Source organism: Paraburkholderia sp. JHI2823 (genome assembly GCF_038900695.1).
GTDB lineage: Bacteria > Pseudomonadota > Gammaproteobacteria > Burkholderiales > Burkholderiaceae > Paraburkholderia > Paraburkholderia mimosarum.
Window position 1 is genome coordinate 1 of sequence record NZ_JAYMRY010000047.1, and the last position, 54,956, is coordinate 54,956.

Consider the following 54,956-nt stretch of genomic DNA (forward strand, 5'->3'; position numbering starts at 1 on the left):
AGCCGGTGGAGCCGGTGCGCGAGCACGGTGGAGAGGGGCCGCCCGGTCGGGCGTCCGGTCACGAGGAGGTCGGCGACATCATGGATGGCTGCGCGGCCCCACGCCGTCGCAGCCGCCAGGGTGTGGGGCAACGCGCGCATGAACGACGGCGCCGGCGCACCGCCCCGCGCCACCGGGATGACGACGCGCCCGACGAATGCGACGATGAAAGGAGCCATCGCCATGGCGGTCAGCATTGTCATCAGCCGCGTGTGTGAAGGATGCAGATACAGGCCGAGGTAGAACGACACCAGCGTGAGCATCGCTGCGCCCACCGCGCGAGCGCCGAGCGATTGGCACAAGATGCCCAGAAACACGACGAGCAGCGCCCCGGCGTCACGCAGCGCGGGCTGCGAGGCGAGCGCGGCGGCACCGGCAAACGAGGCGCAGGTGCACACATAGAGAACAAGTATCGAGATGAGCCAGCTCGACCAGCGCGCTTCGCGCAGAAATAAAGGCGCAATCATCGCGAACAACGCGCCAGGTACGGCAAGCGTCGGCGTTTCGTGATGGTGCAGCGCCCAGGACACGCCCACGCCCGCCGTGAGCAGACAAGCGAGCGTCGAGCGCGCGGCACCGCGCAGGCGCGCGAATTCGGGGTCCTCGACAAGTGCGCGTTGGAACGCGCGTGAGCAAGCGGCGGCGATCATGGTCGACGATATCCGTGCGTGTCGGCTCCGGGCTTGTGGCCGTGGCCGATGTCCGGGCAGAGCAGCCCGGCGTTGGGGTGGACACCTGATGCGCACGCCTTCCGGGATCTCCGGTCTGGCGCGCGCCCGGTGAGGCGTGGTCCCGGGCTACGCCCAATCTGCGTCGAGGGTAGGACGCGAGGCGGGTGGTCCGGGTTTTCCCGGATGATAGCCGATCAAAATTACGTCAATGTCGCGATCGACAAAATCGCGCGCGAGGCGTCGCATCGACGCTTCATGCGCGAGGCGTTCCGACGAGCAAACGCGTCGCGGCCTCCCCTACTTTGGAGACAACGACAGCCAAGGGCTTTCGCAGCCGAGCCCCCGTTTGCACCAGGAGCCCGACAGATATGGGCCGACGCGATTGCGCCGGCGCGAGCCCTCAGACACGCAGCGCGTCAGAGGGCATGAGACGCGTTAGAACATCTTGCGCAGACCGACTGCCAGGCCCAACTGGTTGGTGCGGCCAATGTTGTTGGTCGCCTTGTTGTTGGCGTCCACACCGCCAGGATAGTCGGCAGAGAAGGCGCCCGTGCCGCGTGCCCAGTCGGCGATTCCGTAAACTTCCGTGTGCTTCGAGAACGAGTACTCGGCAAGCACGGTCGCCGACTGGTTGGTGCCTCGCCCGAGGCTGCCATCGAGCAGAAGCGCGTTGCGCGTCTGCCCGTAGTAGTACGCAAACGTAAACAGCAGCGGAGCGGTTGCTTGCCAGTTCGCGCCAACATAGTACGTATCGTCGATACGGTTACGGCTGAAGCCATGCAGTGCCGGCGCGCCCCCTTGTTGCATGTTGTAGTCGGTCAAGCCAGTCTGATCCTGCCCGTGCAACCAGCCGGCCAGCAGGCGGATATCCTGGTTGAGCTGATAGGCGCCGCTGACGTGATAGAACGTGTTCTTGCCGCCATTGATCGCGCTGCCGATATTGTTGCCCACCGATGAGCCTGTCGCCGACGTCGGTACCGAAACCTGCTGGAAACCGACGTTGAGTTGCGCGGGACCATACGCATAGGTCAATTCCACGGCGTAGGTAGCGCCAAGTCCCACCGAACCCGGCTGGTTGCCGAAGCCGTACAGCGCATCGATCGACAGATTGTCGAAGGTACCCTTGTACTTGACCGAGTTGTTGACGGTCAGGTAGCTGCCGACGCCGTTGTACATCCAGCTGTTTTGCCAGTAGTTGCCCACGGTCAGCGGATCGAAGACGTCCCCCAACGTATCGTAGGCCGGCGCATACTGCCTGCCGAAGGTCAGCGAGCCCCACTTGTTGCTCGACAGCCCCACGTAGGCCTGCCGGCTGAAGATCGTGTTGGACTCGTGGAGTTGTCCATTGAATGCTTCGAAGCCGTTTTCGAGCCGGAAGACAGCAGAAAGGCCGTCGCCCAGATCTTCAGAGCCCCTCAAACCCCAGCGGCTATGAGTTTCCGGCCCGGAGGTCATCGAGACCTGATCACTTCCGCCGGCAGCGGCATTCGTCTGATAGCGAATGGCGTTGTCGACCAGACCGTACAACGTAACCGAACTCTGAGCGAACGCCGATGTGGCTGCGACAGCGAACAGTGCACCCACAGCACCGGAAATTGCGACCTTCTTCATTTTTTACCCCAAGCGTGATTAATTCTTTGCGGCTCGATCAGTTCTGTTCGAGCAACGCGATAAAACCGTCGGCGGGATAATAGGCTGCCGCAATTTTGACGCATAGCGTCTGTTCGACATTGTTGCTTGTTTGCCAAGCGGCGATTTCGGCTGAATGGCGCTCAAGCCACGGATTAACAAGACTGTTTTTTATTATTAAACTTACAGGAATGATCTTTTCCAGATTCTCGATGAATCGCACTGATTCATGGGCTCGACTGGTTTTTGAGGAAAGCGTCCTCGCCACGGAGGCCAGGAATCTATGAGACCAACGATGATCATGATCAGGAGTGCAAATATAACAAATGAAGAATCCGATAAAAAAAGCATTGAGACAAGCCAGCCACAAAGCCACATGAACCGAGGTCGCGAACAGTTTCAGCACATGGAAATAGCTGTCCGGAGAATTACCATAGAGTCGCGCAATGAATAAGACCACTTTTCAGAAAGGTCTCTTCCAGCTAGCGCCATGAACTTTCGAGCGATCCCAGCCGAAATACGAAAGACGTCAAGCAGATGCGAGTCATTTCCCCGGCAAGCATCCTCGCACCACGCTTCGCGCATCAACGCGCCATGCACGCGAGCGCCGCTTTCGTGGTGCACGCTGACGCACGGCCGGGGATCGCCGCCATAAGCCCAACCCATTCTCTCGCGAACTCAAGACAGGTGATGAAGCATGAAGCTCAAGATAGGTGCACGACTGATGATCACATTCGGTGTGGTCCTGGCTTTCCTGTTCGCGATCTGCTTGACAGCCACAGCGCAGATGGCGCGCATGAGCGCAACGACACAAACCATCGTCGGCGTTCGTGCCGAAGAGCTGAAGCTCGTGAACCAGATTCGAGAAGGGACGCTTAGACGGACGGTCTTGCTCTACGTAGCGCTCGACGAACCCACACCTGAAGCGCAACAAGCCGCGCTCGAACAGGAGCAGGCCATGGACGAGAAGGTTGACTCGATCTATCAGGCCATTCCACCGCTGCTCACCACGGCGTCGGGCCACGCTCTCTTCGACCGCATGGTTCAGGCGCGTGAGCGCTATCGTGAAGCATTGAAGCCGGCTTACGCCCAATTGGCGGCCCACGATGTTGCAGCGGTGCGAGCAACGCTCGTGAATGCGAGACCTCAACGAACCGCCCTTTTGCAGCAGCAAGACGAGTTCTTGAATCTGGTCCATGGCTTGATGGACAGCGCCGCGAAAGACACGCGCGATGCCTACGACACGGCGCGTGCGATGCTCTGGGCGGCGGCGGCACTGGCATTCGTCGTGGCGTTGGCACTGTGCACGGCGGTGACGCGTTCAATCGTTCGCCCCTTGCTGCTGGTGGTCGACGGTGCACATGCTTTGGCGCAGGGTGACCTGCGTATCCAGATAGACGTGCAACGCCGCGACGAACTCGGCGATCTGGCCGAGTCCGTGAACCGCGCAATCGCCAGGCTGGCGACGCTCGTCGGCGGAGTCAAGCACGCAGGCTTGTCAATCGCGGCCGCCACCGGGCAGGTAGCGGCGGGAAACACCGACCTCTCGCGGCGCACGGAAGCGCAAGCGGCCTCGCTCGAGGAAACGGCATCGAGCATGGAAGAACTGACCGCGACGGTCCGGCAGAACGAGGACAATGCTCACCAGGCCAGCGCGCTTGCGAGCACCGCATCGGCGGTCGCAGAACGCGGCGGAGAAGAAGTTGGCCGCGTGGTCGAGACCATGCGCGAGATTTCCGATAGTTCCGCCAGGGTCGCCGATATCGTCAGCGTGATCGAGGGCATCGCGTTTCAGACCAACATTCTCGCGCTCAATGCGGCAGTCGAGGCGGCCCGTGCCGGCGAGCAGGGTCGCGGCTTTGCCGTGGTGGCCGGCGAGGTCCGCACGCTCGCGCAACGCAGCGCGACGGCCGCTCGCGAGGTCAAGCAACTCATCAGCGACTCGGTGGAGCGCGTGGATGTCGGCTCGCAACTCGTTGAAAAAGCCGGCAACACGATCCAGGAAGTCGTTCAGTCCGTCAAACGCGTGACGGACATCATGAGCGAAATCTCCGCGGCGTCGCATGAGCAAAGCACGGGCATCGAGCAGGTCAATCAGGCTGTCAGCCAGATGGATCAGGTAACGCAACAGAACGCCGCGCTCGTTGAAGAGGCCGCTGCGGCCGCCCAATCGATGGCTGAACAGGCCGAGGCACTGCGCAACTCGGTGGAGGTGTTCAAACTGGAAAACCGCTAGCGATGGCCGCACGCTGGACAGCGGCTGCGGTCAACAAGCACTCCGCCCCGAGACCTCTAGTGTCGACGCGCGAATTCGCGTGACGACGCGCACGCCCGGTTCACGCGTATTTCAGGCACGCGATAACGCAAGCCAGTGCATTCGACGCGCCTTGTCGATTGTGGGCGCCCGGTGGTCCTTCAACGAAGCGTCCAGTGGAACCGGTTGCTTCGTTCGCTATCGCGAGACTGACACCACCTGGCCCCACAGCCCGGACACATGAAGTCCTGAATTCGCTCACTACCGCTTTGAATCGACTGCCCAACCTCGAGGAGGTAGTGGGTGACGTCGAAATCGGGGTGGCTTTGCAGCAGCCTGCAGGACGGGCAAAGATTGGTTTCATCGATCGCCATGCCGGTTCCCTCGCGAAACATGACTTTTTGTTTGAACGCCGTAATTCGTTTGTCGGGCAAGCGCTGCGGCGATGAGCGGTCCGCCCCGCGTCTTCAGCGGTTGGCTCGACCGTTGGGACGAGCGGAGTATAGTGGGCGCGCGGCGGTCCGGGTCTGTTCGAAACGTGTGCGTTTGGCACAGTAGAGAAAAAAATGCGAATTGGATAGGCATGCGAACGGCTACGCGAGATCGCGCGGAAATCCTTTGCATGAGAAGGCCTGCCCCATCGAGCCGAGCGTGCTCGATGTGCCCCAACCGCCTGCATCGCGAGGCAAATCTCGACCCCCACTCACACGCTGGTGGCCAAAATTCTCAGGGAGGCGGCGCGCCGCCTCCTCTTTGCCACCCCTCGATCAACGTTTGGCGTCGTCGCGGTCTGACGCCGAGCGCGCGACGAATTTCGTCACGTGTCCGGGAGATGGTCGAGCAGCCACTTCGCCATCGCGATTTCCTGCGGCAAGATGCGCTCGCATGCGGCGCTTGTTTCTGGGTCGCCGGCCGCCTGTGCCGCCGCAATCAGGGCGGTGTAGGCCGCGATTTCGACATTCTCGGACACATAGCCGCTCATCATCCGCGCGCAAATGGGGCGCCCGCATCACTCGAGCTGCCTGGGGCCTTCGCCGAGTTCCGCGCCGGTCTCAGGATCGCTCGTCGGGTCCGACGCGAGTCGCTGCGTCATCGCCTGCAGCGCCGAGCTTTGCGAACCATCCAGCGAGACCGATGCCTCTCCATCGCCGCCGTCCACGGCCGGCTCGCCCGGCCGGATGCCGAGGCCATGTCCGCTGTTCCATGGCGCCGCCACCGTCTCGTCACCTTGCGACATCTTGTAGTAGACGCTCGCATATTCGGGAACCGGCGGACGCTTGCCAGGCGGGAAGTTCGGCGAAATCGAATAAAGCGCCTTTTCGAATGACTTCTGATGCGAGACCTCACGTGTCATCAGAAAGCCCAGCGCCTCTCTTACGCCCGGGTCGTCCGTTACGTTCATGAGCCGTTCGTAGATGATCTTTGCGCGCGCTTCGGCGGCGATATTCGAGCGCAAGTCGGCGGTGGGGTCGCCGATGGTGTCGATATAGGCCGCCGTCCACGGCACGCCGCCCGAATTCGTGAGTGGCGGCCCGCCGCCAAAAAGCAGCTGTGTGACGTGACTGTCGTTGCCCGCGCCGTTGAGCTTCCGATAAAGCTCGGCCTGACCATCCACGGCTTCGGCCAACTCGCCTTTCGCGCCGCGGTTGAGCATTGCGACGATCGAACCGATGATCTCCAGGTGGCTGAGTTCTTCGGTGGCGATGTCGAACAGCAGGTCCTTGCGGCCCGGGTCCTCGTCGCCAACGGCCTGCGTGAAGTAGCGCATGGCGGCAGCAAGTTCGCCTTGCGGCCCTCCGAACTGCTCGAGCATCAGATTGGCGAGGCCTGGATGCGTTGACGACACGCGCACGGTGTACTGAAGCCGCTTGTTATGCATGAACATGGGATTCTCCTTGAAAGACCTGCGTGGCCCACAGCGCATCGCGCGTTCCAGGAGTTGGCGTCGCGGAAAACGACGGGTACCGCAATTGCGCACGGCTAGCGAATCGCCGCCTCGATATCGTGGCGGCATCAACGATCTTCGAGACCATGATGCTGGTTTCTACGTCTGTGTCGAAACTGGCGGGCGCCGAATTGGACTACTGGGTGGCCCGCGCACTGCATGAATGCGCGAGCGAAATATCCTTCGCCGATGACCCCGGCAGCGTTTTTATCAAGGGATATGACCGCGGCGGGGACTGGAACGGGCGATTCGCGCCCTCTTCCTCCTGGGCGGCGGCGTCACTCGTGCTAGACAGGACAAGGCGATTGCAGATCGACGTCAATGCCGCGAGCGCAGTTCACTGCGTTGCAGAGTTTGCAGGAAGTACAGGTAATTTCGAGGCCGATGGGATTTCGGCACGCGAAGCGCTCCTGCGCGCCTTCGTGAAAAGCCGTTTCGGCGATCACGTTGGCGCGAACCTTGGCGGCAGAGCGCGGCCGGACGGAGCGAGCCTGGCCGAGCCCGTCATTGGACTGACTCGCGGCGCAACGCCGGCTCCGGAGGGCGAACGCGGAGATATTCGATCGCTCCCGCGTCAGTGACCGCTCATCGATCCTGCGAGAGTGAGCCAACGAAAGTCGGCGCAGCCGCCTGCAGCGCGCGGCCGGTCAGCGAGCGGGCCTGGACGGTGACGAAACCGCCTTCAAGGTTTCTCCCGCGTCACCGTCGGCCATCGAGAGGTCACCCAGCGACACGATGCCTACGAGGCGATTTTCCCCGTCGACAACGGGCACGCGCCGAATCCGGCTGCTCGCCATCTTTTGCTTCACGGCGTCGAGATCGTCGTCTTCCCGGCAGCACTGAACATGGCGAGTCGCGATCTCAATGACGGGTGCCACGGGCTCGACGCCGGAGGCGACCCCACGCACTGCGATATCGCGGTCGGTGACCGTGCCCACCAGTTTTTCCCCATCGCAAACCGGCAATGAACCAACCTTCAAGTCGGCCATCATCATCGCCGCCTGGCGAATCGTATCGTTCGATCCGATTGAAATCACATCGCGCGTCATCACGTCTGCTACGGTCTTCATGGCAGTCTCCTTCGAATTGCGGGTGGCGCAGTTGTGTTCGCGTACGAGGTCGGCGTACACGCGCGACATGCGCTCTGACGAAAGACTCGTTCTCTCCCGCCGTACGCTCGCGGCGGCACGTTCTCATAAAGCGTGGAGACCTGCGCGATCTTCATGGGGTTGCACACCGCTCGAGTACACAATGGAAAAGCATCGGAATGCGTCGCAGTGGGTTGGCCCAGATCCGCCGTCCGGTTCCCGGCAACGGCGACGACTCCGGCTCTGGCGCTCACCGAAATGCGCAGCGTTCGTGCCTGGCGCGGGTACGCAAGCATGCGTGACCCATTGCGATTGCATCACCGAAACGGACGCGAGCTGCATCGTTCGCTGGGGACCGCCCTTGTCGCCGCAGCACGAGGCGACATACAGCGCGGATCATCGATGACCGAACGCACCGCGGTAACGAACGCGGCCGGGCCGGCTGACCGTGCCGCCACAGTGGCACCCGCGTCCGCTTACTCAAACGGTACGGGCGTTCTTGCGTGCATAGGCGAGAGCGGAGTTGACCCGAAGCGGTGGGACGTCATCGTGCCACGGAGGCTGCGGAACGAAGCGCTCGATGACGCCCGGCTGGAAAAGCAGACAGTATGTGCTACCGCCGAACTGGAAAAAGCCCAGTTCGTCTCCCTTGCGAACGTCGTCACCGGGGCGCACGACGATCTGGCACGAGGAGACCTCGGCCATTCCCACGAAAACGCATGCCATCTCCCCGATTACGGGATTGATACTGTCGATGACGATCACCGCCCGGGCGGCGATCGCAGTCGTATAGCCCTGCGAATCGTTCAGTCCGCCGGGATCCTCTCCCTCGGATTCGGCGTCGGAATAATAGGTGCCGTCGACGTTGTACGCCTCGACGATCTTGCCGTCCACCGGCGCATGCCAGCGATGATAATTGTTGGCACTGAGATACCCCTGATAAACGGTCCCGCCAACGAATTTGCGCGCAAGGGCTTCGTCGCTCGACGTCAGCATCTCACGCAACGAATAGGGCTGCGATTTAATCCAGAAATGGTCGACCAGCTTGACGTCTCCACGGACCTCGAACGGCGACGCTTCGCACGAGTTCACGATCACCTGGTTGTCATCGGGCGACGCAACCGGCCTCGCACCAGGTCGCAGATGGCGCGTGAAAAAAGCATTCCATGAATCGAATCCCCAGTGCTCGCGCGACCGATCGTGGACGAAGTCTTCCATTCCGAGCTTCGCGAGAGCGGCCTTGCAGAACCACCCGTTCGGCTCGTCTTCGACAAGCCAGGTTCGGGAACGCGGGCCGCCCAGAAAAGCGGACCATGTCGAGAGCACTCGCCGGAGCTGGGCGTTGAACGCCGGATCGCGAAATACCGCATAGCCGGAGGGCATGCACATCGGCCATTCCAGGATGGCATTCATCGGGGTCGCAATCGGCGCGGTTTCGCTAAATGGCGGGCTGAATGTCGTCAGATAATCGATGATATCGAGCAGTTCATCGACGTTTGAATATCCGAGCTGTTTGCCTCGCGCAACGGCTTCATCGATCGAACGACACAGGTTCATCCGGAGGATCGGATCGCCTTCGATCAGCCTGCCGAGGTCCAGAACGACGCTGGAGCGCGCCGTGTGTGCGCGACGTTCGCGCGCACGCGCAGCGATCTCCAGACGGAAAGCTGCCGCCTGTTCCTCCTTGTCCGGCATCCAGTTCCCGAGCCGCCTGCGGGCGGCGGCGTCTTTGGCCGTGTCGCTCATGTCGATGTGCTCCCGTGCGTCCTGGAGAGGAGACCCCATGCGCGAGCCGCCCTCCTCGCCTGACGGCGCCCCGCGCCGAGCCTCAGGCAGCCGTACCTCGGTCTGCTCGCGGGGCACAAGCGGCTAACAACCGGCTACTGCGCATTGCGCGAAATGCGCCGCAAGCGCTATGCCGGACCGGGATCCCGTGTTGTACGGAACGGTTCGTTTGCGGACGTCGAACGATCCGTTGGCGCTGGAACGCCGCCAGAGCGCGCGCCTGGATACTCACGATCGCCAGTTCCGACGGTTGCCCTATCATGTCCGGATGTAGGCGATCAGATTACCTTGCCGAATGTTTTCAACGCGATGAGCCGCCTGAAACATCCATCGAATGAACAGAGGTACCGCCGTGAAAATTCACCTGCTGTTGCTGCCGTTCGCCCTCGCTGCCTGCTCGCCTCTCCCTGACGCAGGAAGCCCGGTTCGATCATCAATGAATTCGCCCGATGCCACTGCGGGCGCGGCATCGACGACCGGGTCCGGTGTGCTCGGTCAGTACCACTGGCAACTCAAAGACGCATTCGATAGCAAAGGCATGCGCATCGACGCGCTGTTCGTCGGGGCGGAAGAACCCGTGCAGCTAGACTTCACCGCTGACCGGTTAATCGTAATCAATAGCTGCAACGACATGAGCGCCAGTTTCAGCGTCAAGAAAGGACAATTGCAGCTCGGACCGATGATGAGCACCAGCATGGCCTGCCCCGATGCGGCTCGCGCCGCGCTCGACGATGCGATTGCGCAGCGCCTGCGTGGCAGCCTCGGTGTGAACCTGCTGACGCGCGATAACACCCCGCGCATGCAACTCGTAACCGAAACTGGCGATATGCTGACCTTCACCGGCGTGCCCACTGCCGAGACGCGTTTCGGCGGCCCCGGTGAAACAGGATTCCTCGAAGTCGCCGCACAGACCGTACCGTGCAAAAATCCGCTGATTCCTGACAAGAAGTGTTTGCTGGTACGCGAACGCCACTTCGACGAGCAGGGTTTGCCGAGCGGAACACCCGGTGAATGGCGGCCGCTGGATCAGGATATCGAGGGCTATTCCCACACTCCTGGAATCCGCAATGTGCTGCGCGTAAAGCGTTACAGCGTCAAAAATCCGCCCGCCGACGGACCCTCCGTGGCCTACGTGCTCGACCTCGTGATTGAATCGCAACAGGTCGGGAACTAGGCGGGCTTCGCGAATCGCCTCGCGGCCAGGTGCCGAACGCACGCCAGGAAAAGCCACGCGGCTTCGAAACAGGCGGCTGCGGGGCTCAGCGGCGGTATGCCGCGAGAGCGTCGCGCGCCTGGAAGGCGCTGTATGTCAGTTGCGCGGCGGCGAGGCCCGCGATTCCGAACGTGCGGCTCAGGCTGAACGCCGAAAAACCTTCCGGCACGGGCACGTCCAGCGCCAAGGCATCGGCTAGCACCTCGCCCGCGACCGTCGTGGGCGCCATGCCGTGGCCGCCGAATGCGATCGCATGCCAGACGCCTTCGGCATCGCGGCCGATTTGCGGCATTTTGTGCCGGGCATAGCTCATCAAGCCGCCCCACGCGTGGTCGATCTTCACATCGGCCAGTTGCGGATACACGCGTGCAAGATCGCGCCTGAGCAGTCGCACGATGGCTTCCGGACCGCGGTCGAGCACCGAGATCCGGCCACCCCAAAGGACGCGCGTGTCCTGCAGCGGACGATAATAATCGAACGCGAAACGCGTGTCGTAGACCGCATACGGCGCGTCGATCGCATCGGCCAGGCGCGCGCCAAGCGGCTCGGTTGCGATCACGTAAGTAGCGATCGGCAAGATCGCGCGCTCGATGCGCGGGGCGACGCCGCGAGCGTAGCCTCCGCCGGCGAATACGACATCCTTGGCGGACACGCTGCCGTGCGGCGTGCGCACGACGTACCCCGCACCATCCCGCTCGATCGCACGCACCGGAGATTGCTCGTACACTCGCGCGCCGCCTTGTTCGGCGGCGTTCGCAACACCGAGCACGTATTTCAGGGGATGAAAGTGAAAAGCGTTGGGCTCGAAGAGGCCACCGTGATAACGCGAGGTCTTCAACTGTGCTCGCAACACGTCCTTTGCGACCGGCTCCCAGTCGACCCCGAAGTCGCGCTTCATCAGCGTGCGGATGGCGTCGAGCCGCGAAGGATCGTCGAACCAGTTCGCGAGTACGACGCCTCGGTCGACGATCTCGCAGTCGATTCCATAGCGTGCGATGCGCGCGCGAATCAGTTCCACCGCGTCGACCGTGAGCCGGTATAGGTAGCGTGCCCTGTCGTGACCGAGCCTGCTCAGCAAGTCGGCATTGTCGAGGCTGTAACCGCCGAAGACGAAGCCGCCATTACGACCCGACGCGCCAAAGCCAACGCGTTCGGCGTCGAGCACGACGACGTCGCGCACACTTCGCTCAACGAGCCCGAGCGCGGTGTTCAACCCGGCGAGGCCGCCTCCGACGATGCAGACCTGGGCGTCCGCCTTGCCGGTCAGTTGCCCATAGTGACGGCGAGAAACGGTGGATTCGTAGTAGTTGCTCATGCAATTCGGGGATTTCGAAGTGACAAGATCGACTCGTGCGACGAAGACGAACTGGAACTGTACTCGAATATCGCGAGGCGAGAGTCATCGACAAGCGCGCGGACGGCAGGATCCGGATTCGTCCGGGCAATGTACATGCCAGTCGCTCATCGACTTGACTGCTCAAATCACCGAAAATCGATCCGGGAAGTGATTCGAAAGTCGATTGCCTCCCACTCACGAGAACCCCGATGTCCATAGAGTCGAGCCCTGTTCTAGTTCGCGCCGCCACGGAAGAAGACTGGCAAACCTTAAAGGCGATCCTCCTTGCCGCGCTGCTTGACAGCCCTGCGGCTTTCGGCCTGAACTACGCCACCGCGGCCGCGTATAGCGAGCAGCAATGGCGCGACTGCGCTTCGGAACGGACGCAGCCGCAATATCTGCTAGCCATCGAACAAGGGCGCGCAGTCGGTCTTATCGGCGACGCGATCAATCGCTCCCACGAATACAACCTGATTGCCATGTGGGTTGCCCCGAACTGCCGGGGAATGGGAATTGGAGATCGCCTGGTCGCTGCAATTCAGGCGCGCGCGATTGGACGCGGACATCGAAGAGTCGTGCTGAAGGTTTCGCCGGACAACACAAACGCTGTGGGTCTCTATCGGCGGCATGGTTTCGTGTTCTTGCCCGAATGGGAAGCGTTATCCGGTCAGCCCGCGATCACTTTGCAGAAAATGGAATGGAAGAACGGTCGCTGACTGCCTGAACACCTTCCGTAGGAACTCCGATTTCCGTTTCGCGACATTCGCATCGAGGCAGGGTCTTTGCCGCTCGTCGCCTACATCAGGCATCGGTGCTAACCGGCTCACCGAGCCGTTCGCTGTTTGGACATGTGAGATCGAGAAATCAGCCGCGCCGAGCGCCAACCACCAGGGTAAACCCTTAATACTAGTCATGGCATTGGCATAATATGGTGTTAACAATCTCATTGCATGATAATGCCATGCGTATAGAATGCGACGTGGACAAATCTACGTGACACTTGCAGCCTTAATAAAATTGTCATTCGCATTACTAAATAAACCAATTCAACAACGCCCGGATATTGAAAATCATTCCGCAAGGGACGAGTCGTCCGCGGCCAATCGCTGCGATCGAAAAGACAATTCAGACGGTCTTTAACAGGGGGCATTGATGCGCAACAACCAGCCGGTGACGCAGCACGAATTCGAGCTTCCGGACAATGCGACCTTGATGTCGACGACCGACGCTCAGAGTCACATTACCTACGCCAACGCCACGTTCGTCCAGGTGAGTGGCTTTTCAAACGAAGAAATCGTGGGCCAGCCCCATAACGTGGTCAGGCACCCGGACATGCCGAAGGAGGCCTTCGCGGATATGTGGGCGACGCTCCAGGGTGGCGAGCCGTGGACCGCACTGGTGAAAAACCGGCGCAAGAACGGTGACCACTATTGGGTTCGCGCCAACGCGACGCCGGTGGTGCGCAACGGTCGGCCCGTCGGTTACATGTCGGTACGGACCAAGCCGCCACGCGACGAGATTGCAGCCGCAGAGTCCCTGTATCGCGAGTTCCGGGAGGGAAAAGCAAACAATCGTCGATTCCACAAGGGTCTGATTGTTCGCACGGGCCTGATGCGATGGGCGTCTGCATTCAAAACGATGCCGGCCAGGTGGCGCATCCGTTCGGCACTGCTGGTGGTGGCACCGGCCATGATGTTGGCGGGCTGGCTGCTCGGCCTGAACGGGCCTGCGCTTGCAGCATTCGCTGCCGTCTCGCTGGTCGTCTCGGTGGTCGCTTCGCTGTGGCTCGAACGCCAGATTTCACGTCCACTCGAACAGGTCTTCGAACAGGCGTTGCGCGTTGCCTCAGGCGAGAGCCAGACAGCGGTACTGATGGACCGCGTGGATGAAATCGGTATGACCTTGCGGACAATTAGCCAGCTCGGCCTGATGTTCCGCTGGCTGATCGATGATGTGAGCGAGCAGGTCCTCAACGTGGAGCGTGCGATCAGCGAGATCGCCCAGGGCAATAGCGATCTCAGCCGGCGCACCGAGCAGGCCGCCTCGAACGTGCAGGAGACCGCATCCTCGATGGCACAGATGACGGCGACCGTAAAGAGCAATGCGGACACGGCGCTGCAGGCCAACGCCCTGGCCGGCAACGCGAGCGATGCGGCAGCCAGAGGCGGAAAGGCGGTTTCCCAGGTCGTCAACACGATGAACGCGATCACAGAGAGCTCGCACAAGATCGCCGACATCACTAGCGTTATCGACGGCATTGCGTTCCAGACCAATATTCTCGCGCTCAATGCCGCCGTCGAGGCAGCACGTGCCGGCGACCAGGGAAGAGGATTCGCGGTCGTTGCAGGAGAAGTACGCGCGCTCGCGCAGCGCAGTGCGGCTGCCGCCAGGGAGATCAAGAATCTGATCGGAGCAAGCGTCGAAACGGTCGAGGCCGGGTCCACTCTTGTCGACGAAGCCGGCAAGACGATGGATGATATTGTCATGCAGGTGACACGGGTGACGGACCTTATCGCCGAGATCCGCTCTGCCACCGAAGAACAGAGCAGCGGCGTCACGCAGATCGATCACGCGGTGAGCGATCTCGACAACATTACCCAGCAGAACGCCGCGCTGGTGGAGCAGAGTTCCGCTGCTTCCGACAGCCTCAAGCAGCAGGCAATGCATCTGGTGAAGGCTGTGAGTGTGTTTCGCTGAAGAAGCAGCAACCGGGCTCAACGTCCCATCTAGACCATGATGAACCCGCGCCGCATGCCGAGCATCACCGCTTCGGTGCGATTGGTCGCGCCGAGCTTGCCGAAGATGGAGGACAGGTGCGATTTCACCGTGTTGTCCGAGATGTCGAGTTGCCGCGCGATCTCCTTGTTGCCGAGCCCGTCGGCGAGCATCGCCAGCACTTCGATCTCTCGTAACGTCAAGGCTTCGAACGGACCGCCGGATGACGTCTGGCGCAACGGCTTTCGTCCGGCAAAGCGCCTTGCGACGATATCGGGCGACAGCACGCACAGCCCCGCAGCGACGGCTTCGATGGCCGCGACGATTTCAGCCGGCGTCGCGTTGCGCGACAGCATCGCCGACGCCTCGCCGGGCATCGCCTCGAGCACCCAGTCGCTATCCGGGTCGTCGAGCAACAGGACCAGCGCCGGCGGCGCTTGCCCCAGTTCGAATAGCGCCTTGAGCACGTCGCCCGCACCGGGTTCGTTGTCGATGAGGAGCACATCGGGCACGGAACCGGCGAGGTTTTCGGCGAGCGCATCGGCATCGGCTGCGCTGTCCACGAAAGCGAGCGCCGGGTGCGCGTCGATAATCGTTTGCAGATCTGCGCGCCCCTGCGACGATGCCGCGATCACCGCGACCCGCACCGGCCCCATGCCTACCCTCTGTCCGTTCGACATTTCGCTGCCGCGAGATCCTTACCTGCACGAATTCCGCTGAGGGCGTTCGCCCACGGTTACCACACACGCGTGGCGTTCGCCCCCCCGGATCAGCGCGATTGGCAACTGCTGTCCAATGCTTGCCGAGCCGAGCGCGGCATGCAGGTCGTCGATGTCGCGGCAAGCTTTGCCATCCAGTTCGATCAGCACATCGCCGATGAGCACGCCCGCCTGCTCCGCAGGACCGGCCGGCGCAAGCGAACTGATCAGCAATCCGCTGCTGAACGACAGGTTCATCTTGTTCACCCACGCGCCCGGCAGGCTGACCTGCTGCGTGCCGACCCCAAGATAGCCACGCGACACGCGCCCTTTGGCCAACAACTCCTCGGCGACGCGCTCGACTGTCGTATCCGGAATCACGATGCCGGCGCCGCGCATCAGCGCCGACGTGCAGATGCCAACAACCTGCCCGCGCATATCCACGAGGGCGGCCCCGGAGAAACCTGGGCGCAGACCGCCGTCCAGACGTACGAACGCGTCGATGTACCCGCCTCGCCACGTGCGCCAGGGACCGGCCGCGCTGCCAATCACGCCGAAATCCGTGCTGATGCCGAGTGCGTCCGTACGCGCGACGGCGAGCGCCAGGTGGCCCGGCTTCAGTGAGCGGGCATCGCCAGGCGCGACCGGCGCCAGTTCCACGCCGTCCACTTTCAGCACGGCGACATCGGTGCCCGGATCCAGCCCTGCGAGGACAGCGGCAACCGTACGGCCGTCGGTCAGCGTGACCTCGATTCCGTCCTCACGCCTGATCGTATGCGCAGCCGTCACCACGACACCGTGGCGCCAGATTACCCCACTCGACGGCATGCGGTGCCGCCCATGTATTGCCACGACACTCGGCCCGACTCGCGCCGCAATGTCGGCCAGGTGGTCCGATAGCTCCATCAAGGATTTTCCGCTCGATGATGTCGTTTCCATTTCCAGTCTCCTGCCGTTTGCGGATTCACAATGACAGAACGACGCGCACCGCGCACCACCCGAATGGGTAGTCGGGGCCATTCGTACGCCAGGTCAACGCGAGAAAACACCAGGCTCGCGCCCCACTAGATGGCGCGTTTGCCCAAATTCGGCATTGCGCTCAGGAGTAGCCTCGTTGATTCCGGGAACGCTGGATGACGCGCGAAGGCCCGGGGACCGACGGCATCATGCCGATCGCGGAACAAAGAGATGCCTTCAGGGGGAATGATGCGCACCGATGTCGAATTCTCATCTCACAACACGCGTTGCGCCGCCTGGCACTATCGCCCGCGAAACACCGGTCACACGGTGCCGTGCGTCGTCATGGCCCACGGGTTTTCAGGCGTTCGCGAGCAACGGCTCGACGCGTATGCCGAACGCTATTGCGATGCGGGAATGGCCGTGCTGCTGTTCGACTACCGCCACTTTGGCGGCAGTGACGGCGCGCCGCGCCAGTTGCTGAGCATCGGGCGGCAGCTTCAGGACTGGAAAGCCGCGATCGCCTTTGCGCGTACGCTTCCCGATGTCGACCCCGAGCGCATCGCGCTCTTTGGCTCGTCGCTGAGCGGCGGACATGTATTGTCGCTCGCCGCGCACGACCCGGCCATCGCCGCTGTCATCGCGCAGGTGCCCACCTGCGACGGGCTGCGCAATTTGCCACCGCTCGGCGTCGCTCACCTCACGCGTCTGGTGCTGGCCGGGGTTTACGATGTGGTCCGCTCGCTGCTGGGCCTGTCGCCTTTTTACATCGCGGCGGCCGGCGCGCCCGGCTCGCTTGCCGCGATGGCCACGCATGAGGCCTTGCCGTGGTTCAACGCGGTCACGCCCGCCAAGACCACCTGGGTCAACAAGGTGGCCGCACGAATCGCGCTGGCCTATGGCACCTATCGCCCCATCAAGGGCGTGCACAGGATCCTGTGCCCAACGCTTTACTGCATCGGCGAACAGGACCAGCGGCTCGCGCCTGCCAAACTCGCGCATGCCGCAGCGATGCGCACGCCAGCGTCGGAGGTGAAGGTCTATCCATGTGATCATTTCGGCCTCTACAGCGGACCGCTCTGGGAGCGCGCAGTCGCCGACCAGACAGCGTTTCTCGTGCGGCACCTGGACCCCGCCGATTGATGACGGGCGAGGACTGTAGTCCGCGCGCCGGCGGACGTGCCGACGGGCGATCCGGAACCTGGCGGGTGCGTCTCGGCGTCACGCGGTCGAGCCGAACAGCGCGCAGGACGCCAGCCGCCTGCGTCGCGGCAGGGAGCGCTAAACTTCTACGCAGCGCCGGTCCTGTCCTCGGCCCCGATTGCCACCTTCCGATCTGTCTACGGCAGGCCACCATGAACATTCACTACGGATGTTTCGTTCGTCCGACGCGGGCCGCGATTGGCGTGGCTTGCCTCGCAATGCTCGCGGGCTGCGGCGGAAGTGTCTGCGTCGGCCTCGACGGATGCAGTGGCGCAAGCGTGACGCCAAACGTCACCCTGTCCGGCACGGCCGCCACCGGCCGTGCGCTCGCAGGCGCCACGGTCAGCATCAGCTGTGTGCAGGGCTCGGGCTCTGCGCTTTCCGACGGCGGCGGGCACTATTCGATCTCGGCCAATGCGACGCCTCCGTGCATCCTCACCGCGGTGTCGGGTGGCACGAGCCTGCATTCGGTGGCATTCGCAGGCGGCACCTTCAATACGACGCCGGAGACCGAACTGATGCTTGTCTACATCGCGTCCCAGCTCGGCACGAGCGAGAGCGGTCTCATAACGGGCTTCCCGACCAACCCGCAGTTCCAGCAGGTACTGGCGAACCAGACCGACGTGCTGGCTGCGCAATCGGCTGTCGTCGCGAACCTGCAGCAGCGCTATGCGCTCACGCTGGCGGTACCGGCGTTTCTGACGACATCGTTTACGGTTGGCCAGGCAGGTGTCGACAGCGATCTGACCGCGCTGGCTGCTGCGGGCGCCATCGACGCCAACGGCATGCCCGATCAGGCCGCCGTCTCGCTCCTCTCCTCGGCGGGTCTCGCCCATCCGCTCATAGCGACATCGGCGCCTTCTTCCGGCGGCGGCAGTCCTGGCAGCGGCAGCGGAACGATGTGACCTGCTGCGCGACCGGGGGTCGTGGAGTCGGCACGGCAATGGTCATCGCAAAAGCCGGTGAGGAGAGGAGCGGCCAGCAACCAGGAGGTCAGCGAAAGGCCGCGCGCGCTATGCTCGCCGTAATCGGCGCCGCTCCCCCTCCCACGCATCTTCTGCCTGCCAGCGATGCACTCTGGCTCGCGAGAAATAAGTTGTCGGCGCTGGAAAGGGAAATCAAAGCCTGGGAGTCCATAACGGTCTCGACAGATTGCTGAAGGATGAAGCGCGCGCTTGCACGCTCTGCCCTCTACTCCCGGCGACGCGGAGGTCTCCTGGATCGCAGGCCTCGGGTACTGTCAATCCACGGCCGCCCGCAAGCGACAACAAAAAATAGCTGCAACGGCGGACATTCTCCTGTACAATCCGGCCTCCTTGATTCCCCGATAGCTCAGTCGGTAGAGCGCCGGACTGTTAATCCGTAGGTCCCTGGTTCGAGCCCAGGTCGGGGAGCCAAAAGTGCGCAATGCATCCCAGAAGCGCATTCCAGATACGCGGGAGTAGCTCAGTTGGTAGAGCGCAACCTTGCCAAGGTTGAGGTCGCGAGTTCGAGACTCGTCTCCCGCTCCAGTACACGTCGGCCCTAAGCGGCGCACTGCATCGTTGCGCGCCGGCACGAAAGCACCGCAAGCCCTTCTTCCCCCTGCGCCGCCAGCAAAGTCCCTTCGACAATGGAGAGCGCTCGTTCGACCTGTCAGTTTGGCCTGCGAGCGCGCGCCGGCCTCGATCAGTGCACGCCCCCCGCCCGTCGCCTCGACGGCCAGCCATATTCCGCCGCTTGCCATGCAAGCAGCCCCGGCAAATAGAACAGCAGATCGCGTATGCGCCGCGCCCCCGCGAGCGCGAGACACGTGGGCGCATCGAACCCCAGCAGACCGCCTATCACGACGAAGGCGCCTTCCTGCACGCCAAGGCCGGCCGGAACCAGAAACGCAATGCTGCTCACCATCTGGATCAGCGCTTCGATCACGAACGCCTCCATGAACGTTGCATCCGTGCCGAGCACGCGCAACGCGATCCAGATTTCGAACGCGTACCCGAGGCATTGCAGCGTTTGCCAGATGAACAGATAGCGCACGACCACGCCGGTCTGCCGCCAGATCAGCTTGAGAGAGAGATCGACACGCGCGGACTTGCCCACGAGATCGACGACCTTGCCGCTCGTGATGTGGTTGAGCGTGCGCGCAGCCCGTTCGAATGGCCGCGCGTGCTGCACGAGCGAGAAGAGAACCAGCAGCGGAGTGAAGGCCGCGATGCCCCAGGCTAGCCGCCCCACGAACCGCGCGGTATCGGAAGAGGAGTGTTCGAGCAGATACCCGGCCGCCACCAACGCAAAGAGCACCTGGCTGATCAGCGTGAGCTGCATGTCCGCAACGAGGCTCGCCACGGCCGGAGCCGGCCGCACACCGGCGCGCCCAAGCAGGCGAAACGAAACGATTTCCCCGCCGATGCGCGCGACCGGCAGCAAGCCGTTGATCGATTCGCGAATCCACACGAGCTTGAGCATCGTTGCGAACGAAGGGCGCTGCGCAGCGCGGACGAGCGTGCGCCAGTCCCAGGCGTTGGCGCACATCGGCAGGATGTGCACGACGGCCGCGAGGACGAGGCCTGCGCCCGCGCCCCGCAACAGTTGCAACACCGCCGCGGGATGCTCGCGCCATACGAGCCACACCGCGATCGCAAGACCGCACAGTGCGGCAATACGTCCGATATGCTTCATCTGCGGGCGCTCTCTGATGGATGCTCCCGTCTCATTCTCTCTCCCATCTGCCTTGACGCTCAGGTCTCGCGAACGGGCGAAAGCATGCCGTTCCTGTCGACGCGAAAGCGTGTCCCGCGCCAGACGACGCCCGACGAGCAAAAGCTCGCAAAATAGATTGCGAACTGAACCAGTTCGCAAAGCGGTAAGAATAACAGCCCACTGGTCTTGTCGCCGGTCGCGCGGTCGGTTTGGCAGACGAGCCACGCGCGCGCCAACAGGGCGACGCCGGCCAGCACCCACGCCGGCCACGCGCCGCCAGACAATGCGACCGCGAGCAGGGCAAGCGCGAACGGATGCATCAGCACGGCGCCGAGATGCCCTGAGCGGTCCGCCGCGCGAACGGTGCGGCTCCAGCGCAGTTCGTGCGCGAAGAGCCTGGTGAACGTATTTTCCAGACAGGCGTGCCGCACGAGGATGGGCGGAATGGAAACCTGGGCGCCTGCGCGGCGAACGGCCTCGCCAATCGCGTGGTCCTCGGCGAGGTGATGGGCGAATTGTGCGAGCCCGCCAATACGTTCGAGCATTTCGCGCGTCATGGCAATGGACTGGCCGAAGCATGGCCGTGCACGCCCGATTGCGAGCCCTGTGACGACGCCGGGCAGGAAATGATAGTTGGTCAACGCAGCCGCGACGCGAGGCCAGAATCCCGGCGCACACAGGCCGCGATAAACGGCGGTCACGAGGCCGACGCCCGGCTGCTGCAACGCCCCGACCACATGGCGTAGATAGTCCCGATCGACAACCACGTCGCTATCGGCGAAGCACAGCACATCATGCTCGGCCTTTTCGAGCATGTTCACGAGATTCGCGATTTTGCGGTTCGGCCCGTAGAGGCGCGCATCGGCGACCACGGTGATGTGCGCATCGGGGTAGCGCACGCGCAGCCGCTCGACGGCGCGCAGCGCTTCGTCGCCCGCGTCGTGAACGCCGAACAGATACTGGATGGATCCTGGATAGTCCTGCTCGAAAAAGCTGGCGAGGTGCTGCTCGAGATCCCATTCGTCTCCATGCAGCGGCTTGGCAAGCGTGATTGCCGGGAAATGCTCCGGCACGGCGACCTGGCGTGCGAAGAACCGGCCGACCAGCACGCTGGCCGTACACGTATAGACGACGCCGAGCGCTGCGCAAAGGCCGCATAACACGGCGAGCGACATGAAAAACCGATGCGCGAATCCCGGCAGTTCCGTGTGAACGACTTCGAACAAGGCAGTCATGACGGCAAGCGCAGTCACGGCCACCGCAATGATGGCGCCCGTTCGTCCCCTGGCGTGCGCGCGGTCCATCATGCTTCGCGCGCGCGCAAGAAACGGGAGAACGCTACGCCTTCGCGCAGACGCCGCTTCGTCATGTCCAAGCCCGTGCGCGTCTCGCACACGATCTCCCGGTTCCTCGAAGGCCGGAGAGGGAACCGCCGGTAGAACTGCTGCAGAAACAGCGTTTTCATATTCCTTGATTGCCCGCGCAGTGTGGTAAACCCGGGTTGCGCGCTGGCGCGCATTACGCAATGCATTCAATTTCCATTCCGGCCCGCACGTTTGTTAGCGAACTGAAGGCAAGAGCATAACCCAGGTGGCTTCGAGATATTAAATCGAAATGCTGATGGAGCGCTGATTTGCGGCCCACCGAGCCAGCCCGAACATGCGAACCCTTGATTTTGACCGGCTGACATGACAGTTCATTGTGTGCCGCCGAAGTTCGCGAAAATCGGCCACACGCCGCCGCCCGGCACCCGGCACCCGCGAAACCCGGCTCGCAACGCCGCTCCATTCCCCTGGACGAATCGACCGCTGCCCTGCACGGAGTTGATGCGTCTCCAGCCATATCGGACAAGAATTCGCTGATCGCCGACATTGCAAAAAAACACTTCCTAATCGGGTTAGGATGCTCGAAACAGCCGGACTGCGGTTCCCCGCCGCGAAGGCGCGAGCGGCGTGGCGCAGACAAGCTGCCCGGCGAGTCACGACGAATGCCGGGGATTCCCATGCGGCCGGGCACCGTCATCGTGCGTTGCCCCGTCAACCGTGAGCCACCCAAGCCGTCATTGTCCATGCGCATCCTATTCGTCATCGGCAACCTGGGCGACTATCACGTCCCTCGCTACGAGGCCCTCGTCAGCGCGGCCTCCACTCGCGGCCACGAAGTGGCGCTTCTTGAGGTCTTCTCGCGCTCCGGCGTCTACGGTTTCCCGCAGGAGCGCCGCGCCGCGTTCTTCGCGAACCGGCCGAGAATGGCGGAAACGCTGGTCGAGGACGGCGCCGACAGCGACGGCCTCGGCGCACGCGGCGCCGCGCGCCTCATAGCGAAGGTGCGCCGCTTCATGCCCGACGTGGTCATCACGCTCGGCTACAACACCGGCTATTCGGCGGTGCTGTGCTTCCTCCGGCATCTCACGCGGCGCTTCAAGCTCATCTACATGTCGGATTCGAAGGCCGACGACGGGCTGCGCCAGCGCGCCAAGGAGCGGCTCAAGCGCCTGATCGTGAGCCGCTTCGACGGCGCGCTGGTAGCAGGCGAAAAACACCGCCGCTATGCGCAATCGCTTGGCATCCCGAAGGAACGCTCGCGCATCGGCTTCGACGTGATCGACGTCGATTATTTCTCGCACCTCGCGCGCGCGGCGTGCGACAACCCGGAAGCCGTGCGGGCGCGCTTCGGGCTGCCGCAGCGCTACCTGCTTTGCGTGAGCCGCTTCGTGGCGCGCAAGAATGTCGACGTGCTGATCGAGGCCTATCGCCAGTCGGGCGTGGCCGAGCAGAATATCGGGCTCGTGCTGGTCGGACAGGGTCCGCTCGAAGCGCAATTGCGCGAACACATCGCCGCGCTCGGGCTCACGCCGCATGTGACGATACTCAACTCGCTCGCCAACCAGGAGATGCCCAATCTCTATGCGCTTGCGGAATTCATCGTGCTGGCGAGCGAATTCGATCAATGGGGGCTGTGCGTGAACGAGGCGTTTGCCGCCGGATGCCCCGCCATCGTCACGCGCACGTGCGGGGTAGCCGGCGAAGTGGTGATAGACGGCGTGAACGGTTTCGTCGTCGAGCCACGCGACGTGACGGCGCTCGCCCAGCGCATCGGCAAACTAGGTGGCGAGCCCGCGTTGCGCGAGCGCTTCGCGGCGGGTGCGCAAAGCGCGATCCGGCGCTGGACGCCCCTGCTCTTCGCAGCGAGCGCACTGGAACTTGCGGAGGTCACGACGCGTAACGCACGAGACCCCGCGCAGCACGAGCTCGTCTAGTTCGCAATACGGGGCGCGACTCACAGGTTCGGCGCGAAGTCCCGTGCAGGCGCCAGCTTGCGCTTGAGCGTGCGCATCAGCAAATAGCTCGTGCCGTGGCGCTCGACGCCGAGGCGCTGCGTGAGCATCGCGCCAAAACCGTTGAGGAAGCTGAATGTCGACGGGTTCGAAAAGCCGTCGAAGTCGAATGTGAGCTTGCGCGCGAGCGCGCGGCCAATGCCTGTCCATAGCAGCAGGCTGACCGAGCCGCTGTGCGAGTCCTGCGACCGCGACGAAAGCAGGTAATACATTGCCTGATGGTCCCACACCAGACCGACCGCCGCGACGAGCTTCCCGCCCTGCCCATAAGCACCGAGCAGCGTGCCGGCCTTGCGCTCGACGAACGCATGGATGAGATCGCGCATGACCTCTTCCCCATAGGCGTTGCTACGTGAGCGCGCCGCGAGATTCGCCTCATAGAACGCGATGAACTCCTCGGGCGCGAGGTCGGACACGACCGTCAATGCGCGCGAGGCGCTGCGGATCACGTTGCGCGTCTTGCTGTTCAGCTGCTTCCAGACTTCGTCAGCCGTGGTCTGGGCGCCGATGCGAAACGTGTAGCGCGCCGACACCGTATAGCCATGCAGCGCGAACGCAAGGGCGTCGTGGATACGGGGGTCGAGCACCTGGAAAAAGCTGTCGCAGTCGGGCAACTGCTCGATCAGCCGCCCGGTGACGTCGAGGCGGTGATGCAACTGGCGCGCCGCGCTGCCCGTCACCGGCTTGATCACCGGCCCGAGCGTGCGCGTGAGCGGCGGCAAATGCGAGACACGCCACAGCCCCATGCGCTGCATCGCGTACGGCATCTCGCCGATGACCTCGCCGTTGCGCTTCACTACGGCAAGCTTCCAGTTGTCCTGCGTGGCGATATCGAGCCACCAACGCTCATGGAAGATCGAAGGCGCCGCTCGAACGGGCACCGGCGAAACAGCGGCTGCCGGCGCCTCCAGATCGGGCAACGTCCGGTCGTTTATGGTCGTCATCGATCACCGGTCTGTTCTGACTGCAAGCGCCGCGGGGTTCCGCGTGCGCTTCACCTCCCACCCCTACGCCCACGCTCCTCAACGACTTCTTGAAGATATGGCAACAGCGCGTCTTCAATATGACAGTTCACGCGACGAATATCGTTTTGGGCCCGGTTCATGCACAGCGATGCCGGATGGCGCCTCCAGCGCCCCTTCGTTTCCGGGCTCACCAGCCAGCTGTCTCTGGCACATCCACTCCAGTCTACGGATTGCACCCTGCCCGTTTACGCCAAAACCAAGACGCTTACGGGTAGGTTATGCCCCTGGTCGATTTCTGTCCGATCATACTTTCCGGTTCGGCTTCGCAGCATCGCTGCGACTGCGCTATTTACCTGCGTAGCGCACCCTGACGAGAACGATTTACGGTCCTCCCAAACTCATCAGGAATCCGATGGAATACCATTTTCACGCCAATGGTTGCGTCGTCATCGCGCGCGTGAGCCCGTGCATGGGGCGGCGTACCGCCACATCGAACGGATTCGTCTGCGGCCCGATGATCCCGGCCTGCCGCTTGAGCAGTTCGACGACCGTAGGCAGCCGGTCTTCGGTCAGACGCGCAGCTAGCGTGCCCACACTGAGCGCGCCCACGGCGCACCCGTTGCGGTCGAGAATCGGCACCGCCACACCCGCCATGCCTTCCAGCACGCCGCTATTGCGGCCCGCGTAGCCGAGCTGGCGCACGCGCTCGATCTCCGTGCGCAGATACAAGCGAGCCCCACGGCCTTGGCGAGCGGGGTCACGCGGCTGCCATCGGCCCGGGCCTCGCCCAGCGCACGGATTACCGCGAATTCGAGGCTGGTGGGCGTGGCGCGTCCTGTATCATCCCCGGGTTGTCGAACCGCCCGCTCGCCCATGCGCACTGCCCTCGATTCTTCCTCCCGCCTTTGCACGCTTCCCCGGGCTTCGCGCGCCCGCCTCCTCGCGCTCGTGTTCGCCGCCGCGTGCGTGCTGCCGGGGTGCGCAACGGGCCCCACGTCGCAAACGGGCCACGCACAAGCCGCAAACGCGCTCCCGCCCGATACGGTCACGCTGTTCCCCATCGAGCACTACGACCAGAACGTCGATCACTGGATCGATCCGGCCAGCGCCACTTACGACAAGCCCTTTCTTTCCCCGGAAGTCCAGCGCGCGCAATTCGATGCGCTCTTCGCGCGCTATTTCGGTGCGGGCCCGAACGATCCCTCGCCGTGGAATCGTGCGTTCGTCGAGCAGCGCGTGTATCGCGCCGGTGGCAGCGACATCGCCGCGCTGCAAATGCGCCGTCTCGCCTGGTTCGACAACGCGGGCAAGGCGCCGCCCCGCATCGGCTATGGCATGAATTTCCGGCCGCACACGAAGGCGTGGATCGACGCCATCGAGCGCAACGCCAATGTCAGCCAGTTCGGGCGGGCCAGCGGCTTCGACGCCGGGCGACGCGCGATCGCCACGACGGCGCTGTATGTGCGCGAGCTGCCCACCATCGATCCATCGTTCTACTCGCACCGCATCGCGGGCGAGGGCTATCCTTTCGACAATCTCCAGGTGAGCGCGCTGCGGCCGGGCACGCCGCTCTATGTGCTCGGCACGAGCGCGGACGGCGCCTGGCGCTACGTGCAGACGCCGGACGTGCAAGGCTGGGTGCGCAGCGACGGCGTGGCGAGCGTGGACGATGCATTCGTCACCGCGTGGCGCGCAGCCGCGCGGCAGTCGCTCGGTGTCGTGGTGGTGGCCTCCGCTGCACTGCGCGACGGCGGCGGCGTGTTCCGCTTCGATGCACCCGCGGGCACGCTGCTGCCGCTGCGTCCCGCATCCGGCGCGGCACCGGGCGCGGTGCTCGTGCCGGCGCGCGACATCGACGGCCGCGCGGCGATCCGCACCGCTCGACTCGATTCGAACGAGATCGTGCCCGCACCGCTCGCGGCCACGCCGCGCCATCTCGCGCAGCTCATGAAGGCACTGATCGGACGCCCGTACGGCTGGGGCAATACGAACTTCGACAATGACTGCTCGGCCGAGCTGCAAAGCATTTTCGCGGCGTTCGGCGTGTGGCTGCCGCGCCATTCGTCCACGCAGATGAGTGCCGGTGCGATGACCGACCTTTCGGCGTCCACGCCCGCGCAGCGGCTCGACTGGCTCGTGCAACATGGCGCGCCCATGCGCACACTGGTGTATATCGGCGGCCACGTGATGCTGTATCTCGGCAACGCGGAGCGCGACGGCAAGACAGTGCCGCTCGTGTACCAGGACGTGTGGGGCCTGCGTCCCGCCGACAACAGCCGCCGCGCCGTGATTGGCGGCTCGGTCGTCCTGCCGCTGCTGCTCACGTACCCGGAAGACCAAAGCCTCGAATCGCTCGCGGGAACCCCGACTTTCCAGGTCAGCATTCTGGGCACGCCGGCCGGAAATGCGCCTTCGCAGGATGAGGAAAACCCGGCGGGTTGAGTCGAACGCCCGCCGAAAAACCGTGCACTGGATACATCAATTGAATCCTGGAATGTGATCGTTTCTCCCAGGATGACAGATTCCGCACGGTCGTACAAAAATAGACTCCATCGAACGTAGCATCCTGTCAACGTTGCACACCCCTCGTCAGTGGAGAAGCGATCGGTGAACGCGCATTCAATCCGGCTCATGCCTTCCAGCAAGCCCACGATGATCACGCGCTCGTCCACGCAGCTTCTGCGCATGCGCGCGAGCCCCTGCGGCCGCGCTACCCTGTAGTACCCCGAGCACTCTGATTCGTGCGGTTCCGCGAGGAACCGCAGCCTCGCTTCGCCCATTTTCTGGCTGTTTTTTTCGGCTCCTGCCGGTTTTTGCATCAAGCATTGCCTGCGCTTTGCCCGTGCGTCCGAAACACCTGTCACCATCACCTCAATCTACTTATAACAGTAAGGATGACGAAATGTTACAACGCGACAACATCGGTATGAAATGGCTGGTCCGCTGCCTCGTGGCGGCCGGTACGATGGGGACAGCAGGCGTCGCAAACGCGCAGAGTAGCGTCACCCTGTACGGTATCGTCGACGGATCGATCCTCTATACGAGCCGCACGATGAACATGCAGACGGGCCAGAACGCCGGTCATCAGTTCTCCTTCACGGACAGCGGCATGACGGGCTCGAACTTCGGCCTGCGCGGCACGGAGGATCTGGGCGGCGGCCTGCACGCCGTTTTCGCGCTCGAAAGCGGCATCAGCGTCGCAAACGGCAAGTTCAACAACTCCAACGGCAACTTCTTCGGCCGCCAGGCCTGGATCGGCATGGAAAGCCCGTACGGCACCGTCAAGGCCGGTTTGCAGTACTCCCCATTCTTCCTCTCGCTCTACCATACCGACCCGCGCGGCATGTCGCAATTCGGCAGCGGCCTCGTGAGCTATGTGAATAACGTGTTCGTGACCGGCCTCTTCAATAGCAATTCGCTAACGTACACATCGCCCGAAATTGCGGGCGTCCAGGCGATGGGCATGTTCGCGATGGGCGGCGCGGCCGGCAACTTCCAGGCGGGACGCCAATATTCGGCGAGCCTGCGCTACCACATTGCGGGCTTGACGCTCACAGGCGCACTCTACAGCGGCAACGCCGGCGGCAGCGCGGCATCGACGCCGGTTCCGGGCACCGTGGAATTCGTCGGGCGCACGCTCGGCGCGAGCTATCGCTTCCCGAACTCGCTCACGATCTCCGCTTCGTATGCGCTCTACAAGGTCGCGCAATCGTTCGACAACAGCGTTTATTCGGGCGGCCTCAGCTACATGCTCACGCCCTACCTCAACGTCGATGCGGGAGTCTGGTACACCCATGACGGCAACGACGGCGGCAATCACTCGCTCATGGCGTCGAGCGGTTTGCAGTACTATCTTTCCAAGCGCACGACGCTCTATGGCCAGCTCGGCTACGTGTACAACCACGGGCGCATGGATACCGGATTGTCGATCAACAACGCCCTGTTTGGCGTCACCGGCTCGACGGTGGGCGCGAGCATCGGAATGCGGCATCTGTTTTGATGCGCGATGTGCCAGGTCGCGCACGGGTCGGCGTGGCACGCCTTCCCGGCCGCACCGCTACGCGCGGTCTCGCCACGCACATACGTCGCCTCTCTACAATTTGCGCCGTGATCGGCATCACCGACATTCGGCTCGCACATCAGATGCGTCCCGCGCTCACCACCGTCGCGATCCAGCCCGAGGCCGTGGCCGAGCTGTCGATCCGCAGCCTGATCTGGCTGATCGACCACCCGGACCGGCAGCCGCCTATGGTGTTCGGGCCGCAGCCCGAACTCGTCGTCCGGATGTCCAGGGGCCACGCAGGCGGCGCCCGCGCGCCAAGGCGTAGGCAGCGCACGCAGGATCTACGCCTGGCCCGGTCGCAAGGCCGGCCGCCGTGCACGCAGCGCGGCCAGACCGGTGCACAAGCCGTGGTTGTTCGCTTCTGACCACCGCGCGCACGCTCGACAGGCGCGGGCGCAGCGCGGACAATGAACCCCCTTCAAGGCGCGTCATGAGCAGCCCCGATCGACGGGACTGCCCTGCGCGCGCCGTACCGCTCACAGGTCAGGTATGCACGACACAAACCTTGGCAATCGACACTTCGACACGCTCATTGTCGGCGCTGGGTCCATGGGCATGGCGGCCGGCTATTACCTGAGCCGCCTCGGCAACAAGGTGCTGATGCTCGACGCCGGCGACCCGCCTCACGACCAGGGGGCGCACCACGGCGGCACACGCCTCATCCGCCACGCCTATGGCGAAGGCGCGGCATACGTGCCGCTTGCGCTGCGGGCGCAGCGGCTCTGGGAAGACCTGGAGCAGCAAACGCAGCGAAACCCGCAGACCGCCCTCTTCATGCGCACGGGCGTCGTCAATATCGGCTCGCCAGATGACCCGTTCCTGCGCGAGGTGCAGTCGAGCGCGGCACGGCACGGCATCCCGCTGGAAACGCTCGGCGCATCTGAAGCCAGCAAGCGCTGGCCCGCATGGCGGCTGAGGGCCGACCAGATCGCGAACTTCGAACCCGGCGCGGGTGTGCTGTATTGCGAGCGGGCCGTCGCCGCTTACCGCCAGCTCGCGACCGCGCTCGGCGCAACCCTCTGCACGAATACGCGCGTCGTGCGCATCGACTGCCATGGCCGCGAGAGCGTCACCGTCTGGACACAGAAGAACGAAAAGTTCACCGCCCGCGACCTGGTCGTGTGCGCCGGCAAGTCGACGCGTTCTCTGCTTGCGCCGCTCGGTCTCGACGTGCCCGTCACACGCGTGCGCAAGACGTTCGCGTGGTTCGAGGCCGCACCTGGCCTCTTTGCGCCTGAGCGCTTTCCGGGCTTTTTCGTCGCCTCCGAAGTCGGTGGCTATTACGGGTTTCCCGACCTGGACGGCAGCGGCCTGAAGCTGGGCCGCCATGACATGGGCGAGCCCGTTTCCGTGGACGCGCCGCTCGCGCCATTTGGCGCCGAACCCGGCGATCTCGGCGATCTGCAAGCCTTCCTGCAGCGCTATTTGCCGGGCGCGGGCAAGCTGCGCGTGGGCCGCGCGTGCGAATACGACATGACGCCCGACACGCATTTCATCATCGACCGCATGCCCGCCTGTCCGAATGTCCACCTCGCAACCGGCTTTTCGGGGCATGGCTTCAAGTTCGCCAGCGCGATCGGCGAGGCGCTGGCCGAGCGGATCACGCAAGGCGAGAGCCGCATCGACCTTGCCATGTTCGCGCGTAACCGTTTCGCATAACGAAGCATGCTGTTTCGCCGGAATCGTCACGACCCGCGCCGTGACGCGCCGCGCGCACAGGCAGCAAGCGTCGCACCCCGATCGCTCAGGAACGCAAACGGATAAGTCCGGAATATTCTATGCGCGTGCCGCGCACGCCTGCGCCCGCCCCAGCAGCACCTCGCGGTCGCGCGCGTTTTGCGTGAGCGAGGCCGCGCGTTCGAATTCCGCGCGCGCCTCGGCATGCCGCGCAAGCTTTTCCAGCAGATCGCCACGCGCGGCCGGCAGCCACGGATAGTCGCGCAGCGCGGCTTCCTCGCACAGTGCATCGACGAGATCGAGCGCCGCTTGCGGCCCTTGCGCCATGCCCACCGCCACGGCGCGATTCAGGCGCACGACTGGCGAGGCGTCGAGCGCGAGCAGCGCATCGTAGATCGCGACGATCTGCGCCCAGTCCGTCGCCGCCGCGCTCGGCGCGCGTGCATGGCACGCCGCGAGCGCGGCCTGCAGCGCGTAGGGGCCCGGCGCGCCCGCGCACGCCGCGCCGCGCGACAGCGCCGCAACGCCGCGGCGGATCAGCAGCGCGTCCCAGCGGCTGCGGTCCTGGTCGGCGAGCAACACGGCGTGCCCTGCGGCATTCACGCGTGCGGGCAAGCGCGAAGCCTGCAGCTCCATCAATGCGACGAGGCCATGTGCCTCGCCTTCGGCCGGAACGAGCTCCGCCAGCATGCGGCCTAGCCTCAGCGCTTCTTCGCAAAGCGCTGGCCGCGTCCAGTCCTGGCCCGCTGTGGCCGTATAGCCTTCGTTGAAGATCAGATAGATGACTTCGAACACAGAAGCAAGACGCGGCTTCAGGTCAGCAAGCCGCGGCACTTCGAACGGCACGTTTGCCCCCGCGAGCGTGCGCTTCGCCCGCACGATGCGCTGCGCAACGGTCGCCTCCGGCACGAGGAACGCGCGCGCGATCTCGGCAGTGGTGAGGCCGCCGAGCAGACGCAGCGTGAGCGCGACGCGCCCCTCCTTCGGCAGCACGGGATGGCACGCGACGAACACGAGCCGCAACAGATCGTCGCCGATCTCGTCCTCGCGCGCCGTATCGAGCGCCTCCACGAAGTCGGGCGCGAAGTGCGCTTCCAGCGCTTCGAGATCCGCGCCCATTGCCTCGTGCGCGCGCGCATGCGAGGCCGCGCGCCGCAGCCGGTCGAGCGCACGATGTTTGGCGGCGGTCATGAGCCACGCTCCGGGGTTCTCGGGAATGCCGCCGTCCGGCCAGCTCTCCAGCGCGGCGACGAACGCGTCCTGCGCGATCTCTTCCGCTACGCCCACGTCGCGCACGATGCGTGCGGCGTGTGCGATCACCCTCGCCGATTCGATGCGCCACACGGCCTCGACCGCGCGGCGCGTCGCAGCGAAGGCGTCGCGTTCGTCGCCCTGATGCGTCACGAGCCGTGCGCGCCTTTCTCGACGGCCGCCGGCGACATGTACATCAACTCCCAGATATGGCCGTCGAGATCCTCGAAACTGCGGCCGTACATGTCGGTGCCGCATTCCATCGGCGGACGCTTCGAGGTGCCGCCCACCGCCAGCGCCTTTTCCACGAGGCCATCGACTTCTTCGCGCGACTCACACGAGAGGCAGGTCAGCACCTCGGTGCATTCGCGGGCGTCCACGAGCGCCTTGTCGGTGAAATTGCGCATGAAGTCGGGGGTAAGCAGCATGGCGTACATGTTCTCTCCGAGCACCATGCAGGCTGCCTGGTCGTTGGTGAACTTCGGATCGAAACTGAAGCCCACCTGGCCGAAGAAGTCCATCGAGCGCTTGAGGTCGCGCACGCCCAGATTGACGAAGATGTGCTTGTGCATGATCGTGTCTCCGCAATGATCCATTGAAGTCAATTCGTTGAATGAAAAACGCTCAGGATGCCTTACGTTGTGCTTGCAGCTCACGGAAACGCTCGACGCCCGCGCATTCCGGCAATTCTTCGAGTTCGTAGAGCTGGCGCACTTCGATCTCGCATTCATCGTGCTTGCCGAACGGCGCCGGGAAGCGGCGCGCCCACTCGATCGCTTCGTCGCGCGAACGCACCTGGATCAGCGTATAGCCGGCGATCAGCTCCTTCGTTTCGGCGAACGGGCCGTCGACGATCGTCGGCTTGCCGTTCGTGTAGTGCACGCGAAAGCCGCGCGAACTGGGCTGCAGCCCCGACGCGTCGAGCAGCACGCCCGCCTTCGCCAGCTCGTCGTGATAACGGGCCATTTCGGCGAATATTTCCATGTCGGCGGGCGGCTCGCCCGCTTCGCTCAACGCGTTGGCACGGACCATGATCATGAATCGCATGTCTTCTCCTGAGTGTGGCGTTCGGAATCGTGGAAGCAAGCGGCACCGGAAGGTGCGCTCATGAACACGACGCGCGGGGCGCACGGAAATCGACAGCGGGCAGCGAAATAATTTGCTTGCCTGGGGAAACTACCTGGACAGACGGCGCCTCAACGAAAACACGGACCGGTTTCGCGCACCTCGACACTCGCCCATTCGGCCGCCGGGCAGCGCCGCGCGATGGCGAGCGCCTCGTCGCGCGTCGCGCAATCGAGCAGGAAGAAGCCGCCGATCATCTCCTTGGCCTCGGCGAACGGGCCATCGACGATGTTCGTGCGGCCCTCGCGCACCTGTACGCGTGCAGCGTTGGTGTCGGCGGTGAGCGCGTGGGCGTCGATCAGCTTGCCTTCGGCGGCGAGCGCCTCGGAGAACGCGACCATGCGCGCATAGAGCGCCTCGCCCTCGGACCGCGCGCGCCTATCGCGCTGGCCGCGCGGCTCGGCGATGAGCAGCATGAATGGCATGAAGCCCTCCTTTGCGTGGTCCTGCGATCCCGAAAGGCAAGAGTCTAGTGCAGAACACCGGTTGCGCGTCGCAGGCTGGCACAACGCGCGCTCAGGCGCTCATGCGTAACGCGCGAGAAAAAGATCGGCGGACGATTCGGCGATCTGCCGCTGTTGCGCTTCGCCGAGCGGCGGCTGGCCCATGGCGACCTGCGGCCAGAAGGCGAACGCCTTCACGACGCCGTGCAACTGCTGCGCGGCAAATGCCGGATCGGGCGTCTTCAGGCGCCCTTCGGCAGCGGCGCTGCGCACCCAGACCGTAAGGTCCTCCTCGCGCTCGCCGATGCGGGCCACCATGTCGCGCGCGCGTTCCGGGGAGTGGATGCCGGCCGCGATGGCCACGCGCGCGAGCTTGAAAAACGCTTCGTCGCTCAGAAGCCGCAGCTTGCGCATCAGCAGTTCGACGAGTTGCGGGCGCAGCGGCTCGCCGGCGCGGTAGGCCGGCGCGTCGGCGGTCGCGCTGGCGTCCCAGAGCTGACACAGGATCGACGCGAACAGCGCCTCCTTGCTCGGGAAATGGTTATAGACCGTGCGCTTCGAAACGCTCGCGCGCGCGGCAATGCGGTCCATGCTGGTGGCGTCGAAGCCCGAGGCGAGAAACTCGTCGATGGCCGCCGCGACGATAGCGGCGCGCTTGCGCTCGGTCAGGCGCAGTGGGGTGGGTGAAATGGCGCTGGAATCCATTTCCAAATTTTACACCGCGCAGTTTACTTTTCGCCAGAATAAACTACACTGTGCAGTCTACTTCCCGTCCCCACAGGCAGCCGCTCCATGACCTCGTCTTTCGCCTCTTTGAGCCGTATCCTCGGCCTGAGCGCCGCACAGCGCGGGCGCGAGCTTTCGCGCACCTCGCCGCAACACGACGGCGAGCGCTTTCGCAACGTGCGTCCACGCCCGGCAGAGGGACTCGGCAAGACGCTGAAGATCATGTGGAACATGATCTTCCACAAGCCCGGCGGCACCATGCCCGGGGGGACGCTCCCCGTTCAACCGCTCACGCGCGAGCAGCTCGAGGCCGCGCCCGACCGCAGCGTCTACCGCCTCGGCCATTCCACGCTGATCTTCAAGCTGCGCGGCCACTTCTGGCTGACCGACCCGGTGTTCGCGGAGCGCGCCTCGCCGTTTCGGCGTCTCGGGCCGAAGCGCTTTCACGCGCCGCCCATCGCGCTCGACGATCTGCCGCCTTTGCGCGGCGTGATCCTCTCGCACGACCACTACGATCATCTCGACCGCGAAACCGTGCTCGCGCTCGCCGCGACGACGGGCGTTTTCCTCACGCCGCTCGGCGTGGGCGACCGGCTGATCGAATGGGGCATCGACGGCGCGAAGGTGCGCCAGTTCGACTGGTGGCAAGGCGCGATGGTGGAGGGCATCGAGTTCACGGCCACGCCGGCGCAGCACTTCTCGGGACGCAGCCTGTTCGACGGCAACAGCACGCTGTGGGCCTCCTGGGTGATCGCCGACGCCGACCTGCGCGTGTTTTTCAGCGGCGACACGGGCTATTTCGACGGCTTTCGCACGATCGGCGAGCGGCTGGGCCCGTTCGACGCGACCTTCATCGAAACCGGCGCGTACGACCCGCAATGGCCCTACGTCCACATGCAGCCCGAGGAAACGGTGCAGGCGCATGTCGATTTGCGCGGCGAGTGGCTGGTGCCGATTCATAACGGCACGTTCGATCTCGCGATGCATCACTGGCAGGACCCGTTCGAACGCGTGACCGGGCTCGCGCTCGCGCGCGGCGTGGTGCTTTCCACGCCGCGCATGGGCGAGCGGCTCGATCTCGCCGAGCCGCATCGCGGCGAGCGCTGGTGGCGGGAAGTAGCCGAAAGCGCAGAACCCCCGCGCACGGCGCGACGGTGGCTCCCGTGCCGGGATGCTGGGGAGGCGCAGTTGTAACGGTCTACGGTCGGTCTTTGCCAGCAATCGCGGGTGGAGTCCCGTAAGGCGAAAGCGGCGCGTCAGGCCCGGCGAGATGGGCGATAAGTGCGTGCCTCATCGCACTGCCGGCCGCCGATGGGCGCCCGGATTCCCGGTACGTAGGCGCCCTTAGCGCATTCGCATTGCGTGTCGCGGCGGCCGGTTCGGACTCTCTACCGCGGAGAGCCGGCAAGCCTCCCTCGTGGCAGCTCAAATGAGCTACAATTTAAGCTCATTTGATTTACGCTGGAGGCCCGCCATGCAACTCGTTTCCCCGGAGAAGGTTGCTGCGGTCATGGGGCTCAGTCCGGTACCCCATTCGATTGCCGAGCTCGAGGCGCAGGTCGCAGAAGGCCTCCCAAAATCCGCCTTGCGTAACGGCGTCGAACAGATCGCCGTGACTGCGGAGGCAAGGCGCGCACTTCAGGCACGTATCGTTCCCGAGGCAACCTACAAGCGCCGGCGCGACCGGCTGACGCCTGATGAATCTGAGAAGACGGAGCGTCTCGCACGGGTCTACGCGAGCGCGGCCTACGTCTGGGACGATCCGGCGGATGCACGCACCTTCCTTGCCACACCCCACCCCCTGCTGGAGGGGCGCGTGCCCCTCGAGGTTGCCCTGACGGAACTGGGTGCCCGCCGCGTGGAAGAGCTCCTGTGGAAGCTCTTCTACGGGCTGCCGGCCTGATGAGGATTTTCCGCATCGCCGACAGGCGGCATCCGCTATGGAACGGCACCGGCGCCATGCTCATCGGCGGCCGCTTCAACAGCCCGGGCCGTCCTGTAATCTATGGCGCGCTGACGTTCGCGGGCGCCATGCTCGAGGTACTGGTGCACGCACGGATCGGCAAAGTGCCAAAGACACACGTCTGGGTCGAGGCGCAGGTTCCTGATGATCTTCCCGTCGAGAGGCACACGCCGGGCACACTGCCTGTGGGATGGGACGGGCCTTCCCTTGAAATCGCACGTGAGTTCGGCAACCGCTGGCTGGAGGAATGCCGCTCCGCCATCCTGGTCGTGCCATCGGTAGTCGCGCGTGCCGAGTCCAACGCCTTGGTGAATCCCGCTCATCCGGACGCTATGCGGATCGTCGTATCCGAAGCGCAGCGAGTCATCTGGGATGAACGCCTGTTCGTCCTGCCTGCGATAGATGGCCAGGAGAAGTCGGAACATCACTGAAAACGAAGTAGGCATAGGATGCTGATCGCCTCGACAGGCAGACGTCGCTTTGCTGCTTCGTCCTGGGCTCGCGTGTCGGGTGCGCCAGCCGCTCGACGGTTGGCGGCAGCGGCATACGCTGTCTTCAATGACTCCGTTGAACTCACCTACGCGCGCGCCGGCGCGTCCTCTGCCAAGTTCCAGCTTTTTCCGCTCGCAAAAGTCTCCTAAGCTTTGCATTAGGGCCGCTACACCTCATCTCGCCCCATTACCCTTAACGGGATTTCCCCAGGCTGACAGCCCCCGATTTCTGGCATTAAATAAATCAACTTGATTTATTTAGTCGGCCACGCAGTTCGCGAAAGCGCCGACCGGAGGAGACACGTGAGAAGTCCGCATGTCGGTCAGGGCAGCAATTCCGCCAACGTCCGCCGCTTCAACGAACGCCTGCTGCTGCAGGCGCTGCGTCGCGCGGGCGAGGCGTCGAAGGCCGACCTCGCGCGTCTTGCGAACCTCACGAGCACCGCCGTGGGCAGCATCATCACGTCGCTCACCGCCAATGGCCTGATCGAGGTCAGCGGCCGCCGCGACGGCCAGCGCGGCCAGCCCGCGTCGCTCTTGCGCCTTTCGCCGCGCGGCGCGTTCGCCATTGGCGTGCGGCTCGACCGGACCAACATCGAAACCGTGCTGGTCGACTTCGCCGGCCAGATGATCGAGCGCCGCTCGCGCGACATGCTCTTGCCGCAGCCGTCGCAAGCGCAGGAAATCGTGCAGCGCGACATCGCCGAGCTATTAGGCGTCCTTACGAGCGAAGAGCGCAGCCGCCTCGCCGGCATCGGCGTCGCGCAGCCGTACAACCTCGGCAGCTGGCTGCGCGAACTGGGCCTGCCCGCGGATACGTTCCGCGTGTGGAACGACGTCGATTTCGCGGGCGAGCTTGCGCGCGCCACGGCCCTGCCCGTCTTCAGCGAAAACGACGGCAACGCGGCCGCGATCGCCGAGATCTTCTATGGCTGCGGGCGCCAGCGCGACGACTTCCTCTACCTCTTTCTCGGCCCGGCAATTGGCGGCGGCATCGCCATCGACGGCGACTGCGTACGCGGCCTGACCGGCAACGCGGGCGATTTCGCGGTGATGCCCGTGCTGCCGAGTCGCCTGGCCTCCGCGCACCAGCCGAAGGGTCAGTGGGACATCCTGCTCTCGCGCGCCTCGCTCATCGCGCTGCGCCGACACCTGCAATATTGCGGCGAGACGATCGACAGCCGCGCGGACCTCGAATCATGCATTGCGCGCGGCCACCCGGCTGTGCAGGAATGGCTCGACGACTGCATCGACGCGCTCGCGCCCGCGCTGCGCGCGGCGTTCTGCGTGCTCGACGTCCCCACCGTCGTGCTAGACGCCGACGTGGACGCGGGACTCATCGACACGCTCATGCAACGCCTGCGCCTTGCGGTGGCGGCCACCGCGCCCGAGGCGCGCGGCACGCCCGCGCTCGTGCGCGGCACCTTCGGCCCCGACGCGGGCGCGCTCGGCGCGGCCACGCTCCCCATGTTCTTCAACTTTTCGCCGCGCGCGGGCATCCTCATGGGTGCCGGCGCGCAAACTTACGCACAAGCGCAGGAGGAGAGCCATGTCGCCCTCTGAGTCCACGCCCCCGCTGCTGGAAATGCGGGGCATCTCCAAGACCTTTCCCGGTGTACGCGCGCTCGACAACGTCCGTCTCACCGTCTATCCCGGCGAGGTCCACTCGCTCATGGGCGAGAACGGCGCCGGCAAATCCACGTTGATGAAGATTCTCTCGGGCGCCTACCAGGCCGACCCCGGCGGCGAGATTCTCATCGAGGGCAAGCCGGTCGTGATCGACGGTCCGCACGCAGCGCGCGAGCTGGGCATCGCCGTGATCTATCAGGAACTGAGCCTCGCGCCCAATCTCTCGGTGGCCGAGAACGTTCATGCGGGCCGCGAGCTGCGCAAAGGCGGCCGCCGCTTCGGCACGGTCGACCGCCGCGCCATGGAGCGCGGCTGCGAAGACGTGCTCACGCGACTCGGCGCAAGCTTCGGTCCGGCCACGCTGGTCGGCTCGCTCTCCATCGCGGAACGCCAGCTCGTGGAGATCGCACGCGCCGTGCATAGCGACGCCCGCATCATCGTGATGGACGAGCCCACCACGCCGCTCTCCTCGCGCGAAACGGAGCGCCTTTTCAAACTGATCAACCAGCTGCGCGACGAAGGCCTCGCGATCATCTACATCAGCCACCGCATGGCGGAAGTGTATGAACTCTCCGACCGCGTTTCCGTGCTGCGCGACGGGGGCTACGTGGGCACGCTCATGCGCGCGGAACTCAACGCGGAAAGCCTCGTGAGCATGATGGTGGGCCGCGATATTTCGGGCTTCTACAAAAAGGCGCACGCGCCCTACGACCCGGGCAAGGCCGTGCTGACCGTGCGCGACGTGGCCGACGACAAGCGCGTGCGCGGTTGCAGCCTCGATCTGCACGCGGGCGAGGTGCTCGGCATTGCGGGGCTCGTGGGCGCGGGCCGCACCGAACTCGCGCGTCTGATTTTCGGCGCGGAGCCGCGCGTGCGAGGCGAGATCGCCATCGACGGCAAGAAGCTCGACGTGCACACGCCGCGCGACGCGATCAACGCGGGCCTCGTCTATCTGACCGAAGACCGCAAGCATCAGGGCCTCTTTCTCGACATGAGCGTGCGCGACAACATCAACGTGGCCGTGGCAGGGCGCGACGCGCGCATGGGCGTGCTCGACCTCGCGCGCGGCGGCGAGCGCGCGAAGGAAGCCATCCGCTCGCTCTCCATCCGCGTGCCGAACTCGCGCGTGAACGTGGGCGCGCTGTCGGGCGGCAACCAGCAGAAGGTGCTGCTTTCGCGCCTGCTGGAAACGAAGCCGCGCGTGCTGATCCTCGACGAGCCCACGCGCGGCGTCGATATCGGCGCGAAGTCGGAGATCTATCGCATCATCAACGACCTGGCCAAGACCGGCGTGGGCATCATCGTCATTTCGAGCGAGCTGCCCGAGATCATCGGCGTGGCCGACCGCGTGCTCGTCATGCGCGAAGGCATATTCGCCGGCGAACTGGGCGGCTATACAGGCAAGCCGATTTCCCAGGAAGCGATCATCGAACTCGCCACCGGCTCGCAGCACCCGCTCGACGAAGCCGCCTGACCCCTACCGCATACGCTGAATACGTCCCTCAGGAGTACGACATGAAGAGCATCCTTCCCCGGCATGGCGTCGCGGCCTCGCCCGCGCAACCGGCGCGCAGCGTCGCGGTCGACGGCCACCGCCAACGCATGAAATCCCTCGTCCGCACCGCTGGCATGCTCCCTGTGCTGGTGCTGCTGTGCATCGGCTTCGGCCTGCTCAACGACGGCTTCTTCACGCTGGAAAATCTGTCGATCGTCACGCAACAGGCTTCGATCAATATCGTGCTCGCCGCCGGCATGACTTTCGTTATTCTCACGGGCGGCATCGACCTCTCGGTGGGTTCGGTGCTGGCCGCCGCGGCCATGGCCGCGATGCTCGGCTCGAACATCGCGGGCTGGGGCTGGCTCGGCGTGCCCGCGGCGCTCGCGGTGGGGCTCGGCTTTGGCCTCATCAACGGCGCGCTCATCGCGCTCCTGCGACTGCCGCCGTTCATCGTCACGCTCGGCTCGCTCACCGCGGTGCGCGGCGTCGCGCGTCTCATGGGTCACGACACGACGATCTTCAACCCGCAACTGCCGTTCGCGTTCATCGGCAACGGCACGGTGCTCGGCGTGCCCTGGCTCGTCATCATCGCGATCGTGGTGGTGGCCGCCTCGTGGTTCGTACTGCGCCGCACGGTGCTGGGCTTGCGCATCTATTCGGTGGGCGGCAATCCGGAAGCGGCGCGCCTCTCGGGCATCAAGGTGTGGGGCATCGAGATGTTCGTCTATGCCGTTTCGGGTCTGCTCGCCGGTCTCGGCGCCGTGATGTCGGCCGCCCGCCTCTACGCGGCCAACGGCCTGCAGCTGGGCCAGTCGTATGAGCTCGACGCCATCGCCGCGGTCATCCTGGGCGGCACGAGCTTCGTGGGCGGCGTGGGCTCGATCGTCGGCACGCTGATCGGCGCGCTGATCATCGCGGTCCTGACCAATGGCCTCGTGCTGCTCGGCGTCTCGGACATCTGGCAGTACATCATCAAGGGCCTCGTGATCGTCGGCGCCGTGGCGCTCGACCGCTACCGCCAGCGCGGCTCGGCCCGCACGTAATCGACACTACGAACAGAAATAGCGCGGGCGCAGGCGGTCCTCCTGCACCCGCCCGGAAAGCACCCAAACAGGACCTCTCAGGAGACAACCTCATGTTCAAGAAGAAAGCCGTATTCGCCGCCGCCCTCTGCCTCGGTTTCGCGCTGCAAGGTGCGCACGCCGCCGACAAGCAGCTCAAATCGGTCGGCATCACCGTCGGATCGCTCGGCAATCCTTACTTTGTGACGATCGTGCACGGCGCCGAAGCGAAAGCGAAGCAGATCAATCCGAACGCCAAGGTCACGGCCGTTTCCGCCGACTACGACCTCAACAAGCAGTTCACGCAGATCGACAACTTCATTTCCGCGCACGTGGACATGATCCTCCTGAACGCGACCGATCCGAAGGCGATCGAGCCCGCGGTGAAAAAGGCCCAGGCGGCCGGCATCGTGGTGATGGCCGTGGACGTGGCCGCCGCGGGCGCCAACGCCACCGTGCAGACCGACAACGTGAAGGCCGGCGAGATTTCGTGCGAGTACCTCTCGAAGAAACTCAACGGCAAGGGCAACGTGATCATCCAGAACGGGCCGCAGGTCTCGGCCGTGATCGACCGCGTGAACGGCTGCAAGCAGGTGCTCGCCAAGTCGCCCGGCATCAAGATTCTTTCAGATGATCAGGACGGCAAAGGCTCCCGCGAAGGCGGCATGAACGTGATGCAGGGCTACCTCACGCGCTTCCCGAAGCTTGATGGCTTGTTCGCCATCAACGACCCGCAGGCCATTGGCAGCGACCTCGCCGCGAAGCAGCTTCATCGCAGCAACATCGTGATCACCTCGGTGGATGGCGCGCCCGATATCGAAACGGCGCTCAAGTCCGATACGATGGTGCAGGCGTCGGCCAGCCAGGACCCGTGGAAGATGGCGCAAACGGCCGTGCAAGTGGGCTACGAGATCATGAACGGCAAGAAGCCCGCCAATCCGATGATCGAGATGACGCCGCAGCTCGTCACGCGCGACAACGTGAGCAGCTACAAGGGCTGGTCGTCGCCGCACTAATCAGCACTTTTCAGCACCAGGCGCGTGTGTGCAGGACGCCGCTGCCCGCACGCGTCAGCTAACGCTCAGAATCTCACGCGCATTCGATGCGGTTGCGGCCGCCTTTCTTTGCGCGGTAGAGCGCGAAGTCGCTGCGCGCGAGCGCGGCTTCGGCGCTCGGGTCGGCGGCGTTCATGAGCGCGATGCCGATGCTCACGGTGAGCGCGACCGTCTCGCCAGCGACTGCGAGCGGTTGCGCGGCGAAGCGCTCCTGTATGCGCTGCGCAAGGCTTCGCGCGCCGTCGAGTTCGGTGGCAGCGAGCAGGATCGCGAACTCCTCGCCGCCTATGCGCCCCGCAAGGTCGCCCGCGCGCAGCTGCGTGCGCAGGATTTCGGCGAAATGGCGCAGCACCTCGTCGCCGATCGCGTGGCCCCAGCGGTCGTTGATCGACTTGAAGTGGTCGAGATCGCACATCATCACGGCCGCGCCGGCGCCGCCATTGCGCATATGCGCGAGTTGCGCCGCGATACGCGCCATGAAATGGCGGCGGTTCGGCAATTGCGTGAGGCTGTCCGTGCTCGCGAATTCCTGCAGCTCGGCTTCGATCCGCTTGCGATCGGTGACGTCCGTGATGAAGCCGTGCCAGACCGTGGTGCCGTCGGCGAGCCGCTGCGGCCGCGCATCGCCCTGGCGCCAGCGCAAGCCCTGCTGCGGCAGTTGTACGCGAAATTCCAGGTGCCACGGCGTGAGATGCGCCGCCGAGTGCTCGAACGATGCGCGCCACGCGTCGAGATCGTCGCGATGGATCAGCGCGTCGACGCACGCCGTGTCGTGCGCGACCTGCCCGGGCGTGAGCTCGTAGATTTCCGCGATGCCTGCGCTCGCATAGGAAAAGAATGCGCGGCCGCCCGGCGACTGGCGGCGCTGGAACACGAGGCCCGGAACCTCGTTCGTAAGATTGGTGACGAGCGCCGCGCTCTCGCGCAAGCGCTCGGCCATTTCGCGCATCGAGGTGATGTCAGTGGTCGTGCCGATCATGCGCAGCGCACGTCCCTCCTCGTCGTGGCTCATGACCTTGCCGCGGCTGCAGATCCACTTGTAGCGGCCGTCCTTGCAGCGGATGCGATGCTCGACTTCATAAGAGGCGGTGCGGCCGTCGAAGTGCGCCTGCATCGCGGCCTTCACGTACTCGCGGTCCTCGGGATGCAGGCGCTCGATACTGTCTTCGATCCGGTTCGTCAGCTCGTGCTCCGCATAGCCGAGTATCGCCTTCCATCCCGTCGAGTAGTGAATCTCGCCCGTCACCACATTGCGATCCCAGACTCCCGTGCCGCTGCCGGCAATGGCGTACGAGAGCAGGCGCTCATGCTCGCGCAGGGCTTCGAGTTCCGCGCGCAGCGTGAGGGCGTCTTCTGCGTAGCGTCGATGGCCGTTATTCGCGGCGAGCGCCGGCGACATGGCCAGCACTGCGGCCACACGCGCGAAGTCGCCGAGGCGCGCGCGCTCCGTGGCATCGAGCTCGCGCGGCTCGGGGTCGATCAGGCAAAGGCTGCCCACGTGCTCGCCGTGCGCGTTGCGCAACGGCGATGCGGCGACAAAGCGAAACGGCTCGCCCGCGCGTGCAAGCATGCTGCGCCACGCAGGATTCCCAGTCATGGCGGACACCACGAGCGGCTCGCGCGCGCCGCTCGCACCGGCCTCCGGCGCGAGCGCACGCAGGGCCTCGCAAAGCACTTCGTCCACACTCGTGCCCAGCCCTCGCGCGGCCAAGACGTCGCCTGGCACGATGCAAGCCGCCGCCACGCCGAAATGCGACGCCACGAGACGCAACAAGCCTTCGAGCGCGAGGTCCGCTTCCCCGCGCGTGGCGTCGGCAACGATCTCCCCCGCTGCGGCGGCGACCGAAACCGCATGCTGGTGCGTGCTCAACGGATCGCTCCCGTCGGCGGCGGCCTGCCGCCCCGGCGCGCGCGCAAGCGTGGCGTCGTTGGAGGGCGGAACGGCCTCGGGCGTCGACGAAGGAACGGTCATGGCATGCGCTCGAACGGAAAAATCGAGCGCCTAGTATATAGCGTGCGACCTTGCGGTCCGGCGGGGCTCCACAAGCCCAGCGGGCGAGCGGAATATCTCGCCGTTACGCGCCTGGCTGCGCAGGCGGTCGATGGCGCGCAGCGGCTTCAGGCGCGCTGCGTGTATGACCATAGCGTCGCATCTGCGAGGGCGTCAGCTCGAAATCGCACGTCACGTCGTTGCGCGACACGCGCACTCACGTCATCTCCGGCTCGCCGTTTCGCCGCCGGCGGCGAAAGAACTGCCACATCATGGCCGTTGCATTGGGCCCCCGCGCCGAATGGAACGGTTCGCGCGGGTCGCCGCCGCTCCAGGCATGTCCCAGGCCGTGCACGACGCAGACCCTGACGACGAGCCGCCCCGATTTCAGATAGTCGGTGTATTCCACGGCTTCTCGGCCGTAGGTCCGCATCTCGCCGACGCGCAACGCGCCCTGCTCATCGACCAACCGGTTGACGCGCGCAAACTGAATGCCCAGTTGTGCGGCATTGCGTTTCGCAACAACGGCATCGACTTCGCCCTGCACGATGATGGCCGGCATGCCGGGATGCGCGAAAACGTCGATAGCGGCGTCGATCAGGCCCACGGGGTCTTCCCGGCTGCCCCGGCGCATGACGTTCATGGCGCTCATCGTGGACTCTGCCGCGCCGAAAACCGGCCCCGAGTGCAAGCCGACTGCCGCAAAGAGGTTCGGGTGACGTACCGCGAGCGCGGCCGCGAGCCCGGCCCCCGCAGAAATGCCGGCCAGATAGACGCGCTCCCGGTCGAATCCGTGTTCGCGCACAATGGCCTCGACGAGCGACGCGACGGCCGGCCCCTCGGACTCGACGTGCTCGCCGTGCCAGTGCCAGCACCGTTGCGCATGCGCGGTGCTCGCCTGTTCAGGGAGCAACACCGCGAATCCCGAGCGCTCCGCAAGCCGGCAGATCCGCGTGCCCGCGGCGAGCGATTCCGCCGTTTGCTTGCAGCCGTGCAGCATCACCACGAGCGGCATGCCCGCATCCGGCGGCTCCGTCGCGGGCAGGTAGAGCGCGTAAGCGAGATGGTTGACGAGCCGCCCTGCCAGCGGCGGCGCGGAATGATATGAACGCAGCCACCTGCCCGCCGCGCCGGGCGACGGCGAACGCGTTTCACGCGACTTGTCGAGACGCCTGCCCGGCGTCTTGACGGGCCCCGTCTTCGCCGGCCCCGTTTTGCGCGAGCCGGCCTTTTTCTTCGGGCGGGCGCCGCTCGTACGGGTGAGCAGTTCGAAGCCTCTGATCCAAACGCTGGTCTTTTTCCGGGGCATGAGCAATGGCGTCGCTGTGGCGCTGTTGGCGGTTCATCATAGCCCCGCAAATTGCTCGCCGGGTTTTGCGCGTCCCCCGTCCGATATGGCCCTTCCTCGTCTATCAATCTATCGTATGCGATTAATTCTTATGCGCTTGACAAGCGACTCTGCTTTGTCCATTATTCGACGCATGCGATTACATCGCATGCGATCTAAACCATCACTGCAGACTTTTCAAGGAACCCCATCATGACCACGATCGAAAAAGTCATCTTCTCCGGCAACACTCACACCACGATCAACCGCGATCCGGCGGTGGAACGCGGCGAGCACGGTGCCGTCGATATCCGACTGTCGGCCCCCGGCGGCGAGAACCACGAGTTCATCGGAGCCGCACCGCACCCGAGCGCCGAGCAGTTCTTCGCGGGTGCCTGGTCGGCTTGTTATATGGGCGCGCTCGGCATTGCCGCGTCACTCAGGAAGGTCGCGTTGCCGCCCGAGACTTCGGTCAATATTCAGGTCGATATCGGTCAAACGGGGCCGGGCTGGTTCCTCGGTGCGCATTTTGCCGTTCGCCTTCCCGGACTCGCGCAGGACGTCGCCGAAGCCATCGCGCACTCGGCTCATCAAATTTGCCCGTATTCGAAGGCCGTGCGCGGAAACATCGACGTCGCCATGAACGTCGTCACGGCGTGATCCAACCCACGACCCTTTAGCTAATCCACTTCACTTTTGTATGCGAGATCCGATCATGAAGACCAAGCTCATCGTTGTGCTGTTCGCCGTTCTTTCCGCCTCCGTTGCCGCGCCCGCGTTCGCCAGCGGCTATGGCCCGGCGCCCGGCTATCGGCCCTCCATAGGCGCCCCGGAATCACAACGGGGTCAAAGCCTGCAGACGCTCGCCGCCAGCACCTCCGGCAATAACGGCGCTCAAGGGGCTCAAGCGGCTCAAGCGGCCCAGGCGACTGAAGCGGCATACGGTGGCGTCGCTGGCTTGCGCTCGGAGTCGGGCGGACCTTTTATCGGCCAGCGCGACACGCTTTTTGCACATCACTGAGTGCGTCCGGCGGCGTCCTGACCGGCATGCTGGCATCTCGCCGCGGCATGCCGGTCCTACCGGAAAAAGGATCGGCATACCCTCTTAAGTTGAGCGCGATATAATCGCATGCGATAAACCTTCATTGCCATGGCCCGAGGAGGATCCCGATGAAAACAACGGAACGTTCCGCGGAGATGCCGCTCTCCGATTTTCTGTGCTTTGCGGTCTATTCCACCAACCTGGCTTTCGGCAAGGCTTACAAGCCGATGCTAGAAGAGCTTGGGCTCACCTACCCGCAATACATCGCGATCGTCGCGCTCTGGGAGGAAGACGACCAGACCGTGAGCGGCCTCGGTGAAAAGCTGTTCCTCGAATCGAATACGCTCACGCCGATGCTTAAGAAGCTCGAGGCGATGGGTTATCTGGAACGCAGGCGCGATCCGGAAGACGAGCGCCAGGTGCGCGTGAGTCTCACGAAGAGCGGCCGGCGCCTGCGCGAAAAATGTCTAAAAATGGACCTGACCGACGCCACCGCGCTCACGCCCGATGACTTCACGAGGCTCCAGAAACAGATCGTCACGCTGCGCGAGAACCTGATCAAGCACGTGCAAAGCCGCTAGGCGCCGCAAGAGAGCGTTCGTGCTGCACGCTGACCTGCGGCTTGCCGCACGGGTCCAGATCACGCAACAAGCACGCGGGCGGCGATCGGGCCGCCGCCTGCGCTCGCCGTTGTTACAACTCCACGGGAATAGCTACCCGCCTGCAACGGTATACCCGTTGCAGTCCCCATTGAATCGACCGCGTCCCCGCAGGTCGCCGAAACAGGCTATTTCCTAAGGAGTTCGAAATGAATATCCGCCGCCCGCTTTTCGCCTCGCTCGTTGCGCTGGGTTGCCTCGGCGTGCTTCCCCCCGCATTCGCCCAGGGGCTCACCCGCGCCGAGGTCCGCCAGCAGTTGATCGACGCCGAGGCCAACGGCTCGCAATTCGTCACCGATAGTTCTTATCCCGACGTGAGCCCCGTCTTCGCGCAGCAGGCCGCCCACGCGAAGGCGCAGCAGCAGCCCGACGCCATGGGCGCGCCCATGCAGGGCAAGAGCGATTCCGGCGCGCCGCACACGGCGTGCGTGGGGCCGGTCAGCTTCTGCAATCTGTATTCGGGGAGCTGAAGCGAGCGCCGCCTTCCCCGCCACAAGCCGGCTGCCCCGCAAGTCGCCAGCGGGGCGACTTGCGCGCTTTTCCTGCGCCGCTTGCTTCCGTCCTGGCACGCCGCGAAGCCGGCGGCGCGCCGCCTTCCATGCGCCGCGCATCACCTGTCGCTCCAGGTTTGCTTCTTGCGTGTGCTACAGGACAAACCCTTCCCCCCAATTGTCTTGTAGCGTGTCTACACTATGTATGTCGGCATGCGATTGCTAACGACATTCGCCTGCCGCCCGCCAGCACGATGAACACTGGGAGGTGTGCTGTGCTCCGCCTGATCTTCGCCCGCACTTCGCGCCCTGCGGCCGCGCTCGCGCTCGCGCTTGCCAGCGCTTTCTGTCACGAGGCGAACGCCGCAACGCCTCCCACGGCTTCGGCCAAACCCTCGGCAGCCGGCGTGCCTGCGGATAAGGGCGCCGGAAAGTCGGCCGTCAGCAGCGCTGCGCAAAAGCTCGCCGCCGAGAAGCCTGCGGCTACCGCCATGGCCACACCGGACTTCTTCTCGCTCGCCGAACGCTACGGGCCCGCCGTCGTGCACGTGATCGCGCGCAGCACCGAAGACCAGACCGCGCCGCCCGAGCAGGCGGCCATCGACGACGCCGATCCTTTCTCCGCGTTCTTCCGGCGCCCCACGCAGCCCACGTCCGACCCCGGCGCCGCAGCGCCGCGCGTGATGACGGGCGTAGGCTCCGGCTTCATCGTGAGCCCCGACGGCGTCGTGCTCACGACGGCGCATGTCGTCGACGGCGCCGAGCAAGTCACCGTGCGGCTCACCGACAAGCGCGAGTTCAAGGCGGAGGTGGTCGCCGTCGATCCGCTGAGCGACGTCGCGGTGCTGCAGATCGACGGCCACGATCTGCCGTTCGTGAAGCTCGCCGACTCGGCGAAGGTCCACGCCGGCGAGCCGGTGCTATCGATCGGGTCGCCGGACAGTTACCAGAACACCGTGACGACGGGCATTGTGAGCGCGGCCTCGCGCACGCTGCCCGACGGCAAGGCGTTCCCCTTCCTTCAGACCGACGTGGCGTTCAACCCCGACAATTCCGGCGGCCCGATTTTCAATCGCGCGGGCGAGGTGATCGGCATCGACGTGCAGATCTACGCGGACGTCGGCCGCTATGGAGGCTTGACCTTCGCGATCCCGATCGACGCAGCCAATCGCTTCCGGGCCCAGTTGCAGGCGCGCAAGGCTGAACCCGCGACGAATGCCGATGCGGCGAAGCCCGGAAGCGCCGGCGGCCCTGCCAGGATCCGCACGTTCGGCATGCAGGTGGAAGACGTGAGCCCCGGGCTCGCAGCGGCCCTTGGCTTGCCGCATGCGGGCGGCGCGCTCGTCGACGCTGTCGATCCTGCCTCGCCCATGGGCCGGGCGGGCATCCGGACCGGCGACGTGATCATGCAAGTTGGCAACAAACGGGTCGACCGGGCCGCGACGCTCGCCGCCGCGCTCGCCGCCGTGCCGCCCGCCACGCCAGCCGCGCTCAAGGTGATCCGCAACCGGAAGCCGGCCGTGGCCGGCTTCTCGAACACGGCATTCGACGCCAAGGCGGCGGATGCCGCGCAGGGCACGACAGCCGAGCAAACCGCACCCGTGACGCAGGCGGCGCAGGCACAGACGGCAGAAAATACCGACGATCCCGCCGCACCTGCCGCTGCGGATACGGTAACCAAGTCGTCGCCGGCTGGCGCGCACCACGTCAAAACAGTCATGACGGACTCGGGCGCCCAGCTCGCCCAACCAGCCGCCGCGCCGGCGCCGCGCGTTGCCGCCGACCGGCTTGGCCTCGTCGCGCACGCGCTGAGCGAAGAGGAAAAGCGCTCGACCGGGCTGCCGCTGGGCCTCATGGTGGATGCCTCGACCGGGCCCGCCGCGAAGGCGGGCGTGCGGCCCGGCGACGTCGTCGTGTCGTTCGACGACACCATGGTCGAAACGCAGGAAGAAGCCGCCGCGCTCGAAGCGAAGGCGACGAAAAGCATGTCGCTGCTGATCCAGCGAAACAATGCACGCAGCTTCGTTGCGGTGAAGCTCAGGTGACAAACCGATGACAAGGGCGCGGCGGCATCGAAGCCGCGCCCGCCGGCCGCGCGCTCAGCGCGGCGTCAATTGCGCATAGACGTCGTGCGCGAGCTGCAGCAGCGCGTGGCGGTCGATGCCGCCCGAAAGCGCGTAGCCGAAGTCGCCATCCACCCAGTAGAACACGTTCACCGGACCATCCTGATAGAGCTTGAACGCGGTGGTGTTGGCGCTCGTCCTGCGATGGGAGATGCACAGCGTCACGCGCTCCCCACGGGCGTTGTGATACATGAACTGTGCGACCTCGCCGCCGTCGTCGCCCGCCAGCAAACGGCCGCCCGAAAGCGCAAAGCCGCTTTTGGAGAGCATGGGCGCATGGACGTTGGTGCCGAGCCGGTTGGCTAGCCACTTCACGAAGTCCTGCTCCTGGCTGTCGTCCATCGTGTCCGGGCGCACCACGGTCGGCATGTAGACGACATGCGCAAGCGCCGCTTGCTGCGCGAAACGCATGGTGTTGTCCGCGCTCACCGCGCGCAGATCGCCGCCGTCCGCCGTTGCCGCCGCACCGCCGGAGACGCTCGTTCCGCTCATACCGAAGTGCATGCCCCAGCCGATTCCCACGCCCAGCACTAGCGCTGCCGCAAGGCCCGCGAAGCGCGGCCAGTTTGCCGCCGGACCCGTCTTTCGCACCGCCGGCGCCGCAACGCGCAAGCGCGCGGGCAGCGGCTCGTTGAGCACGCGGTCGTAGCGGTCGTGCAGCAGGTTGTTGAGCGCGAAGAAGTCGCTCGCGCGCGCGGCCAGCTCGGGGTTGCGCTCGAGTTCGCGCTCGACGTCGGCGCGGCGCGCCTCGGAAATCGTGCCGTCCACGTAGGCGTGAATTTCGTCTTGGGTGACGGAATCGGTTTGCTCGCTCATCGCACCACCTTCAGATTCGTACGCGGGACGGAACCGGCCATGAGCGCGCGAAGGCGCTCACGTCCCCTCGACAGGCGCGACATGACCGTGCCGATCGGTATGTCCAGCGCCAATGCGACATCGGCATAACTCATTTCCTCCAGGCCAACCAGGAGCACGACCTCGCGCTGCTCCACGGGCAGGCGTTGCAGCGCGTAGTCCAGATCGCGCACTTCGAGTGCGCTGGTTTGCATGGCGGGCACGGCGTAGTCGGTTTCGGGCACGCTTTCGTCGTCCACGGAAACGTGCGCGCCGCGCGCCGCCGACTTGCGCACCTGGTTCACGAAGATGTTGTGCATGATCGTGAACAGCCACGCGCGCAGGTCGGTGCCGGAACGAAACAGTTCCGTACGGGCGATCGCGCGCTCCAGCGTGTCCTGCACGAGGTCGTCGGCCAGCTCGCGGTTGTTGATCAGCGCGCGCGCGTAGCGGCGCAGGCGCGGCACGTGCTCTATCAGCTCGTCACGGATGTCCATGTTCCATCCTGGATTGCTGCAAGGTCATTGCGCGGGGTGCGTCGTCGCGCGTGTCGTCCGTTGCCGTCATGTTCCGTCGCCTGGCCATTGCCCTAATGCGGCGGCGCCAGCGTCGCGAGGTCTGCCGCGCGCATCAGGCCGCGCGTTCGCGCGTCGCCCGCGAGCACCCAGCGCGTGCCGCGCGCTCTCCACATCAAAAGACGCAGCGGCCCCGCGCGATGCGCGCTCCACTGCGGCGCGTCGGACGCGAGCCAGGCGCGGCCCGCCAGCAGCACCACGCGCTGGCCGTCGCTGCTCTCGTAGAGGTAACGCTGCGCGCTCGAGAACGGCCCGACCCTCACCTCGCCGCCGCCCAGAAAGCGCATGCCTGCCGGGCGGAAATCGAACGGCGGGCGCGCCGCGCCTTCCGGCAAGGCCTCAGGCCGCGCGTTTTCGGCCTCCATGAGCGCCATGACCGCGGCGTTGTTCAACATCTGCTGCGACGGCTCCGACACCGCGACCCATGCCAGCGCCACGCCTGCGAGCGCAAGCGCGGCGGCGAAAGCGATAGCGTAGCGCAACACCCGCGCGCGCCGTGCCGGCGCGGTGCGCGGCTGCGCTGCCCGCGCCGCCTGGTCCGCGTGCTCTGGAAACGCGTCGCGGATCTGTGCGTTCAGGCGGCGGTAGAACAGGATGCGGTGCCACTCGCCCGGCCGCCCCGCAAGATAGCGCCGCACGTGCGCCGCCCGCGCGCCGGCGAGCGTACCGTCGCTATAGGCCTGGATATCGGCTTCGGAGACCGGCGGCTGGTGGAGCGGCCCGCGGAACTTCATGATGAGCGTGCAGCGATGCTGAAGGGATGGCGATGCGGGGCTAACGCGCGGCGGCCCGGGATTATTCCGCCGCGCGTCTCGATATTTTTCATTGCGCCACGCCAACGTTCGAATACTTTCCTTACACGTGCATGCCAGCACCCTCCACTGGGCGCCCTCCCTCGGCCAGTGTTCATCGCAGAGCCGTGTGCACCGAGGGTCGATGTGTGAACGAACAATAAAGATCGACACAGGACAATACGGTTCGACACAAAACAATAGTGTTTGACACAAGCTCCATTTCCCATCGCCAGGGATTAACCGGCGATGGGCCGACCGGTCGCCGCATATCACGAAGAATCGACAGTTGTGACGGCTTACATCAAGTGGGACGCTCCCGCTGCGTGGCGAGGTCAGGCTATGGGGGCCGGACATATAAACGTCGGAAGTGAGACGGATCGAGAATCATCAAGCGCTACGGTCGGTGCTTCCCTGAAAATGCGTGGGCGGTAACCCCTTCATTCAGTCAGCGCGCCTCCCAATTACCACGCAATTCCATCTCTAAAAATAGGATAAATCCGATTTGTCATTTTTTACAAAAATCGTTGATTAATTCCGACATCTCCTTTCAATTTGATTGACGTTTTTCTGTTGCAACCCCTAAATTCCGGTGCCTATAGCTGCGAAAGCAACGATCTCACCTCGTGCCTTTCAACCGGAATGGGTTGTGTGAATGAATGCAGTGACCAAAAGCTTCACCGACGCGCTGCGTCACCCGAGCGCGCGACTGAGCCAGCGTCTGCGGGTCTGGGTCGGGATTCTCGAACACGACTTTGACGTGGTCAAGTTCCGGGTACGCGGAGGATTCTGCAAGGACTATACGGCGGATGTGACGGTGACTTCGTCGCAACTGGATCTCGACGGCAAGCAGTACGTCGGACGACGCGCCGGGCTGCAGGTCGACGAGCGCGTGGCCGTGCCCTCGGTCAGCTATATCGAGCCCGTCGATCATGAAGCCGCCACCTTCAACGGCGTGATCACGCGCATCGAGCGCATCGGCGTAAGCCGTGACGAAGCCACCTACCGGCTGCGCATCGAGCCGCGCTTCGCCGCTCTCTGCAAGCGGATCATCAAGTCCGATACCTTCAAGGACGTGACGCTGCAGGAGATGATCAGGCAGGCGCTGGTTGACCGCAAAAACTTCGACGCCGTCGACGTGGAATTCCAGATCGAAGGGCTGCTGGAGAAGATGGAACAGGTGGTGATGTATGAGGAATCCTTGTGGAATTTCATCACCCGGCACTGCCGCCGCAAGGGCGTTTTCTGGTTTTACAAGCAGGGGCGCGGCAAGAATGGCCAGCTCGATACGATTGTCTTTGCCAACAATTCGCGCGCCTATATCCGTTCGGTCGAGGTTCCGCTGATCCCGGATTCGGGCCTCTCGGCCGGTTGCCATGAGGCGGTGCTGTCACTCAATGACGCGCGTACCCTCGTGCCCGCGACGATTGAGCTGTATGAGCGCAACTACCGCACGCCAGACGACCCGTTACGGGCGACGGTAAATGTCTCCAGTGAAGCCGGCGACCGCTCGGTATTCGGGCAGGTCAGCCGCAGCGCGGAGTTCCACCTGACGCAGCAGCAGGGCGAAGCACTCACACAGATGCGGCGCGACGAACAGATCGCGCGGCAGGTGACGCTCTCGGGCACGACGAACGCGATGGGCATTGCGCCGGGCGTCGTGGTGAAAACGACCAATGTGAAGGTGCCGCGCGCCGAGTACGGGTTCGTGATCACGTCGATGGTCATGAAAGGCAGTCGCACGAAACCGGCACACGCCCGCTTCAAGGCGATGCCTGCGCATCTGACGTACCGTCCGAAATTTGACTTCGAGCGGGACTGGCGTTTTCTGAAAGGCCCCATCGTAGGCGTTGTGACAACCTTCGATTCGACGCCTTACGGGTGTATGGATGAGTACGGTCGTTATCCCGTTTTGCCAAAGTTCCTGCAGGGCGCGGGCAACACCGACCGGCAACTGCTGAAGCTGCGCCTGGTGCGTGTGTCGTCATCGGATCAGGGCGGTTTGCACGCGCCGCTGCTGCCGGACACCGAGGTGCTGCTGGAGGCGGCGCATGCGGACGTGGATCGTATGCACATCAGCGGCGCCCTGCACGACCATGCCCACCGCGATCCGGTTCGGGGCACCGATGCGTTGTATAGCTATTCCATCTGGCGCTCGCCATTGCTCGGTGCCGAGGTCGTTTTCAACGACTTGCAGGGCAAGGAAAGCGCGCGGCTGGCGACGGTGTACAGCCAGACGGCCTTCAACCAGGGCTATCTGCTCAACGGTAAAAAGCTCGCTCGTGGTGAGGGATTTGAAGCGACCACGAAATCGTGGGGGACGCTTCGCGCAGCGAAGGGATTGTTCTTCACGGCGGATGCAGCAGCCGGGCCGGATACCCCGCACCTCGAGATGCCGGCCGCCGTCGCACAGCTCAAGGCGGCGCTGCAACGCGTGACGGACCTCGCGGCGGCGACCACGCAGGCCGGTGCCGATCCTGCCGACCGCGCCACGCAGTCGGCGCTGCTCGACGGGCTGAACCAGCTTCGTGACGCGGGGCTGCTCGCGAGCGCCCCGGGCGGTATGGCGTTCGTGACGCCGAAATCGCTCCAGCACTCGGCCGGCGAGAGCGTGATCGTGACCGCGGGCAAGGACCTGGACGTGAGTATTGCGAAGCGCCTGCGTATGGCGGTGGGTGACATGATCTCGCTGTGCGCGCACAAGCTCGGTATCAATCTCACCGCCGCGAAGGGCAAGTTCACGGCCTCAGCGCTGACGGACGGGATGGACCTGTTCGCGCAAAAGCAGCTGCGCGTTGCGAGCGAGAGCGCCGACGTCCAGGTGGCGGCGAAGTCGAAAATCACGCTCAACAGCGGCGGGGGCTCGCTCGTGATCGAGAACGGCAACGTGACCTTCCACTGCCCCGGTGCGTTCACCATCAAGGCTGGCTCGTTCACGTTCGTTGGCCCCGACAACGTGCCGGCCCAACTGCCCATCCTGCCAAAGAGCGACCTGAAGCTCGACGATCGTCCTCCCCATACGAACTGACACGCCATGATCATCAGCCCTCCCTATCTGCCCGAATCGGGCCTCATGTCTGACGACAAATCGAAGCCGGACCCCGTGATGGACGCCGTCGACAAGTTCGAACTCGCGCACGGTATCTATCCGATTGCGGCCGACCGGAGGTGGCATTGCGGCGTACATCTTGCGCCGGTCATGCACGGCGCAGTGCGTGCGATTGCCGATGGCGAGGTGATGGCGTACCGAGTCTGCCAGCACGCGATCGATTCCGGGAATGGAAACGCGGGCTTCGTTCTGCTTAAGCATTCCACCGAAACGGGCGACGGTCGCACGTTGACGTTCTATTCGCTGTATATGCACCTGATGTCGCTCACCGAATGCCATAAGCTCGGAATCGATGGACAGGGCCTTGCTGACTTTCTGCTGACACCGTCTGGTCCCGATGCCAAAGGACAGGTGACGCCTGCGGTAAAGGGAAGCGGCCAGAAGGTCCGATGTCATGGCCAGATACAGATGTCCGGTCTCCGGCTCAATAGAAATGTCCGGTTTTTTGCGAGATTTGCTTCCGTCTTTCCCGGGTTTAATCTCCATTCCGTGTTGAAGGATAGCGTCTGGAGCAGC

47 protein-coding genes, 2 tRNA genes and 6 pseudogenes are annotated in these 54,956 nt (G+C 64.5%); 30 read left to right on the forward strand and 25 right to left on the reverse strand.

All coding sequences use genetic code 11. From position 1 onward, the window contains the following. The 3 genes and pseudogenes from VSR34_RS32410 to VSR34_RS32420 form a co-directional block, all read right to left on the reverse strand. Nucleotides 1-689, reverse strand: a pseudogene (locus tag VSR34_RS32410) (hypothetical protein); the annotation flags it as partial. Between the two features lie 456 nt (nt 690-1,145). Beyond that, complete coding sequence (locus tag VSR34_RS32415; protein ID WP_342964541.1) at nt 1,146-2,321, reverse strand: porin; 1,176 nt, start codon at nt 2,319-2,321, stop codon at nt 1,146-1,148. Nucleotides 2,322-2,358: 37 nt separating this feature from the next. Next, on the reverse strand, nt 2,359-2,745 hold the full coding sequence (locus VSR34_RS32420) for a hypothetical protein (RefSeq protein WP_342964542.1): 387 nt from the start codon (nt 2,743-2,745) through the stop codon (nt 2,359-2,361). 291 nt (nt 2,746-3,036) lie between these two features. Here VSR34_RS32420 and VSR34_RS32425 point away from each other — a divergent pair, with 291 nt between their 5' ends. Both VSR34_RS32425 and VSR34_RS32430 read left to right on the forward strand, forming a co-directional pair. After that, complete coding sequence (locus VSR34_RS32425; protein WP_342964543.1) at nt 3,037-4,575, forward strand: methyl-accepting chemotaxis protein; 1,539 nt, start codon at nt 3,037-3,039, stop codon at nt 4,573-4,575. Nucleotides 4,576-4,892: 317 nt separating this feature from the next. Continuing rightward, nucleotides 4,893-5,042 (forward strand): hypothetical protein, encoded by a 150-nt coding sequence (locus tag VSR34_RS32430; protein ID WP_154671249.1) that lies wholly within the window; start codon nt 4,893-4,895, stop codon nt 5,040-5,042. 368 nt (nt 5,043-5,410) lie between these two features. Here the strand turns inward: VSR34_RS32430 and VSR34_RS32435 are convergent, their stop codons facing one another. Both VSR34_RS32435 and VSR34_RS32440 read right to left on the reverse strand, forming a co-directional pair. Next, the gene (locus VSR34_RS32435; RefSeq protein ID WP_244145355.1) at nt 5,411-5,563 is read right to left on the reverse strand and encodes a DUF892 family protein; all 153 of its coding nucleotides are present in this window, start codon (nt 5,561-5,563) and stop codon (nt 5,411-5,413) included. Between the two features lie 39 nt (nt 5,564-5,602). Continuing rightward, the gene (locus VSR34_RS32440) at nt 5,603-6,478 is read right to left on the reverse strand and encodes a manganese catalase family protein (protein ID WP_028230993.1); all 876 of its coding nucleotides are present in this window, start codon (nt 6,476-6,478) and stop codon (nt 5,603-5,605) included. Between the two features lie 146 nt (nt 6,479-6,624). On the opposite strand from VSR34_RS32440, the gene VSR34_RS32445 reads away from it, so the two are divergent. Beyond that, on the forward strand, nt 6,625-7,119 hold the full coding sequence (locus tag VSR34_RS32445; RefSeq protein ID WP_342964544.1) for a phage protein NinX family protein: 495 nt from the start codon (nt 6,625-6,627) through the stop codon (nt 7,117-7,119). 66 nt (nt 7,120-7,185) lie between these two features. Here VSR34_RS32445 and VSR34_RS32450 read toward each other — a convergent pair whose 3' ends face one another. After that, a complete protein-coding gene (locus tag VSR34_RS32450) occupies nt 7,186-7,608 on the reverse strand; it encodes a CBS domain-containing protein (protein WP_028230994.1) in 423 nt (140 codons plus the stop codon). Between the two features lie 498 nt (nt 7,609-8,106). Next, the gene (locus VSR34_RS32455) at nt 8,107-9,372 is read right to left on the reverse strand and encodes a phosphatidylserine decarboxylase family protein (RefSeq protein WP_028230995.1); all 1,266 of its coding nucleotides are present in this window, start codon (nt 9,370-9,372) and stop codon (nt 8,107-8,109) included. Between the two features lie 391 nt (nt 9,373-9,763). Between VSR34_RS32455 and VSR34_RS32460 the strand changes: the two genes are divergently transcribed. Beyond that, complete coding sequence (locus tag VSR34_RS32460) at nt 9,764-10,585, forward strand: DUF4377 domain-containing protein (RefSeq protein WP_342964545.1); 822 nt, start codon at nt 9,764-9,766, stop codon at nt 10,583-10,585. Between the two features lie 85 nt (nt 10,586-10,670). Here VSR34_RS32460 and VSR34_RS32465 read toward each other — a convergent pair whose 3' ends face one another. Next, nucleotides 10,671-11,939, reverse strand: coding sequence for an FAD-binding oxidoreductase (locus VSR34_RS32465; RefSeq protein ID WP_342964546.1), 1,269 nt, complete (start codon nt 11,937-11,939; stop codon nt 10,671-10,673). A 230-nt stretch (nt 11,940-12,169) separates the two neighbouring features. Between VSR34_RS32465 and VSR34_RS32470 the strand changes: the two genes are divergently transcribed. Both VSR34_RS32470 and VSR34_RS32475 read left to right on the forward strand, forming a co-directional pair. Next, the gene (locus VSR34_RS32470; protein WP_042289726.1) at nt 12,170-12,676 is read left to right on the forward strand and encodes a GNAT family N-acetyltransferase; all 507 of its coding nucleotides are present in this window, start codon (nt 12,170-12,172) and stop codon (nt 12,674-12,676) included. A 436-nt stretch (nt 12,677-13,112) separates the two neighbouring features. After that, entirely contained in the window at nt 13,113-14,657 is a 1,545-nt protein-coding gene (locus tag VSR34_RS32475; RefSeq protein ID WP_028230998.1) for a PAS domain-containing methyl-accepting chemotaxis protein, read from the forward strand. A 29-nt stretch (nt 14,658-14,686) separates the two neighbouring features. On the opposite strand, the gene VSR34_RS32480 is transcribed toward VSR34_RS32475, so the two are convergent. Continuing rightward, nucleotides 14,687-15,355, reverse strand: coding sequence for a response regulator transcription factor (locus tag VSR34_RS32480; RefSeq protein ID WP_036019429.1), 669 nt, complete (start codon nt 15,353-15,355; stop codon nt 14,687-14,689). An 18-nt stretch (nt 15,356-15,373) separates the two neighbouring features. Then, nucleotides 15,374-16,279, reverse strand: a complete 906-nt coding sequence (locus VSR34_RS32485; RefSeq protein ID WP_342964556.1) for a trypsin-like peptidase domain-containing protein — start codon at nt 16,277-16,279, stop codon at nt 15,374-15,376. 300 nt (nt 16,280-16,579) lie between these two features. On the opposite strand from VSR34_RS32485, the gene VSR34_RS32490 reads away from it, so the two are divergent. The 5 genes and pseudogenes from VSR34_RS32490 (at nt 16,580) to VSR34_RS32510 (ending at nt 19,044) form a co-directional block, all read left to right on the forward strand. Further along, complete coding sequence (locus tag VSR34_RS32490; protein WP_238327919.1) at nt 16,580-17,473, forward strand: alpha/beta hydrolase; 894 nt, start codon at nt 16,580-16,582, stop codon at nt 17,471-17,473. Between the two features lie 212 nt (nt 17,474-17,685). Beyond that, the gene (locus tag VSR34_RS32495; RefSeq protein ID WP_036019433.1) at nt 17,686-18,438 is read left to right on the forward strand and encodes a hypothetical protein; all 753 of its coding nucleotides are present in this window, start codon (nt 17,686-17,688) and stop codon (nt 18,436-18,438) included. A gap of 44 nt (nt 18,439-18,482) precedes the next feature. Beyond that, nucleotides 18,483-18,692 (forward strand): annotated as a pseudogene (locus VSR34_RS32500) (short-chain dehydrogenase/reductase); the annotation flags it as partial. Nucleotides 18,693-18,854: 162 nt separating this feature from the next. Then, nucleotides 18,855-18,930: transfer RNA gene (locus tag VSR34_RS32505), tRNA-Asn, on the forward strand. Nucleotides 18,931-18,968: 38 nt separating this feature from the next. Then, nucleotides 18,969-19,044 (forward strand) — tRNA-Gly (locus VSR34_RS32510). 157 nt (nt 19,045-19,201) lie between these two features. Here the strand turns inward: VSR34_RS32510 and VSR34_RS32515 are convergent. From VSR34_RS32515 to VSR34_RS32525, 3 genes and pseudogenes are all read right to left on the reverse strand, one after another. Beyond that, a complete protein-coding gene (locus VSR34_RS32515; RefSeq protein WP_028212735.1) occupies nt 19,202-20,194 on the reverse strand; it encodes a lysylphosphatidylglycerol synthase domain-containing protein in 993 nt (330 codons plus the stop codon). Nucleotides 20,195-20,253: 59 nt separating this feature from the next. Continuing rightward, entirely contained in the window at nt 20,254-21,390 is a 1,137-nt protein-coding gene (gene hpnI / locus VSR34_RS32520; RefSeq protein ID WP_036019460.1) for a bacteriohopanetetrol glucosamine biosynthesis glycosyltransferase HpnI, read from the reverse strand. Between the two features lie 128 nt (nt 21,391-21,518). Next, nucleotides 21,519-21,665, reverse strand: a pseudogene (locus VSR34_RS32525) (hopanoid biosynthesis associated radical SAM protein HpnJ); the annotation flags it as partial. 618 nt (nt 21,666-22,283) lie between these two features. Between VSR34_RS32525 and VSR34_RS32530 the strand changes: the two are divergent. After that, entirely contained in the window at nt 22,284-23,474 is a 1,191-nt protein-coding gene (locus VSR34_RS32530; protein ID WP_036019435.1) for a glycosyltransferase family 4 protein, read from the forward strand. A 20-nt stretch (nt 23,475-23,494) separates the two neighbouring features. Here VSR34_RS32530 and VSR34_RS32535 read toward each other — a convergent pair whose 3' ends face one another. After that, complete coding sequence (locus tag VSR34_RS32535; protein WP_028212737.1) at nt 23,495-24,496, reverse strand: GNAT family N-acetyltransferase; 1,002 nt, start codon at nt 24,494-24,496, stop codon at nt 23,495-23,497. A gap of 447 nt (nt 24,497-24,943) precedes the next feature. Then, nucleotides 24,944-25,246 (reverse strand): annotated as a pseudogene (locus VSR34_RS32540) (IclR family transcriptional regulator C-terminal domain-containing protein); the annotation flags it as partial. 144 nt (nt 25,247-25,390) lie between these two features. On the opposite strand from VSR34_RS32540, the gene VSR34_RS32545 reads away from it, so the two are divergent. The 4 genes from VSR34_RS32545 to solA all read left to right on the forward strand — a co-directional run bounded on the left by VSR34_RS32545 (nt 25,391) and on the right by solA (nt 30,239). Then, the gene (locus tag VSR34_RS32545) at nt 25,391-26,959 is read left to right on the forward strand and encodes an SH3 domain-containing C40 family peptidase (protein ID WP_081716054.1); all 1,569 of its coding nucleotides are present in this window, start codon (nt 25,391-25,393) and stop codon (nt 26,957-26,959) included. Nucleotides 26,960-27,443: 484 nt separating this feature from the next. Further along, a complete protein-coding gene (locus tag VSR34_RS32550) occupies nt 27,444-28,517 on the forward strand; it encodes a porin (RefSeq protein ID WP_028212745.1) in 1,074 nt (357 codons plus the stop codon). A 107-nt stretch (nt 28,518-28,624) separates the two neighbouring features. Beyond that, complete coding sequence (locus VSR34_RS32555; protein WP_238327915.1) at nt 28,625-28,945, forward strand: substrate-binding domain-containing protein; 321 nt, start codon at nt 28,625-28,627, stop codon at nt 28,943-28,945. A gap of 124 nt (nt 28,946-29,069) precedes the next feature. After that, the gene (gene solA / locus VSR34_RS32560) at nt 29,070-30,239 is read left to right on the forward strand and encodes an N-methyl-L-tryptophan oxidase (RefSeq protein WP_028231004.1); all 1,170 of its coding nucleotides are present in this window, start codon (nt 29,070-29,072) and stop codon (nt 30,237-30,239) included. Nucleotides 30,240-30,356: 117 nt separating this feature from the next. Here the strand turns inward: solA and VSR34_RS32565 are convergent, their stop codons facing one another. The 5 genes from VSR34_RS32565 to VSR34_RS32585 all read right to left on the reverse strand — a co-directional run bounded on the left by VSR34_RS32565 (nt 30,357) and on the right by VSR34_RS32585 (nt 33,781). Beyond that, complete coding sequence (locus tag VSR34_RS32565) at nt 30,357-31,661, reverse strand: sigma-70 family RNA polymerase sigma factor (RefSeq protein ID WP_342964547.1); 1,305 nt, start codon at nt 31,659-31,661, stop codon at nt 30,357-30,359. Further along, nucleotides 31,658-32,080, reverse strand: coding sequence for a VOC family protein (locus VSR34_RS32570; protein ID WP_028212749.1), 423 nt, complete (start codon nt 32,078-32,080; stop codon nt 31,658-31,660). Before VSR34_RS32570 ends, VSR34_RS32565 begins: the two co-directional genes overlap by 4 nt. Nucleotides 32,081-32,132: 52 nt before the next feature. Further along, complete coding sequence (locus VSR34_RS32575; RefSeq protein ID WP_342964548.1) at nt 32,133-32,555, reverse strand: YciI family protein; 423 nt, start codon at nt 32,553-32,555, stop codon at nt 32,133-32,135. Nucleotides 32,556-32,704: 149 nt separating this feature from the next. Further along, nucleotides 32,705-33,058 carry a YciI family protein gene (locus VSR34_RS32580; protein ID WP_342964549.1) on the reverse strand — a complete coding sequence of 118 codons (354 nt, stop codon included), beginning with the start codon at nt 33,056-33,058 and terminating at the stop codon, nt 32,705-32,707. Between the two features lie 99 nt (nt 33,059-33,157). Then, the gene (locus VSR34_RS32585; protein WP_028212752.1) at nt 33,158-33,781 is read right to left on the reverse strand and encodes a TetR/AcrR family transcriptional regulator; all 624 of its coding nucleotides are present in this window, start codon (nt 33,779-33,781) and stop codon (nt 33,158-33,160) included. A gap of 87 nt (nt 33,782-33,868) precedes the next feature. Here VSR34_RS32585 and VSR34_RS32590 point away from each other — a divergent pair, with 87 nt between their 5' ends. From VSR34_RS32590 to VSR34_RS32620, 7 genes and pseudogenes are all read left to right on the forward strand, one after another. Continuing rightward, entirely contained in the window at nt 33,869-34,996 is a 1,128-nt protein-coding gene (locus VSR34_RS32590; RefSeq protein ID WP_028212753.1) for an MBL fold metallo-hydrolase, read from the forward strand. 280 nt (nt 34,997-35,276) lie between these two features. Then, entirely contained in the window at nt 35,277-35,705 is a 429-nt protein-coding gene (locus VSR34_RS32595; RefSeq protein WP_028212754.1) for an antitoxin Xre/MbcA/ParS toxin-binding domain-containing protein, read from the forward strand. Further along, nucleotides 35,705-36,196, forward strand: coding sequence for an RES family NAD+ phosphorylase (locus VSR34_RS32600; RefSeq protein ID WP_028212755.1), 492 nt, complete (start codon nt 35,705-35,707; stop codon nt 36,194-36,196). Before VSR34_RS32595 ends, VSR34_RS32600 begins: the two co-directional genes overlap by 1 nt. Before the next feature lie 363 nt (nt 36,197-36,559). Further along, nucleotides 36,560-37,819 (forward strand): ROK family transcriptional regulator, encoded by a 1,260-nt coding sequence (locus VSR34_RS32605; protein WP_028212756.1) that lies wholly within the window; start codon nt 36,560-36,562, stop codon nt 37,817-37,819. After that, the gene (locus VSR34_RS32610) at nt 37,806-39,359 is read left to right on the forward strand and encodes a sugar ABC transporter ATP-binding protein (protein ID WP_028212757.1); all 1,554 of its coding nucleotides are present in this window, start codon (nt 37,806-37,808) and stop codon (nt 39,357-39,359) included. The genes VSR34_RS32605 and VSR34_RS32610 overlap by 14 nt, the downstream gene beginning before the upstream one ends. A gap of 116 nt (nt 39,360-39,475) precedes the next feature. Beyond that, nucleotides 39,476-40,426, forward strand: a pseudogene (locus VSR34_RS32615) (ribose ABC transporter permease); the annotation flags it as partial. A gap of 92 nt (nt 40,427-40,518) precedes the next feature. Next, nucleotides 40,519-41,460 (forward strand): ABC transporter substrate-binding protein, encoded by a 942-nt coding sequence (locus tag VSR34_RS32620; RefSeq protein WP_028212759.1) that lies wholly within the window; start codon nt 40,519-40,521, stop codon nt 41,458-41,460. A 73-nt stretch (nt 41,461-41,533) separates the two neighbouring features. Here the strand turns inward: VSR34_RS32620 and VSR34_RS32625 are convergent, their stop codons facing one another. Further along, nucleotides 41,534-43,471: a diguanylate cyclase gene (locus VSR34_RS32625; protein WP_342964550.1), complete on the reverse strand. Its 1,938-nt coding sequence runs from the start codon at nt 43,469-43,471 to the stop codon at nt 41,534-41,536. Nucleotides 43,472-43,706: 235 nt separating this feature from the next. Then, nucleotides 43,707-44,798, reverse strand: coding sequence for a PHB depolymerase family esterase (locus VSR34_RS32630; RefSeq protein ID WP_028212760.1), 1,092 nt, complete (start codon nt 44,796-44,798; stop codon nt 43,707-43,709). A gap of 231 nt (nt 44,799-45,029) precedes the next feature. On the opposite strand from VSR34_RS32630, the gene VSR34_RS32635 reads away from it, so the two are divergent. The 5 genes from VSR34_RS32635 to VSR34_RS32655 all read left to right on the forward strand — a co-directional run bounded on the left by VSR34_RS32635 (nt 45,030) and on the right by VSR34_RS32655 (nt 49,053). Beyond that, nucleotides 45,030-45,476 (forward strand): Ohr family peroxiredoxin, encoded by a 447-nt coding sequence (locus tag VSR34_RS32635; RefSeq protein WP_342964551.1) that lies wholly within the window; start codon nt 45,030-45,032, stop codon nt 45,474-45,476. A gap of 55 nt (nt 45,477-45,531) precedes the next feature. Further along, nucleotides 45,532-45,837: a hypothetical protein gene (locus VSR34_RS32640; protein WP_342964552.1), complete on the forward strand. Its 306-nt coding sequence runs from the start codon at nt 45,532-45,534 to the stop codon at nt 45,835-45,837. Nucleotides 45,838-45,986: 149 nt separating this feature from the next. Continuing rightward, complete coding sequence (locus VSR34_RS32645) at nt 45,987-46,439, forward strand: MarR family transcriptional regulator (RefSeq protein ID WP_028212763.1); 453 nt, start codon at nt 45,987-45,989, stop codon at nt 46,437-46,439. Between the two features lie 227 nt (nt 46,440-46,666). Further along, nucleotides 46,667-46,987 (forward strand): DUF4148 domain-containing protein, encoded by a 321-nt coding sequence (locus tag VSR34_RS32650; protein ID WP_028212764.1) that lies wholly within the window; start codon nt 46,667-46,669, stop codon nt 46,985-46,987. Between the two features lie 296 nt (nt 46,988-47,283). Continuing rightward, nucleotides 47,284-49,053 carry a trypsin-like peptidase domain-containing protein gene (locus tag VSR34_RS32655; RefSeq protein ID WP_051390961.1) on the forward strand — a complete coding sequence of 590 codons (1,770 nt, stop codon included), beginning with the start codon at nt 47,284-47,286 and terminating at the stop codon, nt 49,051-49,053. Nucleotides 49,054-49,107: 54 nt separating this feature from the next. On the opposite strand, the gene VSR34_RS32660 is transcribed toward VSR34_RS32655, so the two are convergent. The 3 genes from VSR34_RS32660 to VSR34_RS32670 form a co-directional block, all read right to left on the reverse strand. After that, nucleotides 49,108-49,947, reverse strand: coding sequence for an anti-sigma factor (locus VSR34_RS32660; RefSeq protein ID WP_342964553.1), 840 nt, complete (start codon nt 49,945-49,947; stop codon nt 49,108-49,110). After that, complete coding sequence (locus VSR34_RS32665) at nt 49,944-50,462, reverse strand: sigma-70 family RNA polymerase sigma factor (protein ID WP_028212766.1); 519 nt, start codon at nt 50,460-50,462, stop codon at nt 49,944-49,946. Before VSR34_RS32665 ends, VSR34_RS32660 begins: the two co-directional genes overlap by 4 nt. 92 nt (nt 50,463-50,554) lie before the next feature. Next, on the reverse strand, nt 50,555-51,274 hold the full coding sequence (locus tag VSR34_RS32670) for a hypothetical protein (protein WP_342964554.1): 720 nt from the start codon (nt 51,272-51,274) through the stop codon (nt 50,555-50,557). 712 nt (nt 51,275-51,986) lie between these two features. On the opposite strand from VSR34_RS32670, the gene VSR34_RS32675 reads away from it, so the two are divergent. Together VSR34_RS32675 and VSR34_RS32680 are read left to right on the forward strand one after the other, a co-directional pair. Further along, complete coding sequence (locus VSR34_RS32675) at nt 51,987-54,359, forward strand: type VI secretion system tip protein VgrG (RefSeq protein ID WP_342964555.1); 2,373 nt, start codon at nt 51,987-51,989, stop codon at nt 54,357-54,359. A gap of 6 nt (nt 54,360-54,365) precedes the next feature. Next, nucleotides 54,366-54,956: pseudogene (locus tag VSR34_RS32680) on the forward strand (hypothetical protein); the annotation flags it as partial.

What these genes read in the sequence shown, in the direction of transcription:
- VSR34_RS32415 (WP_342964541.1), bottom strand. Translation starts at nt 2,321, where the DNA reads ATGAAGAAGGTCGCAATTTCCGGTGCTGTGGGTGCACTGTTCGCTGTC.
- VSR34_RS32425 (WP_342964543.1), top strand. Translation starts at nt 3,037, where the DNA reads ATGAAGCTCAAGATAGGTGCACGACTGATGATCACATTCGGTGTGGTC.
- VSR34_RS32440 (WP_028230993.1), bottom strand. Translation starts at nt 6,478, where the DNA reads ATGTTCATGCATAACAAGCGGCTTCAGTACACCGTGCGCGTGTCGTCA.
- VSR34_RS32445 (WP_342964544.1), top strand. Translation starts at nt 6,625, where the DNA reads ATGATGCTGGTTTCTACGTCTGTGTCGAAACTGGCGGGCGCCGAATTG.
- VSR34_RS32450 (WP_028230994.1), bottom strand. Translation starts at nt 7,608, where the DNA reads ATGAAGACCGTAGCAGACGTGATGACGCGCGATGTGATTTCAATCGGA.
- VSR34_RS32455 (WP_028230995.1), bottom strand. Translation starts at nt 9,372, where the DNA reads ATGAGCGACACGGCCAAAGACGCCGCCGCCCGCAGGCGGCTCGGGAAC.
- VSR34_RS32465 (WP_342964546.1), bottom strand. Translation starts at nt 11,939, where the DNA reads ATGAGCAACTACTACGAATCCACCGTTTCTCGCCGTCACTATGGGCAA.
- VSR34_RS32470 (WP_042289726.1), top strand. Translation starts at nt 12,170, where the DNA reads ATGTCCATAGAGTCGAGCCCTGTTCTAGTTCGCGCCGCCACGGAAGAA.
- VSR34_RS32475 (WP_028230998.1), top strand. Translation starts at nt 13,113, where the DNA reads ATGCGCAACAACCAGCCGGTGACGCAGCACGAATTCGAGCTTCCGGAC.
- VSR34_RS32480 (WP_036019429.1), bottom strand. Translation starts at nt 15,355, where the DNA reads ATGTCGAACGGACAGAGGGTAGGCATGGGGCCGGTGCGGGTCGCGGTG.
- VSR34_RS32485 (WP_342964556.1), bottom strand. Translation starts at nt 16,279, where the DNA reads ATGGAGCTATCGGACCACCTGGCCGACATTGCGGCGCGAGTCGGGCCG.
- VSR34_RS32490 (WP_238327919.1), top strand. Translation starts at nt 16,580, where the DNA reads ATGCGCACCGATGTCGAATTCTCATCTCACAACACGCGTTGCGCCGCC.
- VSR34_RS32495 (WP_036019433.1), top strand. Translation starts at nt 17,686, where the DNA reads ATGAACATTCACTACGGATGTTTCGTTCGTCCGACGCGGGCCGCGATT.
- VSR34_RS32515 (WP_028212735.1), bottom strand. Translation starts at nt 20,194, where the DNA reads ATGAAGCATATCGGACGTATTGCCGCACTGTGCGGTCTTGCGATCGCG.
- hpnI (WP_036019460.1), bottom strand. Translation starts at nt 21,390, where the DNA reads ATGTCGCTCGCCGTGTTATGCGGCCTTTGCGCAGCGCTCGGCGTCGTC.
- VSR34_RS32530 (WP_036019435.1), top strand. Translation starts at nt 22,284, where the DNA reads ATGCGCATCCTATTCGTCATCGGCAACCTGGGCGACTATCACGTCCCT.
- VSR34_RS32535 (WP_028212737.1), bottom strand. Translation starts at nt 24,496, where the DNA reads ATGACGACCATAAACGACCGGACGTTGCCCGATCTGGAGGCGCCGGCA.
- VSR34_RS32545 (WP_081716054.1), top strand. Translation starts at nt 25,391, where the DNA reads ATGCGCACTGCCCTCGATTCTTCCTCCCGCCTTTGCACGCTTCCCCGG.
- VSR34_RS32550 (WP_028212745.1), top strand. Translation starts at nt 27,444, where the DNA reads ATGAAATGGCTGGTCCGCTGCCTCGTGGCGGCCGGTACGATGGGGACA.
- solA (WP_028231004.1), top strand. Translation starts at nt 29,070, where the DNA reads ATGCACGACACAAACCTTGGCAATCGACACTTCGACACGCTCATTGTC.
- VSR34_RS32570 (WP_028212749.1), bottom strand. Translation starts at nt 32,080, where the DNA reads ATGCACAAGCACATCTTCGTCAATCTGGGCGTGCGCGACCTCAAGCGC.
- VSR34_RS32575 (WP_342964548.1), bottom strand. Translation starts at nt 32,555, where the DNA reads ATGCGATTCATGATCATGGTCCGTGCCAACGCGTTGAGCGAAGCGGGC.
- VSR34_RS32580 (WP_342964549.1), bottom strand. Translation starts at nt 33,058, where the DNA reads ATGCCATTCATGCTGCTCATCGCCGAGCCGCGCGGCCAGCGCGATAGG.
- VSR34_RS32585 (WP_028212752.1), bottom strand. Translation starts at nt 33,781, where the DNA reads ATGGATTCCAGCGCCATTTCACCCACCCCACTGCGCCTGACCGAGCGC.
- VSR34_RS32590 (WP_028212753.1), top strand. Translation starts at nt 33,869, where the DNA reads ATGACCTCGTCTTTCGCCTCTTTGAGCCGTATCCTCGGCCTGAGCGCC.
- VSR34_RS32595 (WP_028212754.1), top strand. Translation starts at nt 35,277, where the DNA reads ATGCAACTCGTTTCCCCGGAGAAGGTTGCTGCGGTCATGGGGCTCAGT.
- VSR34_RS32600 (WP_028212755.1), top strand. Translation starts at nt 35,705, where the DNA reads ATGAGGATTTTCCGCATCGCCGACAGGCGGCATCCGCTATGGAACGGC.
- VSR34_RS32610 (WP_028212757.1), top strand. Translation starts at nt 37,806, where the DNA reads ATGTCGCCCTCTGAGTCCACGCCCCCGCTGCTGGAAATGCGGGGCATC.
- VSR34_RS32620 (WP_028212759.1), top strand. Translation starts at nt 40,519, where the DNA reads ATGTTCAAGAAGAAAGCCGTATTCGCCGCCGCCCTCTGCCTCGGTTTC.
- VSR34_RS32625 (WP_342964550.1), bottom strand. Translation starts at nt 43,471, where the DNA reads ATGACCGTTCCTTCGTCGACGCCCGAGGCCGTTCCGCCCTCCAACGAC.
- VSR34_RS32630 (WP_028212760.1), bottom strand. Translation starts at nt 44,798, where the DNA reads ATGCCCCGGAAAAAGACCAGCGTTTGGATCAGAGGCTTCGAACTGCTC.
- VSR34_RS32635 (WP_342964551.1), top strand. Translation starts at nt 45,030, where the DNA reads ATGACCACGATCGAAAAAGTCATCTTCTCCGGCAACACTCACACCACG.
- VSR34_RS32640 (WP_342964552.1), top strand. Translation starts at nt 45,532, where the DNA reads ATGAAGACCAAGCTCATCGTTGTGCTGTTCGCCGTTCTTTCCGCCTCC.
- VSR34_RS32645 (WP_028212763.1), top strand. Translation starts at nt 45,987, where the DNA reads ATGAAAACAACGGAACGTTCCGCGGAGATGCCGCTCTCCGATTTTCTG.
- VSR34_RS32650 (WP_028212764.1), top strand. Translation starts at nt 46,667, where the DNA reads ATGAATATCCGCCGCCCGCTTTTCGCCTCGCTCGTTGCGCTGGGTTGC.
- VSR34_RS32660 (WP_342964553.1), bottom strand. Translation starts at nt 49,947, where the DNA reads ATGAGCGAGCAAACCGATTCCGTCACCCAAGACGAAATTCACGCCTAC.
- VSR34_RS32665 (WP_028212766.1), bottom strand. Translation starts at nt 50,462, where the DNA reads ATGGACATCCGTGACGAGCTGATAGAGCACGTGCCGCGCCTGCGCCGC.
- VSR34_RS32670 (WP_342964554.1), bottom strand. Translation starts at nt 51,274, where the DNA reads ATGAAGTTCCGCGGGCCGCTCCACCAGCCGCCGGTCTCCGAAGCCGAT.
- VSR34_RS32675 (WP_342964555.1), top strand. Translation starts at nt 51,987, where the DNA reads ATGAATGCAGTGACCAAAAGCTTCACCGACGCGCTGCGTCACCCGAGC.